Origin of the sequence: Microtetraspora sp. NBRC 16547 (assembly GCF_030268965.1) — a bacterium.
GTDB lineage: Bacteria > Actinomycetota > Actinomycetes > Streptosporangiales > Streptosporangiaceae > Microtetraspora.
This window is the reverse complement of record NZ_BSSE01000019.1, coordinates 114336-155531: the sequence shown is the minus strand read 5'-3', so window position 1 is coordinate 155531 and position 41196 is coordinate 114336. Positions and strand designations below refer to the sequence as shown.

The following is a 41196-nucleotide window of genomic DNA, read 5'->3' as shown; positions in this document are numbered from 1 at the left end:
CCGGCTAACCGTCCTCGGGCTGTGCACGTTTACGCGTACTCGCCTCCGCAGCGGGAGGTGTACGCCGACAACACTCACACAGCGTCACGAGAGCCATGCCCCAGGCCCACTGGCATGGCTCTCTTTTTCACTAACACTCCAAGGCAGTTGATCAGCAAGTGGCTCTCAAACCGACCGACACATGGCTCTCGGATCCACCTTCATAGCCAGCGAGATCAGATTCGGCTTCTGGGCACAAGAGGGATACATGATGGATACACCGGACGAACTCGTGGACACCATGGCGGAGATCGACAGGCTCTACCCCGGGTTACCCTATCCCTGCGAAGGGCCGGCCTTCCTGCTCGCCGAGCGCCTCACCGGGATCACACTGACCCAGCAACTGTTGGCAGAATCCACCTTTTACTGGGGAGTCGTGCCAGAACCACCCCGATAGCCGTCGCTAACGGCAGGACAGCCAGCCCGTGACCTGCGGTTTTGCCGCCGCACCGCGCGCACCTGCCCTGCCTGGTCATCCCGTCTGCCTGGCAGTCGGGCGCTGACGCACATGCAGGTGTGCTCAGAGTGGGTCGTGGCGGCGGCGCGGCAATCCCGGTCGGAGCGTTCGGTTAGTACGGCGCGGCAGGTGTGCGGCAGCCAGCCCGGTGTCCCGCCGCCGTCCGGGACCGGCCCCCAGGCCGCACGCCCGGACGGCGGGCGGGCGGAGGGCCGGAGGTGCGGCGGCGCGCCGCGCCGCCGCCTTGACACGGGAGAGCTGCTCGTCGGGCCGCCCAAGTCGCGGGCCGGTGTCCGGACGGTCGCCATTCCTTCGGCAATCATCCCCGCGCTTCGGGATCACCTCGACGACTTCACCGATCCAGAGGACGACGCCCTGATCTTCACCGGCGCGCGGGGCGGCACCCTCCGGCGAAGCAACTTCCGCCGAGCGGCCGACTGGACGAAGAACACGAAGAAGATCGGTTTCCCCGGCCTGCACTTCCATGATCTCCGGCATACCGGTAACACGATCGCGGCCAGTTCGGGCGCGACGCTCCGGGATCTCATGGAGCGGATGGGGCACGACTCCGTTCGCGCCGCGATGATCTACCAACACCGCACGGCGGAGGCGGACCGCAAGATCGCGAACGCCATGAACGACAAGATCGCAGAAGCCCTGCCGAGCAACTAAGCAAGATCACCCGCGTCGGCTAATGGCACGTTAATGGCACAAAGCCCCGCAGCAAGATCGCTACAGAGCTTGTTTTCGCTGGTGGGCGGTACTGGGTTCGAACCAGTGACCCCTCGCTTGTAAGGCGAGTGCTCTACCGCTGAGCTAACCGCCCCAGACGGGACTACACCTTACGACACCCGGACGCCTTTCAGCACATCGGGAGATCGGTCCGCGTCCCGCGCCGATCGGGACCAAGTGACACCGGAGCGCACCCCGACGTCTCGGCGGCCATGCCTGAGACGTCGGAACGCATCACGCCGCTGGGCGGTCGCGTCCGGAACCGGACGTCCGCGCGGGCTAACGCCCGCCCAGCAGCGTTTCCGCGGTCCAGTCGACGCCCACGCCGGGCTCGCCGGCCGCCTGCCAGCCGAGCAGCGCGGCGCCAAGCATGCCCGCGTGTACGCCGAGGGCCGCCGGACGCAGCTCCGGAGGCTCGCAGAAGGCCAGCCGCGCGGCCAGCCGTTCCCGCAGGGGCTCGAACAGCACCGGTCCCGCCTCTCCGAGGCCGCCGCCGATGACGATCAGCGACGGGTCGAGCAGCAGCGTGTACGACGCCAGCGAGATCGCCAGCGCCTCGATCGCCTCATCGAAGACCTCGCGCGCCGCGGCGTCGCCGGATACCGCCAGCGCCACGACCTCCTTGGCGGTGGCCGTACGGCCGGAGCGCCGCTCGAAGCGCCGGGCCACGGCTGACGCGGACGCGTAGGTCTCCAGGCAGCCGATCTGGCCGCACGCGCAGGTCTCGCCCGAGGGCCAGACCGGCGTGTGACCGATCTCGCCGCCCCATCCGTGCGCTCCGCCGTACGGCTCGCCGCGCACCACCACGGCGCCCGCGATGCCGGTGCCGATGGGGAGGAACAGGAAGTCGGCGGTGTCGCGCCCGGCGCCGAACACGCTCTCGGCCAGCCCGCCGGTCCGCACGTCGTGTCCCAGCCGGGCGGGTACGCCCCCGGGCACGAAGTCCTCGGCCGGCACGTCACGCCAGCCGATGTTCGCGGAGTAAAGCGCCATGGAGGAGGTGACGATCCCCGGCACGGCCAGGCCGACGCCGGAGGGCTCCACTCCGAAACGGGAAAGCCCGTGCCCGGCCAGCTCGCCCACGTACGCGCGGATGGCCGCCACGACGGCCCACGCCCCACGCTCACGTTCCGTCGGCCGGCCCTCGAAAGGCGTCACCTCGCCGGAGCGTGTGACGAGCCCGCCCTTCATCGACGTACCGCCCACATCGAGGGCAACCACGTAACTCACTCGGACATCGTCGTCACCAAAGGACGTTTTCGCCAAATCAGGCAGATCAGGAACGACCGAGGACGCGGTTCAGCGCCGCCTCGACCTCGGCGGACAGGTCGGGCGCCCCGGACGCGGCGACCAGTGACTCGCAGGACCGCGCGAGCCGCACGGCACCGCACGAGCGGCACTCGACCTCCCCGAGGCGGCAGATCAGCGCGGTGGAGCCGCACGAGACGCACGCATCGAGATCGAGGTCGTGCGCGCGCTGGCAGTCCGGGCAGATCAGGACCTGCGCCTCGTGGCGCACCCCACGTTTCCAGGGACTCGCACCGCGGACCGGGTCGGTCTGCCGGGCCCCGCACCGGAAGCAGGGCATCTTCGCCTCCCGTAAGGCAGGGTCACAGATGTGTGAGCACCTTGCGGCACCTCACAGATGTGTGAGCACCTTGCGGTACTCGGTGACGTCACGCGCCGACCCGATCGCGTTCACGACCTTCCAGCGGATGACGCCCTCGCCGTCGATGATGAAGGTGCCGCGCAGCGCGAGCCCCTTCTCCTCGTCGAACACACCGTACGCCCGGGCCGTCTCACCGTGCGGCCAGAAGTCCGAGAGCATCGGGAAGGTGTAGCCCTCCCGGTCGGCCCAGGCCCGGTGGGCGAAGACGGAGTCGACCGAGACGGTCAGCACCTCGACGTCGTCCGCGACCGAGGGGAGGAACTCGTCGCGGATCGCGGACAGCTCGCCGTGGCACACGCTGGTGAACGCCAGGGGATAGAACACGAGCACCACCTTGCGGCCCCGGAGGTCGGAAAGCCTGACGGGAGTGCCGTGTTGGTCCTGGAGCTCGAAATCCGGAGCCCGTTCCCCGACTTCAACCGACATGCGCCGCCCTCCCCTGGTCTGATCGCACATCATCCTGCCGCACGGCGTCGCCGGGCCGTACGGCAGGGCATCGGCGTCAGCTCAGCGGCGGGCCTTCGGGGTGACGAGCCGCGTTCCCGACCAGTCCCGGGCGGCGCTGATGCTGCTCGTCTGGGAGAGGCCGGCGGTCGTCGCGTCCTCACCGATGTCGCTGGGCTCGACGTGGCCGTCCCGGCCCGCCTTGGGGGTCAGCAGCCAGATCTGGCCTCCGTCGGCGAGTGCGGTCATGGCGTCGCTGAGTGCGTCGAACAGGTCGCCGTCACCGTCGCGCCACCACAGCAGCACCACGTCGACGACGTCCTCGTATTCCTCGTCCACCAGCTCGTTGCCGGTCAGCTCCTCGATGGACTGGCGCAGTGCCTCGTCGCAGTCCTCGTCCCAGCCGACTTCCTGCACCACCTGACCAGCTTTGAGGCCGAGTCGTTCGGCCAGGCCGCGCTCGCCCTGCGCCTGACCCGCGGTCGCGCTCACGTTTATCCCTCCTGCTTGGGTGACCCCGCGTTGTAATGCGGTTGTCCGGCTCCACTGAGAGCCATGCTTCGGCACAGTCCACACGCTGTGACCCACCGTCGTCAACGGTCGCCACGACCGGTGACCCGCACCGTTATCTATAATCCCGACAAAAACGACAATCGAACACGCCGGTCGGGGTTGTCCACGTTGAGATCGACAAGGGACACTGACTGCCAGGTGCCCAGCGCGAGCCGGCCGTCCAGAACAGGCAGTGTCGCGTACGGCGGGATGATCGCAGGCAAGACATGGGATCTTCCATGCCCCCGGGAGCCGTGCGCATGCCTCCACCGGTCATCCGCCGGAAGCAGGTCCCGCAGGGCGGCGAGAAGGTCCTCGTCGCTCCCCGATCCCAGCTCGATCAGCGCTAGCCCCGCCGTGGCGTGCGGCACGAAGACGTGCAAAAGCCCGTCTCCACCACACTCCCGCGCGAACTCCTCGCACTCACGCGTGATGTCGTGCACCCGCTCGCGCGTACCGGTCCGCACCGCGATCTCTCTGGATTTCACAGCGCGATATTACGATCCCCGCTGAGCTGGGACGACGACCGCGTCGGGACCAGGGAACACCAGGCCGGTGTGTCCGTCGTCGAACCGGACGACGTACGGCGGCTCGCCACCGGGTCCGCGTACCTCGATGATCTCGCCGCGCTTGTCATGCTCTCCCACGACGGTCCCATGCACCAGGAGCCGGTCGCCCACCGTTGCGTGCATCTCGATTCCTCCCTCTATCCAGAGCCTGATACGGCTTTCGCCCGCAGGGAAGGGGAGTAACCCATCCTCCGTAAGAGGGAGGAACAACACATACCGAAACGTTACGCTGCCCCGTCACAGCGCACGGGACAGATGGCGGACCGGTTACGCGACAGTCACCTAACGGCCGCGCCTGACACGGAAAGGCGACCAACCGGTGGGCGGGACCGAGCGGTGCGCCGCGTTCGGGGCTGTGCTTGGATGGCACCTCACCGGCACCTCACCGGCATCGCACCAGGCGCCACGGCGGGCACCACAGCGGCACCTCACTGGTACCGCACCGGGCGCCACAGCGGCACCTCACGCCCGCGCGGATCCGCCTTTCTCAACGGGCGGAAGCGCGACCCGCGCACGGATGATCGGCCTCGTGACCCGACCACGCTGGGCAGTCTGTAAGAATCGTCCTACCATCGGTGGTCTAGGCCATAAATCCCCGCCTGCCAGCAGGGACATCCTGGTTACCCGGCAGTAGAGATGCACTTTCCGGGGCAAGCGGCCAGGATGGAAGTGCCTAGACAAAGACATAGTCCATCCTCGGAAGGCGAGACCCAGTGGCTTCCGGACGCCAGCGCTTCTCGATCATCAGTGACGGCCTACCCAGCCAGTTGCCTGATGTCGACCCGAGCGAGACCAGGGAATGGCTCGAATCGCTCGACAACGTCATCAAGACGGAGGGCCGCACCCGAGCCCGATATCTGATGCTCCGACTCCTGGAGCGGGCCCGTGAACACCAGGTCGGCGTGCCCGGCCTGCGGAGTACGGATTACATCAACACCATCCCACCGGAGCGAGAGCCCTGGTTCCCCGGCGACGAGTACGTCGAGCGCCGCATCCGGGCCTACATCCGCTGGAACGCCGCCGTCATGGTCACCCGGGCCAACGCCCGCACCAACGTCGGCGGCCACATCGCGACCTACGCCTCGGCGGCGTCTCTGTACGAGGTGGGCTTCAACCACTTCTTCCGGGGCAAGGACCACGGCGAGTCGGGCGACCAGGTGTTCATCCAGGGTCACGCGGCGCCCGGCATCTACGCCCGCGCCTTCCTGGAGGGCCGTCTGTCGGCCCCCGAGCTGGACGCGTTCCGCCAGGAGCTGTCCCACGGGATCAAGGGTCTGCCGTCCTACCCGCACCCGCGGCTCATGCCCGACTTCTGGGAGTTCCCCACGGTCTCCATGGGTCTGGGCCCGATCGGCGCGATCTACCAGGCGCGGTTCAACCGCTACCTCCTGAACCGCAAGATGAAGGACACCAGCCGCAGCCAGGTGTGGTGCTTCCTGGGCGACGGCGAGATGGACGAGCCCGAGTCGCTGGGCGCCATCGGCCTGGCCGCGCGCGAGGAACTGGACAACCTCACCTTCGTCATCAACTGCAACCTGCAGCGGCTCGACGGACCGGTACGCGGCAACGGCAAGATCATCCAGGAGCTGGAGTCGTACTTCCGCGGCGCGGGCTGGAACGTCATCAAGGTCGTCTGGGGCCGTGACTGGGACCCGCTGCTCGCGGCCGACGTGGACGGCGTCCTCGTCAACCAGATGAACACCACGCCCGACGGCCAGTTCCAGACGTACTCCGTCGAGTCCGGGGCGTACATCCGGGAGCACTTCTTCGGCAGCGACCCTCGGCTGCGCAAGATGGTCGAGCACCTCACGGACGACGACATCCGCAAGCTGTCGCGCGGCGGCCACGACTACCGCAAGGTCTACGCCGCGTTCAAGGCGGCCCGCGAGCACGTCGGCCAGCCGACCGTGATCCTCGCCCAGACCATCAAGGGCTGGACGCTCGGCAAGGACTTCGAGGCGCGCAACGCGACGCACCAGATGAAGAAGATGTCGAAGGCCGAGCTCAAGGAGTTCCGCGACCGGCTCTACCTGCCCATCCCGGACAAGGACCTCGAGGGCGACCTCCCGCCGTACTTCCACCCCGGCGAGGACAACGAAGAGATCGCCTACATGAAGGAGCGCCGTGCCGCGCTCGGCGGTTTCCTGCCCAAGCGGGTGACCCGGGCCAAGGCCCTCAAACTGCCCGGCGACGACGTGTACAAGCAGCTCGCCAAGGGCTCAGGCAAGCAGAACGTCGCCACCACCATGGCGTTCGTCCGGCTGCTGAAGGACCTCATGCGGGACAAGGAGATCGGTCACCGGTTCGTGCCGATCATCCCCGACGAGGCGCGCACCTTCGGCGTCGACGCGATGTTCCCGACCGCCAAGATCTACTCGCCGCACGGGCAGACCTACGAGGCGGTCGACCGGGAGCTGCTGCTCTCCTACAAGGAGTCCACCGAGGGCCAGATCCTGCACGAGGGCATCAGCGAGGCCGGCTCCATGGGCTCGGTGATCGCCGCGGGCAGCTCGTACGCCACGCACGGCGAGCACATGATCCCGGTCTACATCTTCTACTCGATGTTCGGGTTCCAGCGCACCGCCGACCAGATGTGGCAGCTCGCCGACCAGATGGGCCGCGGCTTCCTGCTGGGCGCGACCGCCGGCCGTACGACCCTGAACGGCGAGGGTCTCCAGCACGAGGACGGCCACACGCCGCTCATCGCCTCGACGAACCCGGCCGTCGTCTCCTACGACCCGGCCTGGGCGTTCGAGATCGCGCACATCGTCAAGGACGGCCTGCGCCGGATGTACGGCGACGCGCCGGAGAACGTCTTCTACTACCTGACCGTCTACAACGAGCCGTACCCGCAGCCCGCGGAGCCGGCGAACGTGGACGTCGAGGGCATCCTCAAGGGTCTGCACCTCTTCGCTCCCGCCCCCTCGACCGGTGGGCCGAAGGCCAACATCCTGGCCTCCGGCGTCGCCGGGCCGTGGGCGCTGGAGGCGCAGCGGCTCCTCGCCGAGGACTGGGGCGTCGACGCCGCGGTCTGGTCGGCCACGTCGTGGGCCGAGCTGCGCAGGGAGGCTCTCGCCACCGAGGAGCACAACCTGCTCAACCCGGACGCCGAGCAGCGTGTTCCGTACGTCACGCGGAAGCTGTCCGAGGCGCAGGGCCCGTTCGTGGGCGTCAGCGACTACATGCGGGCCGTCCAGGACCAGATCGCCCAGTGGGTGCCCGGTGACTGGAGCTCGCTCGGCACGGACGGCTTCGGCCTGTCGGACACGCGTTCGGCGCTGCGCCGCCACTTCCACGTGGACGCCGCGTCGATCACCCTGGCGGTGCTGACCCAGCTCGTCCGGCGGGGCGAGATCAGGGCCGAGGTGCTGCGCGAGGCGATCGCCCGCTACCACCTGAAGAACGGCGTGACCGAGGTCGGCGCGCCCTTGGAGAGCAACGACATCCAGTCGATGGGCGTGTAACTCCGGAATCTCCGGGTCCGCGTCGGCGGACCCTCCTGTCGGGCCCCGGACTCCTGTCCGGGGCCCGACGCTTTCACTCCTTCTCTGGCCCGACAAACAGGATGACCTGCCCCTCCGTGCCGGCCACCGCTTCGTGGACGTACCATTCCGGCTTCACCTGGTCGCGGCTGAGCCCGTTCGGATAGGGCCGGTCGGAGCCGCGGAACTCGTAGCGGTAGAGGACGCGGGTGATCTTGCGTTGCTCCAGGACGGACCATGCCTCGGCCACCGTACGGCCGGGGACCTCCGGCAGGCCGACGCCTTCACCAGGCATGTCGTCTGGGCCGGTGTTGTACATCTCGCCAGGGCGGGCGGCGCGGCCGAACACGATGTGGGCGTATCCCTTGTAGTCCACGGGGACCTTGACGCCGACGCTGCAGATCTCGACCCCGCACTCCCCCTTGGCCTGGATCACCTCGATCCTGCTGGCCTCCTGATCCTCCAGGAAGATGACGGTGCCGACGTTCCTCGGCGAGACGGGCCTGAGGTCGAGCTCGATGTCCAGCCCGTGGGCCGCGAACTCCTTCCGGTAGCGCGCCGGGTCGGCGACCGGGTCCTTGACCGTGACGACGAGGTAGCCGTCCTCCTTGCGGAAGGACAACACGGCGGCGTCGGCCCGGTGCGGACCGACGGACACCGAGCCGACCTTCTGGTCGGGGCCGGCGGCCGACAGCACGACCACCCCCGCGGCGGCGACCGCGGCGGCCAGGGGGACGCCGACGAGCAGCCGCCGCCCCCACCGGCCGTGCCCTACGGGTGCCGGGGCCTCGTCGGGCGAGGTCGTCATGATGCGCTCGGCGAGGTCGTCCCTGGTCTGGCGGCTCACCATCGCGGCGGCCTCCTCCTCGCTGATCGGGTTGAGTCGTTCGACGTTCATGCGACGCCTCCTTCTGACGCGGGTGCCACTCGCTCCTCGATCAGGTCTTCGTGGGTGTTCAGCTCTCGGGCGAAGCGGCGCCGCGCCCGAAACATCCGGATCCGTACGGCGTTGCGGGAGCAGCCGAGGACGACGGCGATCTCCCCGAAGTCCAGGCCCTCCCATCCGGCGAGCGCGAGCAGTTCCCTGTCCTGCTCGGGCAGGCGCCGGAAGGCCGCGGCGACGGCAAACGGCTTGGTCGCGGGCGCCGCGTGGCGGTGCGCGTGGGCGAGCTCGGCGCGCAGCCTCTCGCTCAGCGCGGTGCGCCGCCGAGCGCCGCGATGCAGGTTCGCGAGCGTGCGCCGGGCGACGCCGAACAGCCAGGGCCGGGCCCGTTCGCCGGCAGGGACGTCGTCGAGCCGCCTCCAGGCGACGAGGAACGTCTCGGCGAGGACGTCGGCGGCATCGTGGCCGTTGTCCGTGCGGCGTACGAGATAGGCGAGCACCGCATCGTGATATTTCCGGTAAATGTCCTCGAAGCGGTGCCTTCTCGTGTCGGGAGGCCCCAACGGCCCTCTCCTTTCGGGGTACGCCGTAGCGTCGTGTCTCGCTCTGACACCCTCCACGTGTCCCGCTCGCCGTGGAGCATTTCAGGATGCTGCCCCGCCCGGGCCGGGCGCGCCCGTTTCACGCCCCCGACCGCCCGTTTCACGCCCCCGGCCCGCCCGGTTCGTCCGCGTTCCGGCCGGTCTTCGCAAGGGTTCGCCGAACTTGCGGGCGCGCCAAGTCAGCCACAAGCGATGGACAAGACGGGTAACCGACGATTGCCCGCGTGAACGGATATTTCAGGACTTTGAGCAGGGGATTGGCCGCAACGGCGGCGATCGCCCTGCTTGCCGTGGCAGCCCCCACGGCACCCCCTGCCTGGGCCGACGGCGATGGGAACGTCTCCGTCGGCACGCTGCTGGCCGCCCGCACCCACCCGGCCGTCCAGCTCACCAGCCTCACCTTCAGCGGCGAGGTGGTCGTCCCCACCGCGGACGTCCGGCAGAACGCGCTGAACGAGCTCGCGGCGCAGATCCAGGTTCTCGTCACGGCGGGCAAGATCCCGTCGGACGAGCCCAGCATGTACAAGTACATGTTCAAGCGGATGGCCGCCAATGTGGACAAGTACCTCATGCCGACGTCGCCCAAGCGCACCGTGGAGGCACGGATCGGCGGCATGTGCACCGGCTGGTGGGTCACCCCGGACGGCTACATGGTCACCGGCGCGCACTGCGTGGACATGAGTGACGAGGACCTGTCCCAGACGTTCGCGCAGCAGGCGCTCCAGAAGTTCAACGAAGAGGACGCCAAGGAGATCATCGCCGGGCTGGAGAACGTCGTCGCCGACGAGGAGCTCATCCAGGCCGCGCAGCAGCTCTACATCAACTTCAACTCCGCGCACATGAAGCTGGAGAACCTGCAGAAGAGCCTCTCGGTCCTGCAGTCACTGCCCGGAGGCGGCGTCGACAAGACGGCCAAGGAGGTCCCCGCGGAGCTCGTGTCCGTCGGCGAGAGCTACCCCGGCAAGGACTTCGCCCTGCTGAAGGTCAACAACCAGCAGAACCTCCCGACGGTCCCGCTCGGCGACGACTCCGACGTGCAGACCGGCAACACGCTGTACATCAGCGGCTTCCCCGGCCTGGTCACCAACACGCCGTTCTTCAGCATCGAGTCCAAGCTCGACCCGGCGATGACCGAAGGGCCGTACAACGCCAGGCGCACCACCACCGAGGGCGTCCCGTACATCCAGACCCAGGCGCCGTCCTACCACGGCAACTCCGGCGGTCCCGTCTTCAGCCCCGACGGCAAGGTCATCGGCATGCTCATCGCCGGAACCGTCAGCGACGGCGGCGAGGCGTCGGAGAACGAGAGCTTCGTGCTGCCGGTCTCGATCATCAAGGAGAAGCTCAACGAGAAGAACGTCAAGCCGTCGGCCTCACTGACCACGACGAAGTACAACGAGGCCCTCGACGCCTTCTTCGCCAAGCACTACAAGGACGCGCTCCCCCTGTTCCGCGAGGTCCAGGCCCTCCAGCCCAACCACCCCTACGTCGCCAAGTACATCACCGACTCCCAGCAGGCGATCTCGAGCGGCAAGGACGAGACACCCCAGCCCGTCTGGCTCTGGATCGTCATCGGCGTGGGCGTCCTGCTCGCCGTCGCCGGCGGTCTCGCGCTGCTCATGATGATGCTGCGCCGCCGCAAGCGCGCGGCCACCACCACCCCCTCGTACGGACAGGCGTACGGCGGCGCCCACGCGGCGGCGATCAGCAGGCAGGACGAGCGCCCGGCCTGGCAGCAGGCGGCCCCCCGGCAGTACGCGCTACCCCAGGGCGAGTCGTCCGGCTCCGCGTCCCCTGGCGCGTACGCCCAGGGAGGGCCGTCCCAGGACCGGTACCCGCCCCAGGACCAGTACCCACGGCAGCAGGACGGCCGGCAAGGTTATGACCAGCGCGGATACGAGGACCGCGGATACGACGCCCAGCGCGACGGGCACCAGCAGTACGACCAGTACGGGCAGCCGAGCCAGGCGCCGGACGGGGCCACGCGGTACGTCCGCCCCGCGCCGGCCGCGTACCCGCAGGGCTCCGAGCGCAACGTGGCCGATCTCGAGCGCGAGGTCGCCGAGCTCCGCCGCCGCCTCGGCCAGCGGCAGCCGCCCGATGCCTGAGACGTGCGAAGGCCCGCCGGAGTAATCCCCGGCGGGCTTCTCGCTCGTCGGGCGGACGGCACGGGTTTGTACTTAGAGATCCTGGATCGTTATAAAAGCACCAAAGGGAGAACCCTGTGTAGTTACATCCCCGTTGGCCACGCGAACGGTACGCTGTGCCGACTTCGAGCAACAGGAGCCCGATGACCGAACCCGGAGAGAGCCCCCACCTGCCGCGTCATCCGATGGCGATGGGGCCGAACACCGCCCCGCCTCCGAAACCTCCGGGAATGTCGTCCACCGCCGTCAAGCTCGGCGCCGTGGGCGTGCTGTCCCTGCTCGTGGTCGGGTTCTGTGCCGCGCAGAACGACTACGAGGAGGTCAGCGCCGACTGCGTGGACCTGAGCAACGTCGAGTCCGACGGCTCCTACACCGTCGTGAACGACGAGTACTGCGACGACGATGGTGGCAGTGGCAGTGGCAGTGGCGGTCACTACCACTATTACGGCTCGCACGGCGCGTACGGGTGGTACTACGGCGGCACCCGCACCGGCGGGCGCGTCTGGCAGGGCACGACGCTGAAGCCGTCGGACGCGCAGATCAACACGCGATCCGGCCGCGTGGTCCAGCGCGGCGGCTTCGGGTTCCACTCCGGGGGCGGAGGCTGACCGCGCGCCGATGAGACGTGAACCTTCGACCCCGCGCGAGAACTGGGCGGACGTGATCGAGTCCCAGGGACTCGCCTTCCATCGCTCCTCCCACCCCGACGACCTCGACCGGCCGTACTGGGACGAGAGCGTCCACTACGTCTTCACCATGGACGAGGTCCTCAGCCTGGAGGAACAGGTCGAGGAGCTGCACCGGATGTGCCTGGCCGCGGTGGAGCACGTCGTCGCGCACGACCGCATGGCCGACTTCGCCATCCCTTCGCACTGCCGCGCGTCCGTCGCGGAGTCGTGGCGGCGCCGGGACCCGCACCTGTACGGCCGCTTCGACCTGCGCTACGACGGCACGGGGCCGGCCAAGCTGCTGGAGTACAACGCCGACACCCCGACGAGCCTGGTCGAGAGCTCCGTGGTGCAGTGGTTCTGGCTGAAGGACGTCCACCCGGACGGCGACCAGTGGAACTCGATCCACGAGCGGCTCGTCGACCGCTGGCGCGCGCTGGCCCCGGGATTCCCCACCGGCCCATCCCACTTCGCCTGGACGAGCGCGGACGAGACGGGCGAGGAGGCGATGACGCTCGGCTACCTGCAGGAGACCGCCGACCAGGCCGGGCTGAAGACGGTGGCCATCGCCATGGAGGACATCGGCTGGGACACTCTCAACCGGCGCTTCGTGGACACGGAGTACCGCGTGATCCGGTCGTTGTTCAAGCTCTATCCGTGGGAGTGGATGGTCGCCGAGCCGTTCGGCGCGCACGCCATCGGCCAGCAGGTGACGATGACGTGGATCGAGCCCCTGTGGAAGATGCTGCTGTCGAACAAGGCGCTGCTGGCGATCCTCTGGGAGTTGTATCCGGGGCATCCCAACCTGCTCCCGGCCTACCTGGACGGGCCGCGCGACATGTCCGCATATATCCAGAAACCTCTACTCGGACGCGAGGGCGCCTCCGTCCGCGTCGTGTCACCGGACCTCTCCCTCTCCACCCCGGGTGACTACGGCTCCGAGGGGTTCGTCTACCAGGAGTTCCTGCCGTTGCCTGAGTTCGACGGCCGGCGTCCGGTGCTCGGCGCCTGGGTGGTCGAGGACGAGTCCGCCGGCCTCGGCATCCGCGAGACCTCCGGCCTGATCACCGACGACACCTCCTCGTTCGTCCCCCACCGCATCGAGCCGGGCTGACGGGCCCGTCGCCGAAGCCCTCCAAAGCCACCCGAAGCACTCCCTCCAGCGCCCCAGGCGAACTGAAGCGCCGCGGGCGCCTGAGCGCTTCGGGGCCTCCCGATCCCCGAATCTCCCCCTCAAGGAGCCATGTTGACCACCCAGTCCACTTCCCTCGCCGAGGTGCTCGGCAACGGAGCGTTGGCGATCACCGCGTACGCGGTCCTCGGCGTGCTGCTGCTCGTCGCCGGGTTCCACGTGATCGACATGGCGATACCGGGACGGCTCAGCAGGCTCATCCGCGAGGAGCGCAACGCCAACGCGACCGCCCTGACCGCCTCCGGCCTCGTCGCGGTCGGCCTGATCGTCGCCGCATCCATCTGGTCGTCCGGCGGCGCGCTGCGGGAGGGCCTGCTCGCCACCCTGGTCTTCGGTTTGGTCGGCATCGCCGTACAGACGATCGCGATGATCGTCCTACCCCGGATCATCGGCATCCCGGTCCGGTCGCTGGTCGGCGAGGCCGCGCTCCAGCCGGCCACGGTCCTGCTCTCCGCCACCCACATCGTCATCGGGCTGATCACGGCCGTAGCCGTCGTCTGACGCGAATTCCGGGATATTCACCGAGGGCGGAATACGCCTCCGGGGGAATTGCCGACGGCGAAACCCGCTCCTTTTCCACGGAAAGGCGGGTTAGCGTCGGCGACGACATCGATCTTTCCCTGGAAGCAGGTGACGCAGTGTTTTCCCCTTCCCACCACTCGCCCTTCGCGTCGGCGCGCCAATCGGGCAGGACCGGCGGCGCACACGGTCCGGCGGTGATCGACTCCCTCGACCAGAGGCTGCTGCAGCAGCGCATCGTGGTTCTCGGGCAGGAGGTGGACGACGAGATCGCCAACCGCCTCTCGATGGAACTCCTCCTGCTCAGTTCCGAGGACCCCGAGGCCGACATCCGCCTCTACATCAATTCTCCCGGCGGCTCGGTGTACGCCGGAATGGCCATTTACGACGTCATGCATCACATTCCCAACGACGTCAGCACGGTCGCGATGGGAATGGCCGGCTCGATGGCGCAGGTCCTGTTGTGCGCCGGCGCGCCCGGCAAGCGATACGCCCTGCCGCACGCGCGGATCATCATGCACCAGCCGCTCGGCGGCATCGGCGGCACCGAGACCGACATCAGGATCCAGGCCGAGCAGATGCGTCACACGAAGAAGCTGCTCGCGCAGCGGATCGCGTTCCACACCGGCCAGCCGCTGGAACGCGTCGAGCAGGACTCCGACCGCGACCGCTGGTTCACCGCCGAGGAGGCCAAGGCGTACGGGTTCGTCGACCACGTGGTCTCCACCACGGCCGACGTGCGCGGGTGACCTTCGGACGCGCGATGTCCGATTCTTTCAAGACGGGCGGCTGCCCCGGCTCCTAATGTCTGGGGGCATGGCACCGACCTTCAACCTCATCGGCCTCGTCGTCGCGGACATGGGCGCGTCGCTGGCCTTCTACCGGCGGCTCGGCCTCGACATCCCGGCCGAGGCAGACTCCGCCCCGCACGTCGAGGTGACGCTCCCCGGCGGGCTGCGGCTCGCCTGGGACACCGTCGACGCGATCCGTTCCTTCGACCCCGGCTGCGCCGCGCCCGACGGCGGTGCCCAGGCCTCCCTGGCTTTCGCCTGCGCCGATCCCGCGGAGGTCGACAAGACCTACCAGGATCTCGTCCAGGCCGGGTATGAGGGGTACATGGAACCCTGGGACGCGTTCTGGGGCCAGCGCTACGCCGTGGTCCACGACCCGGACGGCAACGGCGTGGACCTTTTCGCGCCGCTCTCCTGACCGCGGCCGGGGCCGGGGAGCTCGTCAAGCGATCAGGATGCCGAGCGGGACCCCGGCCAGGGCCTTCACCTCCCGGGCGAGGTGAGCCTGGTCGGCGTACCCCATGCGGGCCGCCACGGCGGCGTGGGGGACGCCGGTCCTGGCCAGGGCCACGGCCCGGTCCATCCGCAGGATCCGCATGAGGGTCTTCGGCCCGTACCCGAACGCGGGCAGGCAGCGCCGGCGCAGCTGCCGCTCGCTCAGGCCCACCACGTCCGCCACGTCGGCGACCGCCGTTCCCTCGCGCAGCAGGGCCACGATGCCCTGGACGGCGGGGTCCGGCTGGCCGGCGCCGCCCGCGAGCCGCCCGGCGGCCACCTCCTCAAGCGCGACGCCCGGATCGGGCGCCTCCTGGACGCGCTCGGCGAGCCGCCGGACCCGCGCCTCCGGCCACAGATCGGCCAGCGGCACCCGCAGTCCGCGCAGCTCGTGCGCGGGCACGCCGAGAACGGCGGGGGCGGTGCCCGGCGCGAACCGCAGCCCCGTGTAGCCCGCCGGGTCCCCCGTCCCCGTGCCCATGTGGGCGACCGGGTCCGGCCCCGCCACCATCAGCTCGCCCGCCACCCAGATCAGGTCCATGCAGCCGTCGGGGAGGATCCGCAGCGCCGCCCCCGGGCTCGCCCCCGGACGCCGCCACACCACCGCCCCCGGCACGCATGACGCCCGCTCGCGGTACATGCCCCCCAGCATCCCACCCGTACGGCATCCCACCCGTACGGCGCGGCTCGCCCGGGCGGTGGCGACCACGCCCTCCCTGGCCACAGCAGCGGCGATGACCTGGCACGCTAGAACCGTGACGCAGCGGAGCGAGCCAGCAAGCAAGAACAGTGTCCATGTCCTCCGGGCCGCCCACGGCGGCGGCCAGACGGACGACAAGGTGCGCCAGGACACCGCGCGGCGGCTCGATCGGGCCATGGGCAGCCTGGGCACGGCGGCCATGGCGCGGATGGAGGAGCAGCTCCCGTGGTACCGCGCGCTGTCGGCCGAGGACAGGTCGTGGGTCGGCCTCGTCGCCCAGGCCGGGATCGCCGCGTTCGTGGAGTGGTTCGGCCACGCCGGCGAGGGACGGCCGACGCCGAACATCGAGTTCTTCGGCACGGCGCCCCGCGAGCTCAAGCGCAGCGTCTCGCTCCAGCAGACCGTCGACATGGTGCGCATCGTCGTCGAGGTCGTGGAGGTGCAGGTCGAGGAGCTGGCCTGCCCCGGCGGCGAGGACCTGCTGCGCCAGGCCATGCTGCGCTACACCAGGGACGTCGCGTTCGCCGCCGCCCAGGTGTACGCCAGGGAGGCGGAGGCGCGCGGCTCCTGGGACGCGCGGCTGGAGGCGCTCATCGTGGACGCGCTGGTCCGCGGCAAGGTGGACGACGGGCTGCACTCGTGGGCGGCGGCGCTCGGCTGGACGTCCGCCCCCGTTGTGGTCTTCGCCGGTTACACCCCGGGCGACGACCCGCAGAGCGTCATCGACGGCCTGCGCGACAGGGGGCGCCGGGTCGGTTACGACCTCCTCGCGGGCGTGCAGGGCAACCGGCTGATCGTCATCGTGGGCGGCGCGGACAGCATCAAGGACGCGGCCCGCAGCGTGGTGCCCCGCTTCGGGCCGGGACCGGTCGTGATCGGTCCGGAGGTGCCGGACCTGCACGCGGCGGCCGGGTCGGCCCACGCGGCCATCGCGGGGCTGCGCGCGGCGGCTGGCTGGCCGGACGCGCCGCGCCCCGTGCTGGCCGAGGACCTGCTCGCGGAACGTGCCATCGACGGTGACGCGTCGGCTCGGGCACAGCTCGTGGAGAACGTCTACACTCCTCTGGCCGGGACTCCGCTGCTGGACACGCTCGCGACCTACCTGGAGCAGGGCACGTCCCTGGAGGCCACCGCCCGGCTGCTCTTCGTCCATCCGAACACCGTGCGGTACCGCCTGAGGAAGATCACGGAACTCACGGGGTACCAGCCCACGGAAGGCCGGTCGGCCTTCACCCTGCAAGTCGGACTGATACTCGGTCGGCTGAGTCTCGCCTAGGGAGTGGCTGACAATTTGTCAGCCACGACCTCGTCGTATGGCGTTAACCATGGGGAAGCCAGGACTGTAGGTTCCCTACAACGTGATCACCGCAAACTTCGTCCGGATCTCCATCTCTGTGGCGAACCCCTACAGGGCAGGGTTGGTGATGTGCTCGTCATCGTCTCTCCGGGCCAAGGCGCCCAGACCCCAGGATTCCTGAGTCCATGGCTTGAGATCCCCGGTTTCCGTGACCGGCTCTCGGCCTGGTCCGAGATCGTGAGCCTCGACCTGGTCGCGTACGGGACCACGGCGAACGAGGACGAGATCCGTGACACCGCCGTCGCGCAGCCCCTGCTCGTGGCGGCCGCGCTCGCGTCGTTCGACGCGCTCGGAGTCGCGCCGGACCTGGTCGCCGGGCACAGCGTGGGCGAGTTCGCCGCCGCCGCGATCGCGGGGGTGCTGACGCCGGAGCAGGCGCTGGACCTCGTCCGGGTGCGCGGCCAGGCGATGGCCAAGGCAGCCGCCGTCACCGAGACCGGCATGACCGCGGTGCTCGGCGGTGTCGAGGGCGACGTGCTCTCCGCCATCGACAAGCACGGTCTCACCCCGGCCAACATCAACGGAGCCGGGCAGGTCGTCGCGGGCGGCACCCTGGAGCAGCTGGCCGCGTTCAAGGAGGAGCCGCCGCAGCGGGCCCGTCTGATCCCGCTCTCCGTGGCGGGCGCATTCCACACGGTGCACATGGCCCCCGCGGTCGACGCCCTGCGCGCGGCCGCCGCGGGCATCGCCCCCGCCGACCCGCGCACCACGCTGCTGTCCAACGCGGACGGCGCCACCGTGGCCACCGGCGAGGAGTACCTCCGCCGGCTGGTCGACCAGGTCAGCAACCCGGTCCGCTGGGACGCCTGCATGGCGACCATGGCGGAGCTCGGGGTCACCACCATGATCGAGCTCCTCCCCGGCGGCACGCTGACCGGCCTGGCCAAGCGGGGGCTGAAGGGCGTGCGCACCTTCGCCCTCAAGACGCCCGAGGACCTCGAAGCCGTCCGAGAGGGGTTGAACGAGCAGTGAAACTGTCCCAGGGGGCTCCGGGGGCCAAGATCCTCGCGTTCGGCGGCTACCAGCCGGCCGGCATCGTGACCAACGACGACCTCGCCAAGCGGATCGACACCAACGACGAGTGGATCCAGAGCCGGGTCGGCATCAAAGAGCGGCGCGTCGCCGGGCCGGGCGAGTCGGAGATCGACCTCGCGGTCCAGGCAGGCGGGAAGGCCCTCGCCGCGAGCGGGCTGTCCAGCGCCGACATCGACCTGGTGATCGTGGCCACCTGCACGCTGGAGGCGCAGATCCCGAACGCCTCGGCACGGGTCGCCCACCGGCTCGGCATCGAGGCCCCGGGCGCGTTCGACGTGAACGCCGCCTGTGCCGGGTTCTGCTATGCCCTGTCCGCCGCCGCCGACGCCGTACGCGCCGGGTCCGCGACGCACGTGCTGGTCGTCGGCACCGAGAAGCTCAGCCAGTGGGTCGACTGGGACGACCGCGCCACCGCGGTGATCTTCGCCGACGGCGCGGGCGCCGCCGTGGTCGGCCCGTCCGACACCCCGAGGATCGGCCCCACCGTCTGGGGCAGCGCCGGCGACAAGTTCACCGCGATCGCCGTCAAGGACCGCGACTCCTTCCTGCAGCAGGAAGGTCAGACGGTGTTCCGCTGGGCCACGACCACGCTTCACCCGGTGGCGAAGCTGGCGTGCGAGCGTGCGGGCGTGGACCCCGCCGAGCTCAGCGCCTTCGTCCCCCACCAGGCCAACCTGCGGATCATCGAGGCGATCGCCCGCAAGCTGGGCGCCGACAACGCCGTGATCGCCAGGGACATCGTGCTCGCCGGCAACACCTCGGCGGCCTCTATCCCGCTGGCGCTCTCCCGCATGATCGAGCGCGGCGAGGTGCAGTCGGGCGGCCTGGCGCTCCTGCTCGGGTTCGGCGCCGGCCTCACCTACGCCGGACAGGTCATCGAGATCCCCTAACACTTTGCACGGCCCGCCGTGCAAACCCGTAAAAATCCGAAATCCAAGGAGAAATCGCGACATGGCAGTGACCGAGCAGGAGATCCTCGCCGGCCTCGGCAAGATCATCAACGAGATCACCGGCATCCCGGCGGCCGAGGTCTCCCCGGAGAAGAGCTTCGTGGACGACCTGGACATCGACTCGCTCTCCATGGTCGAGATCGCCGTCGCCGCGCAGGACGAGTTCGGCGTCGAGATCCCCGACGACCAGCTCAAGCACCTGAAGACCGTCAAGGACGTCATCAGCTTCATCCAGGCCTGAGCGAAGACCGCCGAGCGGAAGCCCGGCGGTCTTCCACGCCATCACACGGGCCTCGTGAACGTGCTGCGGCACATTCGCGCATCCGACCAATCAAGAGGAGTGCACAAAGTGAGTACGAACCGGGTACGTGTCGTTGTCACCGGGCTCGGCGCGACGACGCCCCTCGGTGGAGACGTCGCCTCGACCTGGTCGGCGCTCCTCGACGGGCGGTCGGGAATCCGTTCCATCACCGAGGACTGGGTCGACACCGTTCCAGTGAAGTTCGCCGGAGTGGCGGCGGTCGACCCCGGTGAGGTGCTGCCCAGGCCGGAGGCCCGGCGGCTGGACCGCGCCGAGCAGTTCGCCCTGATCGCCGCCAGGCAGGCGTGGCAGGACGCCGGCGCGCCGGAGATCGACGGCGAGCGCCTCGGCGTGGTGGTCGGCAGCGGCATCGGCGGCATCGGGACGATCCTCTCCGCGTACGACCTGTACCGCGAGAAGGGATGGAACCGGCTGTCGCCGTTCACCGTGCCGATGCTCATGCCGAACGGCTCGGCCGGCTGGATCAGCATCGAGCTGGGCGCCAAAGCGGGAGCGCACGCCACGGTCAGCGCCTGCGCCACCGGTGCCGAGTCCATCGGCTACGGCATCGACATGATCCGCTCCGGCCGCGCCGACATCGTGGTCGCGGGCGGCACCGAGGCCGCGATCCACGGCCTCAACGTCGCGTCGTTCGCCGCCGCGCGCACCATGTCGACCCGCAACGACGAGCCCGAGCGGGCCTCCCGCCCGTTTGACAAGGGCCGCGACGGGTTCGTGCTCGGCGAGGGCGCGGGCATCGTCGTCCTGGAGTCCGAGGAGCACGCCCGGGCACGCGGCGCCCGCATCTACGCCGAGGCGGCGGGTGTCGGCTACTCCAGCGACGGCCACCACATCACCGCCCCTGAGCCCACCGGGCTGGGTGGCCAGCAGGCCATGCTGCGGGCCATCAAGGACGCCGCCATCTCGCCCGCCGACGTGCTCCACGTGAACGCGCACGCGACCTCGACCCCGGTAGGCGACGAGATCGAAGCGCACGCGATCAAGGAGGCCATCGGCGGCCACGCGATCGTCACCGCGACCAAGTCGATGACCGGGCACCTCCTCGGCGGCGCCGGCGGCATCGAGTCGATCTTCACGATCCTCGCACTGCACGAGCGGATCATCCCAGCCATCGCCAACCTCGACGACCCCGCCGACGGCATCGAGGTCGACCTCGTCCGCGGCGAACCCCGCAAGCTCGACGGCGGCCAGATCGCCGCGATCAACAACTCGTTCGGGTTCGGCGGACACAACGTCGCCGTGGCCTTCACCACTGTGTGACTGGGAGCCTCAGATGACTGTGCTCGACAACAGGGTGGTGACCGCGGCCTCGGACGAGGAGGCCGCCGATCCCCGTGATCCGCAGGTACGGCTCGGCCACTTGCTGGACGAGGGCTCGATCCGGCTGATCAGCCCTGAGGACAAGAGCGGCGTCCTGGCCGTCACCGGCCGCATCGAGGGCGTCCCGGTGGTGGCGTTCTGCAGCGACGCCCGGGTCCAGGGCGGCGCGATGGGCGGCGACGGCTGCGAGCACATCATTCATGCGTACGACGTGGCCGTGCGCGAGCGCGTCCCGGTGATCGGCGTCTGGCACTCCGGCGGCGCGCGCCTGGCCGAGGGCGTCGAGTCGCTGCACGCGGTGGGCCGCGTGTTCGCCGCCATGACCAAGGCGTCGGGCGTCGTCCCGCAGATCTCGGTCGTCGTCGGACCGGCGGCGGGGGGCGCGGCCTACGGCCCGGCCCTCACCGACATCGTGATCCTCTCCGACAACGGCCGGATCTTCGTGACCGGGCCGGACATCGTGCGCAGCGTCACCGGCGAGGAGATCGACATGGCTTCGCTGGGCGGCCCCGAGCCGCACAGCAAGCGCAGCGGCGTCGCCCACGTGGTGACCAAGACCGAGGCCGAGGCGCTGCTCAGGGCCCGCCAGATCGCGTCGCTGCTCGGCCACCAGGGCCGGGTGCGCGACGTCGACGAGGTCGACTTCAGCGACCTGCTGCCGGACAACCCGCGCCGCGCCTACGACGTGCACCCGCTCGTGAACGGCATCCTCGACGAGCCCGGTGTCGAGCTGCACCCCAAGTGGGCGCCCAACATGGTGACCATGCTGGGCCGTCTCGGCGGGCGCACGGTCGGCGTCGTCGCCAACAACCCGATGCGGCTCGGCGGCTGCCTCGACTCCGCCTCGGCCGAGAAGGCCGCCCGGTTCGTCCGGATGTGCGACGCCTTCGGGGTCCCGCTGGTGGTCCTGGTCGACACGCCCGGCTACCTCCCGGGTGTGGGTCAGGAGCACGACGGCGTCGTGCGCCGCGGCGCCAAGCTGCTGCATGCCTTCGCGGAGGCGTCGGTGCCCCGGGTGACGCTGGTCACCCGCAAGTCGTACGGCGGCGCGTACATCGCGATGAACTCACGCGCGCTCGGCGCGACGCGCGTCTTCGCCTGGCCCACCATGGACGTGGGCGTGACGGGCGCGGTGGCCGCGGTCCGGGTCCTCAAGCGGCGCGAGCTCGCCGCCGTGCCGGAGGAGGAGCGCCCGGCGCTGGAGGCGAAGCTGGCCGAGGAGCACGAGAAGATGTCGGGCGGTGTCGCCCGCGCCATCGACCTCGGGGTCGTCGACGAGGTGATCGAGCCGGCGAAGACCCGCGGCGCGATCGCCAGGGTGCTGGCCCAGGCCACTCCGGCGCGCGGCGCCCACGGCAACATCCCGCTCTGATCACCGCCCCCGCCCCGCCCGCCGGTGAGCCCCGAGCCGGGCGGGCGAACGAGGGGAACGAGCGCACGGCGACGAGACAGGCGCCGGTCCAGTACTGGACCGGCGCCTGTCTCATGTCTGCGCACCGTCTCGCGTCCGCGCCGTCCTATATGTCCGTCCTATCTGTCCGTGGACGGGCCGGGCGGCTCCGGCGACCGCGCCGCTCCCGGAGGGCGGGTCAGACGGCCGCGTGCAGCCAGCGGACGGGGGCGCCCTCCCCGGCGTACCGGAAGGATTCGAGCTCCTCGTCCCACTGCTTGCCGAGCAGGCGGTCCAGCTCGTCCTCCAGGACGGCCCGGCCCTGCGCCGCCATGAGCATGACGTTGCGTAGCCGGTCCTCGGGGATCAGGATGTCGCCGGTCGCGCCGATGACGGCGGTGAAGGCGCCGAGCGTCGGCGTGTAGGCATGCCGGGACCCGTCGACGCCCGGCGAGGCGTCCTCGGTGATCTCGAACCGGAGGCGCTGCCAGGCCATGAGCGACGATGTGACCGCCGCCGCCGTCCCCGGACGGCCCTCCCACTCCGCCTGGGCACGAACGGTGCCGGGCGCGGCAGACTGGGCGGTCCACGTCAGATCGACGGGGACGCCAAAAACGCCTGCGACAGCCCACTCGATATGCGGGCACAACGCAGGCTGAGCCGAGTGGACGTACAGCACGCCACGAGCAGCTGCCACCGGACCTCCCAATTCGCATGAGGTGCGCCTTCCCCAACGGCCTCACACTGGGATGATCACAAGTGACTGAAGGAGAGACTACCGTCCGTCGCAGTCAGGCACCAGAGGGGGGTCATACCGATTCAGGCTTGACAGCGATTCGTATAGGGCAGACTACGGCGAGTAAGAATTCCGACGCGAAGGGCCCACCCCCATGCGCCCACCCGCCGGCGGCTCCCCGCCACACCAGCTCGTCGAACTCCGGCCCGGCCGTCCCGCGCTCATCCGTCCCGGGGAACTGATCACCTCGTCGCTGAGCGCCGTCTCCCGGTGGACAGTCGGCGCGACCCCCGCGGGTCCGGTTCATCACCTGCGGCTCACACCCGACGTCGACGTGCTCGACCTCGCGGCCGGGCTGTGCGACCGCGGACATCCGGCCTCGCCCAACCACGTGTTCCTCGGGCAGCCGCTGCTGTTCGGTGGGCCGGGGAGCCTGCCCGCCCCCGCGGCTGCCGTGCCGTACGAGCGGGAGGAGCCGTGGGGCGTCACCGTCGGCGTGCTCGACACCGGGCTCGCCCCGCACCCCTGGCTCAGCGAGTGGTACCAGGACGAGATCGCGGAGACCCCGGACTCCGACGGCGACGGGATCCTCGACGAACAGGCCGGGCACGGCACGTTCGTGGCCGGGCTGATCCTTCGGGAGGCCCCCGGCGCCCGGCTGCGCGTCTTGCGCGTCCTCGACAGCCACGGGGTGAGCGACCAGGCGACGCTGCTGCGGGCGCTCGCGCGGCTCGGCGGCGAGCGGATCGACGTCCTGAACCTCTCCTTCGGCGGATACACCGTGGACGACGAGCCGCCACTGGGGCTGACCGAGGCACTCCGCGCCTTCCCGGCGGTCGTCGCGTGCGCGGGGAACACCTCCTCCTCCCGCCCGTTCTGGCCGGCCGCGCTGCCGGAGGTGGTCGCCGTGGGGGCGCTCCACGAAGAGGCCCCGGCCGCGTTCTCCGCGCGCGGACCGTGGATCGACGCCTGCGCCCAGGGCGTGGAACTGACGAGCAGCTTCCTGGAGCATGCGAGTTTCCAGGGCTACGCCACCTGGAGCGGCACGTCGTTCGCGGCGGCGATCGTCAGCGGAGCGGTGGCCCGCCTGTGCCGGGAGATGCCGCCCGCCCGCGCCGCACGGCACGTGCTCATGGAGGGCAAGCGCGTTCCCGGGCTGGGCGTGGCGGTGCGGCTGCGCCAGAAAGAGAGCGCCAGGACGAGAGGACGCCGGCCGGACCGGTCAGGTGAAACGCACCGTCAGGCGGCGCCCCGGCCGCTAGGGTGATCACCATTCGAATCCTCTCCGACGCGCAGAGTCACGATGATGCCTTCAGAGAAGACCCTTACGAGCCTGGACCAGGCAGCCTGGGAGGAGCTCGTCACCCGCTTCGACGGCCGGATGTGGGCGGTGGCCCGCGCCTGCGGGCTCGGCCCCGCCGACGCGGCCGACGCCGTCCAGGGCGCCTGGCTCCGGATGGTCGAGAGCCTGGACGCGATCCGCGATCCCGAGCGGATCGGCGCCTGGCTGGTCACGACGACCCGGCATGAGGCGGTCCGGCTCGCCCAGCGGTCCCGGGGGGAGCGCCCGGCACCGTCCACCCTTCCTGACGTGGCCGTCCCCGATCCGGCGGCGTCCGTGGTGGACGCCGACTACGGCCGGCGGCTCTGGCTGCGGCTGGACGGGCTGGCCGAGCCGTGCCGGTCGCTGCTCCGCCTGTACGCGCTCAACCCCGACGCGAAGTACGCGCAGATCTCCATGCGTCTCGGGCTCCCGATGGGGAGCATCGGGCCGACCCGGTCCCGCTGCATGTCCCGGCTGCGGACGCTGATCGAGGAGGAACGGTGACCGAGGACGACCACCTGCCCGCCTACCTGCTGGCCGCGTTGCGGATGGCCGCCGGGGTGGATCCCGTGCCCGAACGCGTGTCGGAGGCGGCCCGGAACGCCTTCGGGTTGCGGCTGCCCGGAGGAGTCGTGGCGGCACCGTCCGAGGTCGGGCCGGCCGTGGGTGCTCGCTCTGAGGGTGCACGGTCCGAGGGGCAGCCCGCGATGCATCGGTTCGGCGCGGACGGCATCACCCTCGACGTCGAGGTGACCGTCACCGACGGCCGCCTCGACGTGGCCGGCCAGGTGTCGCCCGCTCCGGGCCCCGACGACAGGATCGAGGTCCGTACCCCGGGCACCGGCAGGAGCCGCACCCCGTCCGAGACCGGCCACTTCGCGGTGGCGGGCCTGCCTCCCGGATGGATCAGCGTGGTGTGCCACCGACCGGGCCGCGCTCCGGTGGCCACGCGCTGGCTCCACGTCCGGGATTGACCGCCATGGGTTCCGGCTCGGCCCTGGTCGCTCGGGCCGAGCGCGCGGTCTGGCTGTCCGGCACCGATCCCGAGCTCGCGGAGTCCGAGTCGCGAGCCGTCCTGGCCGAGGCGGAGGCCGTGCCGCCCGAGACGCGGTGCGCGCGGCACGCCGAGGCGATCCCGGTGGCGTTGCGGGCGGCGGCCCTGGCGGCGCGCGAGCTGGGCGACATCGATCTGGCCGTCGAACGGCTGGAGCGGGCCGTCGCCGTCGGCGCGGACTTCCCGAACCGGGTCGCGCAGGCGCGGATGTCGCTGGTGACCGTGGTGGCGGAGCTCGGCGACCCCGAGCGCGGGCTGCGGCTGGCCGACCTCGCGGAGCGCGATCTCACCGGCACCGACCTCGCCCGGCTGGGCGTCCAGCGCTCCGCCGCGTTCATCCTCCTCGGCCGCTTCAGCAAGGCGGTACGGCACTGCGACCACGCGCTCGGGATGCTGGACGGCGATCCGCGATTCCGCGCGGGCGGGCTGCTCAACCGGGGCGTCGCCCGTACATATCTGGAGGAGTACGACCAGGCGGAGACGGATCTCTCGGCGTGCGCGCGGATCGCCCGGACGGCCGGACTCGATCATCTCGCGATGCTCGCCGAGGGGAACCTGCCGTTCGTGGCGGCGAGGCGTGGCGACATCCCCGGGGCGTTCGAGAGCTACCGGGCTGCGGAGGGCACGCTGTTCGGCTATCCCGAGCGGCTGGCCGTGATGCGCACCGATTTCGCGCAGGCGCTGGTGGCAGCGCGGCTGCTCGGTGAGGCGCGGACGCTGCTGGAGCAGGTCGTGCCCGATCTGGCCGCGTCCGGGGCACAGGCCGGGCTCGCGGACGCCCGGCTGCTGCTCGCCCAGGTCGAGCTGCTCACCGGGGTCACCGCGAGCGCCCGCGCCTCCGCTGAGGCCGCGCGGTCGGACCTGGTCCGCCAGGGCCGGGCCGCCCGGGTCCCGCTCGCGACCGACGTGGTGCTCCGCGCCCGGCTCGCGCAGGAGCGGCCGAGCCGTGAGCTGCTGGACGAACTGCTGGCCTGCGCCCACGACCTGCAGAGCGGCGGCTTCCGCTCCGACGCGGCGGCGCTGCGGTTGACCGCCGCCGAGACGGCGCTGCGGATGGGTGAGCCGCGGACCGCGCGCGACCAGCTGGAGATCCTGATCGGCAGCCCCGCGCGGACGATGGTCCGGCAGCACGCCCTGGCCACGCTGCTGCGGCTCGACGGGGACGTGCGCGGCGCGCTGTCCGCGGCCTGGTCAGGGCTGGCGGCCGCCCTCGCGCCGCGTCCACCTGTCGCGGGCAGTCCGGAACCTCCCGTGATCGACCAGGAGACCGGCGGCTCCTCGGACCCGAGTGCCGTCGAGGCACGGGCGTACGCCGCGCGCGCCGCCGAGGATCTCGCCCAGCTCTGCGTACGGCTCGCGCTGGAAACGGGCGACCCCTGGACCGTGCTGACCTGTTCCGAACGCTGGCGGGCTCTCGTACGAGGGGCTCCGGGCCGGGCGGGGGCGCAGGACGAGGGTCTCCCGGCCGAGATGGAACGGACGCCCGCGGGGTCGCTGATCGAGCTGGTGCGGAGCGGGGACGAGCTCGCGGCCGTGCTGGTGACCGCGGGCCGCCGCGTCCTGCGGTCGCTCGGCTCGTATCGGGCGACGGCGGAGGCCACGGTGCGCGTCCGGTACGCCCTGCGCCGCCGCAATCTCCGGGACGTCCAGGTGGAGAGCGGCATGGAGAGCAGCATGGAGAGCGGCATGGAACGCGACCTGGCGTTACTGGACGAACTGCTGCTCGCGCCCTTGGACGTGCCCGGTGGCCCGGTGACGATCGTGCCGGCGGGCGCGCTGCACACCCTTCCCTGGCCGCTGCTCCCGTCCCTGCGGGGCCGTCCCGTGTCCGTGGCGGGGAACGCCTCCTCCTGGCTCGGCGGAATCGGGGCGCCCTCTCCCCCGGACGAACCTGTGGTCGTGGCGGTCGCCGGGCCGGGGCTGGAGCACGCCGGAGCGGAGGCGGACGCGGTCGTCCGGTCACATCCCGGAGCGGTCCGGGTGACCGCGACGAGAGACGCGGTGCTCGCCGCCCTCGGTCACGCCGACGTGCTGCACATCGCCGCGCACGGGACGTTCTCCCCGCGCGGCCCGCTGCTGTCGCGGATCTCGCTCGACGACGGGCCGCTCATGGCCTACGACCTGATCCGGCCGGCCCGGGCACCACGCCTGGTGATCCTTTCGGCGTGCGACGCGGGCATGGCGCACGCCCCGGTGGACGGCGCCGTGCTCGGGCTGGCCGGCACGTTCCTCGATCGGGGAGCGCGATGCGTGATCGCGGGTGTCGTGCCCGTACGCGACGACGAGGCGCTCGCGCTGATGACGGCGCTCCACCCTCTGCTCGGGGACGGTCGTCCGCCCGCCGAGGCGCTCGCCGCGGCGGCGCGAGCGACCGGCGTCCCCGGTTTCGTCTGTTTCGGCGAGGGGGATCAGCCGGTGGCCACCGGGCGATCGGGGTCGGCCACCCAGTGGGACCAGGAGCCGACGTAGAGAGCGGCCGGGATGCCCGCCAGCTCCAGCGCCAGCACCTCGTGCGCCGCGGTGACACCCGATCCGCAGTAGACCCCCACGGGAACCCCGTCCACCACGCCGAGCGTGTTGAACCGCTCGCGCAGGAACTCACGGTTGTGGAACCGGCCGCCGGGCTCGACGTTCTCTGACGTGGGCGCGCTGACCGCGCCGGGGACGTGCCCCGCCACCGGGTCGATCGGCTCGACCTCGCCGCGGTAGCGCTCGGCGGCGCGTGCGTCGAGCAGGACGCCACTCTTGGCGAGGTCGGCGGCCTGGTCGGCGTCGAGCATCGGCATGCCTCCCGCGACCGCGGTGAAGTCCCCCGTCTCCACCGCGGGCTCCTCGGTGACCACCGAGTATCCGGCGTGCCGCCAGGCCCGGATGCCGCCGTCCAGAACGCGCACGTCGGGATGGCCGAAGTAGCGCAGCGTCCACCACGCCCGCGCCGCCGCCGTCGAGTCGGCCTCGTCGTAGACGACAACAGGGCGGGAGCCGTCCACGCCGAGGCGGCGCATCGCGGCCTGGAAGTCCGCCGCCTCGGGCAGCGGGTGACGACCCCCCGCGCCGGGCGCGGCGGCGAGGTCGGCGTCGAGAGCGCAGAAGACCGCGCCCGGGATGTGGCCCTCCACATAGGACTTGTGGTCGGACGGTCCACCGCCGAGCCGCCAGCGGACGTCCAGGATCGTGATTTCGCCGAGGCCGGCGAGCTCTTCGGGCGTGACAAGGATGCTCATCTGGCACTTACCTCCAGCAACGGGACGTTCTGTTCGGCCGCCGTCAGGGAGCCGTGATAACCGATCATGGCGGCTTCGACCGCCTCCGTCCGGGAGGCCACGACCACGCAGTCACCGTACGGCACGACCACGACATCGCCGATCCGGCCGAGCCACTCGCGGCGTACGGCGGGGCCGAACCAGCCCGACTCGACGGCCTCCTCCCGGGAGACCACCCACGCCCGGCCGCGCAGCGCCTCGGCCCACGTCTCCAGGACCGCCGGGGCCGCCCCTTCCGCGGTGTAAAGGTGCCGGACCCGGGCCTCCCCGCCGAGGAGCGCCACCCCCTCGCGGAGCTCGGGCCGCAGGTCCACGTCCACCTTGTCGGTGGGATTGACCATGCCGTGGTCGGCGGTGACGTACATGGCCGAGCCGCGCGGCAGCGACTCGGCGATCCGCTGCGCCATCCGGTCGACGACGGCCAGCTCCTCCAGCCACTGGGTGCTGCCCCAGCCGGTCTCGTGGCCTGCCGCGTCCAGTCCGCCGTAGTAGACGGTGACGAAGGCCCGCCCTCGCAGCGCCTGCCGTACGCCCTCGATCCGGTCGTCCACGCTGTCCGCGGCGACGTGGCGCACGCCGCGGTAGACGGCGCGGCTGAGCCCCGTCCCCTTGAACGCCCCGGGCGCGACATAGACCGGATCCACACCGGCCGCGGAAAGCCGCTGGTAGACGGTCTCGGCCGGTTGCCACCAGTCGGGATCGACGGCGTGGCCGGGCGCGGTCCAGCGCAGGCAGTTGAACAGCCGCCCCTCCCCGGGGACGGCCATCAGGATGCCGACCATCCCGTGCTCGCCCGGCGGCATGCCCGTGCCGAGCGTGGCCAGGCTCGTCGGCGTCGAGGACGGGAACCCTGCGGTGAGCGTCCGTCCCGGCTGCGCGGACAGGAACGGCGCGGCGTCCGGGTGGGCGCGCAGCAGCTCGGCTCCCATGCCGTCCACGAGGAACAGGCAGATCCGCTCGGCGGGATCGAGCCGCAGGGTGTTCCCGGAGCCGGCCCCCAGGGACGCCAGCACGGATCCGGGCAGGTCGGCCAGCGACGCTCCGCCGTAATCGGGGACGTACGGCAGGGCGGAGCGCCCGGGGCTGAACTCGGTCACGTCACCTCCAGGGCGTCGGTCAGGTGGCGGCGCGCGCGGTGGCCTCGGACAGTGCCTTGGCGAAGTCGAGCACGTGCGAGACCGCCTCCGGGCCGTCGGCCGCCTCGCTCACCCGCAGGGACAGGTCGTCGGCGGTGATGGCGCCGGTGTAGCCGTGGTCGGCCTCGCAGCTCTCGTCACCGCAGGTCGCGGGCTCCAGGTCGACATGGGAGATCGCCCCCCACCCGATCGTGAGGGTCGCCTCGGTGGGCGGAACCCCCGGCACATACGAGGCCGGGTCGGGGACCACCCTGGTCACCGCGACCGACTGGATGCGGCTGAGCCGTACGGCCTCTGTGGTGGTCGAGGCGTGCGAGGCCGGCATGCCCTCGGCGGGCGGATGCTCGTCGGTGTGGCACACCAGCAGACGGGTGGGCGAGAGCACCAGGACGGTGACGTGCCTGCGCACCTCCATCGCCGGGTCGAACGTGGCCTCGTGATGCACGACGTACGCCGTGACCTGTTCCTTGCCAAGGGCGGAGTCGACCGCGTCGGCGACCAGGTCGGGGTAGTAGCCGCTGCGATCGATCGCCTCACGCAGGCCGGCGGCGGAGACTCGGGTTTCCCTCATGGGGTCCATCCTGCCCTGTAAGGGACACCGGTTTCACACTCACACGAAACCGGCTCCTCACCGCAGACGGCGCGGCCCGACATCGAGCCGGGGCCCGACCTCCGGCCGCAGCACGGCTCTGGCCCCCAGCACGACCACCGCCGACTCCCCCACCAGGACCTCGTCCAGGTCCATCCGGAAGACCTCGGGCAGGGCGTCGGCGAGGAGACCGACCCTGACCAGCAGGTCCTCCAGCGCTCCGACGGCCACCGGCGGGTAGCCGTACTCGCCGAGGAGCAGCGGCGCGGCCCGCACCGAGCGCACGAGGGCGGCCGCGTCCTCGCAGGTCAGCGGGGCGAGGCGGTAGGCGCGGTCGCCGAGCAGCCGGGCGGCGACGTCGCCCAGGCCGAATGACACGACCGCCCCGGCGTCGCGGTCCTGCATCACACCGACCACGGTGGTCGCGGAGGGCTGCGGCGCCATGTGCTGCACGGCGATCGTCATGTCCGGGGCGAGCGTCGCGGCCAGATCGGCGTACGCCTGGCGGAGGCTGCCCGGCTCGTTCAGGCCGAGCCGTACGGTGCCGGACCGGCGCGGGGCGTCGGGATCGGCGGCGGCGGTCACGGGGCGGGGCACCGGCTTCAGCGCGACGGGCCATCCGAGCCGGGAGGCGGCGGCCACCGCCGCGTCGGCGGAGGCGACCGGCTCCGCCGGCCACACCTCGACGCCGTAGCAGGCGAGCAGCTCCGACGCGTCGATCTCGACCTGTTCGTCACCGGACTCCAGCGCCGCGGCGATCAGCCGCTTGGCCAGCCGGGTGTCCACGCCCTCGACGGCGGGGGGCGTCCCCACGGGCTGCTCGCGCCATCGGGCGTAGCGCACGACGTGGGCGAGCGCCCGGACCGCCTCCTCCGGCGCGGGATAGGACGGGATGGAACCCCTGGACGGCCCCTCGCCGGGAACGCGCAGGTCGGCGGGCATCCCCAGCTCGCCCTGGAAGCTGGCCAGCACCGGCTTGCCGGACTCCCCGGCGACCCGGAGCAGCTCGGCGGCGACCTCGGCGTGCCCTCCGGGGATCGGCGGCATGTAGATCACGACGGCCGCGTCCACGTCGGCGAGCACGCCGCCGAGCGCGTCGGCGAACTCGGTGCCGCCGGCCCGCGCCCCCAGGTTGACCGGCGGGACCGGGTCCAGGCCCCTGGCGCGGCAGGCGTCCACGGCGAGCAGCGCCAGCGCGTCGGAGTTGCTGACCACGCCCACCCGGGGACCGGCGGGCAGCGGCTGGTGGGCCAGCAGCTGCGCGACGTCGAACAGCTGGGCCAGGTCGTCCACCCGGATCACGCCCGCCTGCTGGAACAGCGCGCTCAGGGCGGTGTCGGGGAGGCGGAGGACGCGTGCGGCGTGCCCGGTGGGCACCCCCTGGCTCTTCACGACGACGAGCGGCTTGGTCCGGGAGATCCGCCGGGCCAGGCGGAAGAACTTGCGGGGATTTCCCAGGGACTCCAGGTAGAGCAGAATCACGTCGGTCGCCGGGTCCTCCTCCCAGTACTGCAGGAGGTCGTTGCCCGACACGTCGGCCCGGTTGCCCGCCGAGACGAACGTCGAGATGCCCATGCCGCGCTGGGCCACCCGCTGCAACAGCGCGGTGCCGAGCGCACCGGACTGGCTGAAGAACCCCACCCGGCCGCGGCCGGGCAGCGTCGCGGCGAGGGTCGCGTTGAGGCGGACCGCGGGGTCGGTGTTCGCGATGCCGAGGCAGTTGGGGCCGACCACGCGGAGGCCGTACGCGCGGGCGATGCGGACCAGCTCGTCCTGGCGGGCGCGCCCCTCGAGGCCGGTCTCCCCGAAGCCGGACGACACCACGACCAGGCCCTTCACCCCCTTCTCCGCGCATTCCTCGACCACGTCGAGCACGCCTTCGGCGGGGATCGCGAGCACGGCGAGATCGACGTCCCCGTCGATCGCGGACACGCTCCGGTAGGCGCGCACCCCCGCCACGGCCCTGACCTCGCGGTGCACCGGGTAGACCGGGCCGGTGAAGTCGGCGCCGAGCAGGTTGCGCAGCACGGTCTGGCCGATGCCGCCCGGTTCCCGGCTGGCGCCGATCACCGCGACGGATCCCGGCTTCAGCAGCCGCTCGATGGACCGCGCCTCGGCACGGTGCTCGCGGTCCGCCGTCACCTGCACGGCGCTGTCCGTGGTGGCCAGGTCGAGCGTCATCCGTACGACGCCGTCCTCGAAGTGGCTCTGCGCGGTGTATCCGGCCTGGCGGAACATCGCGATCATCCGGTGGTTGGCGGGCAGCACGTCGGCGATGAACGTCCGGATCCCGCGCTCCCTGGCGGCGGCCCGCAGGTGCTCCAGGAGCACGGATGCCATGCCCCTGCCCTGGTGGGCGTCCTCCACGAGGAAGGCCACCTCGGCGTGGTCGGCCGGCTGGACCCGGTCATACCGTACGACCGCCACCATCTCGGTGCCGATCGTGGCGATGAGCGCGACCCGGTTGTCGTAGTCGACGTTGGTGAACCAGGCGATCTCGCGGTCGCTCAGCCTCGGCCGGGGACCGAAATAGCGGAAGTAGATCGACTGCTCGGAGAGGCGGGAGTAGAACGAGCGCATCAGATCGGCGTCGTCCGGCCGGATCGGCCGCAGGTGCGCCGTTCCGCCGTCGGAGAGCACGACGTCCGCCTCCCAGTGGGCGGGGTAGCGGGATTCCACAGACCCGAGGGTAGTCCCGGCGCGGAACGGCCCGGCAGGATGCACAAGCTGACAACGCTTGTGCATCGACTCTCAGGGAGCGGCGACCCAATTCCCCACGACGTGGCCGGAAGCTGTTAAGTTTCTCGGCATAGCCCTCATAATCCGGCGAGGACGCCGACCCCTCCGGCGGACTTACCTCCACGAGCAGCTGGCAAGGTGGTGACATCATGACGCGGGTCGTCGTGGTGGGCGATCTCATGACCGACGCGCTGGCGCGCGCCCGCTTCCCCCTCGCGAGAGCGAGCGACACCCCGGCGGTCGTGACCATGCACGGCGGCGGCTCCGGGGCGAACGTCGCGTCCTGGCTCGCGGTGGAGGGCAACGAGGTCGCCTTCATCGGCCGTCGCGGCGCCGACATCACCGGCCGCAACCGCGACATGGAGCTGATGGGCTACGGCGTGGACGCCCGGCTCGTGATGGATCCCGAGCGGCCGACCGGCACCTGCGTGGTGCTCGTCACCCACAAGGGCGAGCGGACGATGCTGTCCGACCCCGGGGCCAACGCCGCCCTCGCTCCCGAGGACCTGCCCCGCGACCTGTTCAGCTCGGGTGCCCATCTGCACATATCGGGATACACGCTCATCAACGAAGGCTCGCGCGACGCCGGCCTGGCCGCGCTCGACCTGGCCCGGCGGGCCGGGATGTCGATCTCCATCGACTGCGCCTCGGCCGCCCCCGTGGAGCGCACGGGGGCCGAGCCGTTCCTTGAGTGGACCCACGGTGCCAAGCTGCTGCTCGCCAACGCCCACCAGGCCAAGGCGCTGACCGGCAGGGACGAACCCGCCGCCGCGGCGAAGGTGCTCACGGCCTGGTTCCCGCAGGTCGTGATCAAGCTCAACAAGGAAGGCGCGCTCTGGTACACCAACGGCCGCGCCGAGCCGGTCCGGGCGTCCGCCGAGACGATCGATCGGATCGCGGACGGCACCGGCGCGGGCGACGCGTTCGCCGCCGGTTTCCTGCCGCCGTGGCTGGCCGGCAAGCCGCCGGCCGAGGCCCTCTCGGCCGGGAACGCCCTCGCCGCCAAGTGCATCACCTACCTCGGCGCCCGCCCTCGCCTCTGACTCCTGACTCCGCAAGACGCGGGCCGTACGGCCCGCGCGCTGCGTGCGGCGACGTGTGGCTGCGTGCGTCGTGAAGATCCGCCTCTGACGGCCTGGCTCTGTGACCGAGTCAGGCCGTCACCGCGAGAACGAGCGGCAGGACGGCGGGAGCCCCCGCGTGCCGGATCTGCGCCGTGGCGAGCGTCATCGTCCAGCCGGTGTCCACCCGGTCGTCGACCAGCAGGACCGGGCCACCGGCCGCGGCGATCCGTCCCGCGAGATCGCGCGGCATGGCCAGGGTGCCGCGGACGGCGTTGACCCGCTGGGCGCTGTTGTACTGCCGCCCCGGTGATCCGTCGCGGTAGCCCAGCTCCCCCAGATATTCCAGGCGGCCGATCCGCGCGATCCGCTCGGCCAGGTTGCGGACGAGCAGCGGCCGCGTGGCGGACGGGACGCTGACCACCGCGGCCGGCCGCCCCTGCCAGTCCCACGACTTGAGCACGCCCACCACGGCGTTGAACACGTCGTCGGGAACGGGCCCGTCCTGCTGGGCGAGCAGCTCGCGCAGCCGGGTGCCCCAGCCGATGTCGGTGAGTCGGCCGAGTGCCCGGCCGGTCTCCGCGGACAGCTCGGGCTTGATCCTGCCCTTCAGGTCGGCGAGACCGGTCGGCCACTGCCGCCGGGCCTCCAGGTCCACTCCCGGCCGGACCAGGCGCTCGTGCGCGGCCTGGACGTCCTCGGCCGCGACGTCCGGGGAGCGGTGGGCGCCGGTGCAGTTGTCGCACCGGCCGCACGGGCGCGCCTCGTCGTCGTCGAGATGGCGGCGGAGGAACCGCTCCCGGCACTCCGTGGTGGAGATGTAGCCGAGCATGGCCTCCTGCTCGGCCTTCCGCTCGGCGGCGACCCGCTGGTAGCGGTCGGCGTCGTACTCCCACGGCTCTCCGGTGGCCTCCCAGCCGCCCTTGACCCGCCGGACCGCGCCGTCGACGTCGAGGACCTTGAGCATCATCTCCAGCCGGCCCCGGCTGAGGTCGACCCGGGTCTCCAGGGCGGCCGTGGACAGCATGCCCTCCTCGGACAGCGCCGCGAGCGTCGCCCGGACCACCGGCTCGGGCGGGAACGCCAACGAGGCGAAGTAGGACCAGATCTCCCGGTCCTCGGCGCCCGGGAGCAGGATCACCTCGGCCTTCTCCACCCCACGGCCAGCGCGCCCGACCTGCTGGTAGTACGCCACGGGGGACGCGGGAGCGCCGACATGGACGACGAACCCGAGGTCCGGCTTGTCGAAGCCCATGCCCAGCGCGGAGGTGGCGACCAGTGCCTTGATCCGGTTGGCGAGCAGGTCCTCCTCGGCCGCCAGCCGCTCGGCGGGGTCGGTCTGCCCGGAGTACGCGGCCACCCGGTGCCCCTGCTCCCGCAGGTAAGCGGCGATCTCCTGGGCGGCGGCGACGGTCAGCGTGTAGACGATGCCCGAGCCCGGTAGCTCGTGCAGCGTCCTGGCCAGCCACGCCAGGCGCTGCTCGGCCCCGCGGAGCCGTACGACACCGAGGTGCAGGCTCTCGCGCTCCAGCGGGCCGCGCAGGACCAGCGGGGCGGCGGGATCGTCCCACTCGGGGCTCGCCGCGAGCTGCTCGGCGACGTCCCTGGTCACCCGCGCGTTGGCGGTCGCGGTGGTGGCGAGGACGGGGATGCCGGGCGGGAGCTCGGTCAGCATCGTGCGCAGGCGGCGGTAGTCGGGCCGGAAGTCGTGTCCCCAGTCGGAGATGCAGTGGGCCTCGTCGATCACCACGAGCCCGGCGCTCTCGGCCAGCTCGGGCAGCACCTGATCGCGAAAGTCGGGGTTGTTCAGCCGCTCGGGGCTGACCAGCAGCACGTCGATCATGCCCTCGGCGACCTGGGCGTAGATCTTCTCCCACTCCTCGGGGTTGGCCGAGTTGATCGTCGCGGCGTGGATGCCCGCGCGCTCGGCGGCCGCGATCTGGTTGCGCATCAGGGCCAGGAGCGGCGAGACGATCACAGTGGGTCCCTCGCCGAGCTCGCGCAGCAGCGCGGTCGCGACGAAGTAGACCGCCGACTTGCCCCAGCCGGTGCGCTGCACGACCAGTGCGCGCCGCCGGTCCATCACCAGGGCCTTGATCGCCGACCACTGGTCGTCGCGCAGCCGCGCGCTCTCTCCGGCGAGCGCCCGCAGGCGCGCCTCGGCCTCGTCCCGCAGCGCCTGCTCTTCCCCTGCCACTTCTCCTGTCACAGGGTCCTTGCTACCAGTTCCCCCCGACTGTTCGCGCCCCGTGGGGAGGGCTCGTGCCGGACACCATCGGAGGACACGGGTGGAGGACACGGTTGGAGGAGACCGTTGGAGGAGACCGTTGGAGGACACGGGGGGAGGACATGGTTGGATGAATCCCGTTATGGACGTGACCACCTGGTACCTGGAGCAGATCGCTCCGGGCGATCTGCTTCCCGCACGCGAGCCGCGAGTGCCCGTGGACATCGTGCGCGCGGAGATCCCCTCTCCGGAGTTCAGCCGTTTCCTGTACACGGCGGTCGGCGGCGACTGGCAGTGGACCGAGCGCCTGCCGTGGACCTGGCACCAGTGGATGGCGTGGCTGGACCGGCCGGGTGCGGAGACCTGGGTCGCATGGCGCGACGGCACCCCCGCCGGCTACGTGGAGCTGGTCGCCCAGGACGCCGGCGTCGTGGAGATCTCCAGCTTCGGGCTCCTGCCGTACGCCATCGGGCAGGGGCTGGGCGGGCACCTGCTCACGGCCGGTACGGCACGGGCGTGGGACATGGCCGACCGCTGGCCGGACCTGAAGCCCACCCGGCGCGTCTGGCTGCACACCTGCTCCCTCGACGGCCCGGCCGCGCTGGCGAACTACCAGGCCCGCGGCTTCCGGGTCTACGACACCAAGCTGAACGTGCCGGGCGACGCGGACGAGGGGTCCACCCCGGGACCGTGGCCGGGTGCGATGCGCCCACTGCCCCATACGCGTTGAGGTCCTGCCCGGCACGTGCTGCGGCTCCGCCCGGCAAGAATACGACAGGCGGCATTAAACCGGACTAGCCAGGACGGGAATCGCGGCTGAGCCGCGGCTGAGTCGCGACTGTGTCGCAAGCACTCGCTGTCATCGGCACAATGTTCGATATGGCCCGACGCACGACCACACCCCCGCCGGACGAGGACTTCGAAGAGCGGATCGTCGATATCGACGTGTCCGTGGAGATGCGCACCAGCTACCTGGAGTACGCGTACTCGGTGATCTACCAGCGCGCGCTCCCGGACGCCCGAGACGGGCTCAAACCGGTGCAGCGCCGCATCCTCTACTCCATGAGCGAGATGGGGTTGCGTCCCGATCGCGGCCATGTCAAGTCGTCCCGCGTCGTCGGCGACGTCATGGGCAAGCTGCACCCCCATGGCGACACCGCCATCTACGACGCGCTCGTACGCATGGCCCAGCCGTTCTCGATGCGGCTGCCGCTGGTGGACGGGCACGGCAACTTCGGCTCACCCGACGACTCACCGGCCGCCATGCGGTACACCGAGGCCCGCCTCGCCCCGGCGGCGACGCTGATGGTGCAGTCGATCGACGAGGACACCGTCGGCTTCAAGCCCAACTACGACGGCCAGGAGACCGAGCCGTCGGTCCTGCCCGCGGCGTTCCCCAACCTCCTGGTCAACGGCGCCACCGGCATCGCGGTCGGCATGGCGACCAACATGGCGCCGCACAACCTCGGCGAGGTCATCGCGGCGGCCCGGCACCTGATCAAGCGGCCGGACGCGACGCTCGACGAGCTCATGCGCTTCATCCCGGGGCCCGACCTGCCGACCGGCGGCACGATCATCGGCCTCTCCGGCGTCAGGGACGCGTACGAGAAGGGCCGCGGCACCTTCAAGATGCGGGCCAAGGCCGCGATCGAGCAGGTCACGCCGCGCCGCAAGGGCATCGTGATCACCGAGCTGCCCTTCAACGTCGGCCCCGAGCGCGTGGTCACCAAGATCAAGGAGCTGGTGACCGCCAAGAAGCTCAACGGCATCGCCGACCTCAAGGACCTGACCGACCGGCACAAGGGCCTGCGCCTGGTCATCGAGGTCAAGAACGGCTTCAACCCCGAGGCCGTGCTGGAGGAGCTCTACCGGCTGACGCCGATGGAGGAGACCTTCGGCATCAACAACGTCGCGCTGGTGGACGGCCAGCCGCGCACGCTCGGCCTGCGCGAGCTGCTGCAGGTCTACGTCGACCACCGCCTCGACGTGGTGCGCCGCCGTTCGGCCCACCGCCGCCGCAAGCGCGAGGAGCGGCTCCACCTGGTGGACGGCCTCCTCATCGCGCTGCTCAACATCGACGAGGTCATCCGCATCATCCGCTCCTCCGACGACACCGCCCACGCGCGCACGGCGCTGATGGAGGCGTTCGAGCTGAGCGAGATCCAGGCCAACTACATCCTGGACACCCCGCTGCGCCGCCTCACCCGCTACGACAAACTGGAGCTCGACGGCGAGAAGGAGACGCTGTCCGCGGAGATCGCCGCGCTCACCGAGATCCTCTCCTCCGAGGAGCGGCTCCGCCAGGTCGTCTCCAAGGAGCTCGCCGAGGTCGCCAAGACGTACGGCACGCCCCGCCGCACCGTCCTGCTGGAGTCGTCGGGCGCGGCTCTCACCGCGGCGGTGCCGCTCGAGGTGGCCGACGACCCGTGTCTGATCCTGCTGTCCTCGACCGGCCTCCTGGCCCGCACGACCGACGCCACGCCGCTCGCCGCCGAAGGCGAGCGCGCCGCGCACGACGTGCTGATCTCCGTGGTGCGCAGCACGGTCCGGACCGAGGTGGGCCTGGTCACCTCGCAGGGACGGCTGATCCGCGTCCCCGTGGTCGACCTGCCGACGCTGCCGCCGTCGGCCAACCCGCCGACGCTGGCCGGCGGGCATCCGGTCTCCGAGTTCGTCACGCTGAACCCCGGCGAGACCGTGGTTGGCCTGGGCTCGCTCGATCCCGACGGCCCCGGGCTCGCCCTCGGCACGACCCAGGGCGTGGTCAAGCGGGTCATCCCCGAATATCCCGCCAACCGCGACGAGTTCGAAGTCATCGGCCTCCGCGACGGGGACACCGTCGTCGGCGTGGCCGAGCTGACCTCCGCCGACCACGACCTGGTCTTCATCACCTCCGACGCCCAGTTGCTGCGCTTCCCCGCCTCCTCGGTCCGCCCGCAGGGCCGGCCGGCGGGCGGCATGGCCGGGATCCGTCTGGACGGCGACGCCCGCGTGATCTGGTTCGGTGTGGTCGATCCCGCCCAGGAGGCCCGAGTCGTCACGATCGCCGGCTCCTCGACCGCCCTGCCCGGCACCCAGGTCGGCGGCGGCAAGGTCTCCGACTACGCCGAGTTCCCGCCGAAGGGCCGGGCGACCGGCGGTGTGCGGGCCCAGCGGTTCCTCAAGGGCGAGGACGTGCTCCTGCTCGCCTGGGCCGGTCCGGCTCCGGCGAAGGCGGTGTCCTCGACCGGCAAGCCGATCCCGCTGCCCGAGGAGCTGGGCCGCCGCGACGGATCCGGCGTCCGTCTCACCCACACGGTCGCCGCGGTCGGCGGAGCCCTGGGCAGCACGGACATGACCGGGAAGACGGCGGGCGAGCAGGACGGCGGCGCGACGAACGACTCCCCGGGCGGCGGGACGGAGTAGGAACCGCCCGGCACCACGTGGTGGTGCGGCTCCGGAACAGGCTGGAGCGGCACCGCCACCATCGTCGTGGCGGGAACGACGCGAGTACGCCGATGCCGGACACCGCGCGACAGGGTGCCGTGACGCCCCCAGATCTGTCGCACGAAGGGCCCCCGGACAGAGTCACGCAATACGCATGCGGGAACATCTTTCTCATGAAAGGTGAGTTCGATGATCTACTCGCGGCCAACGAACAGTACGCGCGTACCTTCCCGTACTCCGATCTGACCGGTCAGGCCGCCCGCGGCCTCGCCATGGTGACCTGCATGGACTCGCGCATCGACCCGCTGGGGCTGCTCGGCCTGAGGGCGGGAGACGCGAAGATCATCAGGAACGCCGGGGCACGAGTGACCGACGACGTGCTCCGCACGCTCGTCCTCGCCGTCTACCTGCTCGGCGTGAACCGGGTCCTCGTCATGCCGCACACCGACTGCCGGATGTCCAAGTCCACCGACGACGACGTCCACCAGCTCATCGCCGACCAGTACGGCGTGGACACCCGCAGCCTGGAGTTCAAGACCGTCCCCGACCAGGACGCGGCACTCAGGCACGACCTGGTCCGCATCAGGACCAGCCCGTTCCTGCCGCAGGATCTCGTCGTGGGCGGCGCGATCTACGACGTTCACACCGGCCGGCTGCACCCCGTCGAGATGTGACGCAACGGACGCCCTGACGGCTCCGGTGCTTCCGTCCTCATGCGCCCGAATGGGGCCGGAGATGTCGGGGCTCTGCTACGTTCTTCGCGGAGCGATCAGTCGTCCATAAGGAGCCCCCCATGCCCCGCAGCGTGCCCCGGACCGACGGCCGCAGATCCGGAGGTTTCCGGAAGTGGGCGATCCTGATGGTCATCGCGGCCATCATCCTCGCCGTACCGACCGTGATCGGTGCGTTCGGCGGCTTCGAACGCACCGGCGGCGGCGAGGTGGCGGTCATCCGCAACGGCGGCCTGCTGGACGACAACCGGGTGCGCCAGATCATCGAGCCGGGTTCCAGCGTGACCTGGATCGGCTGGTGGTCCCAGATCCACCGCTATCCCGCCCAGCAGCGCTACTACACGATCACCTCCGCAGGAGGCGGCGAGCGGTCCGGCGTCGACGTCGTCACCGTCCCCAGCAGCGATGGCGTCAACATGGGCATCGAGGGCACGCTGTACTTCAACCTCAATCTCGACCACGAGACGCTCAAGTCCTTCGACGACAAGTTCGGCACCCGCAAGTTCCGCAGCGCGGGCGGCGGGACGTACTACCCCTGGGACGGCGACGAAGGCTGGTCCGCCTTCCTCGACCAGATCATCCGCCCGGTGATCGA

General features: G+C 71.1%; 39 protein-coding genes and 1 tRNA gene (1 of these 40 cut by a window edge). 24 read left to right on the top strand and 16 right to left on the bottom strand.

What is annotated here, in order from left to right; genetic code table 11:
- The first annotated feature begins 181 nt into the window (after window positions 1–181).
- Together QSK17_RS24435 and QSK17_RS24430 are read left to right on the top strand one after the other, a co-directional pair.
- Window positions 182–436, top strand: a complete 255-nt coding sequence (locus tag QSK17_RS24435) for a DUF6461 domain-containing protein (protein WP_285707529.1) — start codon at window positions 182–184, stop codon at window positions 434–436.
- A 189-nt stretch (window positions 437–625) separates the two neighbouring features.
- A complete protein-coding gene (locus QSK17_RS24430) occupies window positions 626–1168 on the top strand; it encodes a tyrosine-type recombinase/integrase (RefSeq protein ID WP_285707527.1) in 543 nt (180 codons plus the stop codon).
- 79 nt (window positions 1169–1247) lie between these two features.
- Here QSK17_RS24430 and QSK17_RS24425 read toward each other — a convergent pair.
- From QSK17_RS24425 to QSK17_RS24395, 7 genes are all read right to left on the bottom strand, one after another.
- Window positions 1248–1322: transfer RNA gene (locus QSK17_RS24425), tRNA-Val, on the bottom strand.
- Between the two features lie 185 nt (window positions 1323–1507).
- A complete protein-coding gene (locus QSK17_RS24420; RefSeq protein WP_285707526.1) occupies window positions 1508–2458 on the bottom strand; it encodes an ROK family protein in 951 nt (316 codons plus the stop codon).
- 46 nt (window positions 2459–2504) lie between these two features.
- Complete coding sequence (locus QSK17_RS24415; RefSeq protein ID WP_285707525.1) at window positions 2505–2816, bottom strand: hypothetical protein; 312 nt, start codon at window positions 2814–2816, stop codon at window positions 2505–2507.
- A 51-nt stretch (window positions 2817–2867) separates the two neighbouring features.
- A complete protein-coding gene (locus tag QSK17_RS24410) occupies window positions 2868–3323 on the bottom strand; it encodes a peroxiredoxin (RefSeq protein ID WP_285707524.1) in 456 nt (151 codons plus the stop codon).
- An 81-nt stretch (window positions 3324–3404) separates the two neighbouring features.
- On the bottom strand, window positions 3405–3833 hold the full coding sequence (locus QSK17_RS24405) for a DUF3052 domain-containing protein (RefSeq protein WP_285707523.1): 429 nt from the start codon (window positions 3831–3833) through the stop codon (window positions 3405–3407).
- Between the two features lie 137 nt (window positions 3834–3970).
- Complete coding sequence (locus tag QSK17_RS24400) at window positions 3971–4381, bottom strand: secondary thiamine-phosphate synthase enzyme YjbQ (RefSeq protein ID WP_285707522.1); 411 nt, start codon at window positions 4379–4381, stop codon at window positions 3971–3973.
- 9 nt (window positions 4382–4390) lie between these two features.
- Complete coding sequence (locus tag QSK17_RS24395; protein WP_067130867.1) at window positions 4391–4585, bottom strand: DUF1918 domain-containing protein; 195 nt, start codon at window positions 4583–4585, stop codon at window positions 4391–4393.
- A 590-nt stretch (window positions 4586–5175) separates the two neighbouring features.
- Between QSK17_RS24395 and aceE the strand changes: the two genes are divergently transcribed.
- Window positions 5176–7926: a pyruvate dehydrogenase (acetyl-transferring), homodimeric type gene (gene aceE / locus QSK17_RS24390; protein ID WP_352231834.1), complete on the top strand. Its 2751-nt coding sequence runs from the start codon at window positions 5176–5178 to the stop codon at window positions 7924–7926.
- Between the two features lie 73 nt (window positions 7927–7999).
- Here aceE and QSK17_RS24385 read toward each other — a convergent pair whose 3' ends face one another.
- Together QSK17_RS24385 and QSK17_RS24380 are read right to left on the bottom strand one after the other, a co-directional pair.
- Window positions 8000–8842: a hypothetical protein gene (locus QSK17_RS24385; protein WP_285707521.1), complete on the bottom strand. Its 843-nt coding sequence runs from the start codon at window positions 8840–8842 to the stop codon at window positions 8000–8002.
- Window positions 8839–9390: an RNA polymerase sigma factor gene (locus QSK17_RS24380; protein WP_285707519.1), complete on the bottom strand. Its 552-nt coding sequence runs from the start codon at window positions 9388–9390 to the stop codon at window positions 8839–8841. The genes QSK17_RS24385 and QSK17_RS24380 overlap by 4 nt, the downstream gene beginning before the upstream one ends.
- A gap of 284 nt (window positions 9391–9674) precedes the next feature.
- On the opposite strand from QSK17_RS24380, the gene QSK17_RS24375 reads away from it, so the two are divergent.
- The 6 genes from QSK17_RS24375 (at window position 9675) to QSK17_RS24350 (ending at window position 15164) form a co-directional block, all read left to right on the top strand.
- On the top strand, window positions 9675–11537 hold the full coding sequence (locus tag QSK17_RS24375; protein WP_285707518.1) for a trypsin-like peptidase domain-containing protein: 1863 nt from the start codon (window positions 9675–9677) through the stop codon (window positions 11535–11537).
- Between the two features lie 182 nt (window positions 11538–11719).
- Entirely contained in the window at window positions 11720–12184 is a 465-nt protein-coding gene (locus QSK17_RS24370; protein WP_285707517.1) for a hypothetical protein, read from the top strand.
- A gap of 10 nt (window positions 12185–12194) precedes the next feature.
- Complete coding sequence (locus QSK17_RS24365) at window positions 12195–13358, top strand: glutathionylspermidine synthase family protein (protein WP_285707516.1); 1164 nt, start codon at window positions 12195–12197, stop codon at window positions 13356–13358.
- Window positions 13359–13487: 129 nt separating this feature from the next.
- A complete protein-coding gene (locus QSK17_RS24360) occupies window positions 13488–13937 on the top strand; it encodes a DUF350 domain-containing protein (protein ID WP_285707515.1) in 450 nt (149 codons plus the stop codon).
- 215 nt (window positions 13938–14152) lie between these two features.
- Window positions 14153–14704, top strand: coding sequence for a ClpP family protease (locus tag QSK17_RS24355; protein WP_285707514.1), 552 nt, complete (start codon window positions 14153–14155; stop codon window positions 14702–14704).
- Window positions 14705–14771: 67 nt separating this feature from the next.
- Window positions 14772–15164 carry a VOC family protein gene (locus tag QSK17_RS24350; RefSeq protein WP_285707513.1) on the top strand — a complete coding sequence of 131 codons (393 nt, stop codon included), beginning with the start codon at window positions 14772–14774 and terminating at the stop codon, window positions 15162–15164.
- 24 nt (window positions 15165–15188) lie between these two features.
- Here the strand turns inward: QSK17_RS24350 and QSK17_RS24345 are convergent, their stop codons facing one another.
- Window positions 15189–15965 (bottom strand): helix-turn-helix domain-containing protein, encoded by a 777-nt coding sequence (locus QSK17_RS24345; RefSeq protein WP_285707512.1) that lies wholly within the window; start codon window positions 15963–15965, stop codon window positions 15189–15191.
- A 151-nt stretch (window positions 15966–16116) separates the two neighbouring features.
- Here QSK17_RS24345 and QSK17_RS24340 point away from each other — a divergent pair, with 151 nt between their 5' ends.
- The 6 genes from QSK17_RS24340 (at window position 16117) to QSK17_RS24315 (ending at window position 22297) form a co-directional block, all read left to right on the top strand.
- Complete coding sequence (locus QSK17_RS24340; RefSeq protein ID WP_285707535.1) at window positions 16117–17217, top strand: PucR family transcriptional regulator; 1101 nt, start codon at window positions 16117–16119, stop codon at window positions 17215–17217.
- 150 nt (window positions 17218–17367) lie between these two features.
- Window positions 17368–18270 (top strand): ACP S-malonyltransferase, encoded by a 903-nt coding sequence (locus QSK17_RS24335; RefSeq protein WP_285707510.1) that lies wholly within the window; start codon window positions 17368–17370, stop codon window positions 18268–18270.
- Entirely contained in the window at window positions 18267–19223 is a 957-nt protein-coding gene (locus QSK17_RS24330; protein WP_285707509.1) for a beta-ketoacyl-ACP synthase III, read from the top strand. The genes QSK17_RS24335 and QSK17_RS24330 overlap by 4 nt, the downstream gene beginning before the upstream one ends.
- Window positions 19224–19284: 61 nt before the next feature.
- Complete coding sequence (locus QSK17_RS24325; RefSeq protein ID WP_285707507.1) at window positions 19285–19524, top strand: acyl carrier protein; 240 nt, start codon at window positions 19285–19287, stop codon at window positions 19522–19524.
- Window positions 19525–19632: 108 nt separating this feature from the next.
- On the top strand, window positions 19633–20865 hold the full coding sequence (fabF, locus tag QSK17_RS24320; RefSeq protein WP_285707506.1) for a beta-ketoacyl-ACP synthase II: 1233 nt from the start codon (window positions 19633–19635) through the stop codon (window positions 20863–20865).
- Window positions 20866–20878: 13 nt separating this feature from the next.
- The gene (locus tag QSK17_RS24315; protein WP_285707504.1) at window positions 20879–22297 is read left to right on the top strand and encodes an acyl-CoA carboxylase subunit beta; all 1419 of its coding nucleotides are present in this window, start codon (window positions 20879–20881) and stop codon (window positions 22295–22297) included.
- A 217-nt stretch (window positions 22298–22514) separates the two neighbouring features.
- On the opposite strand, the gene QSK17_RS24310 is transcribed toward QSK17_RS24315, so the two are convergent.
- The gene (locus QSK17_RS24310; RefSeq protein WP_285707503.1) at window positions 22515–23012 is read right to left on the bottom strand and encodes a DUF3145 domain-containing protein; all 498 of its coding nucleotides are present in this window, start codon (window positions 23010–23012) and stop codon (window positions 22515–22517) included.
- Window positions 23013–23205: 193 nt separating this feature from the next.
- Here QSK17_RS24310 and QSK17_RS24305 point away from each other — a divergent pair, with 193 nt between their 5' ends.
- From QSK17_RS24305 to QSK17_RS24290, 4 genes are read left to right on the top strand one after another with little or no spacing between them, the layout of a single operon-like run.
- Window positions 23206–24318, top strand: a complete 1113-nt coding sequence (locus tag QSK17_RS24305; RefSeq protein WP_285707501.1) for a S8 family peptidase — start codon at window positions 23206–23208, stop codon at window positions 24316–24318.
- 39 nt (window positions 24319–24357) lie between these two features.
- Window positions 24358–24879 (top strand): RNA polymerase sigma factor, encoded by a 522-nt coding sequence (locus QSK17_RS24300; protein WP_285707500.1) that lies wholly within the window; start codon window positions 24358–24360, stop codon window positions 24877–24879.
- Entirely contained in the window at window positions 24876–25349 is a 474-nt protein-coding gene (locus QSK17_RS24295; protein ID WP_285707499.1) for a hypothetical protein, read from the top strand. The genes QSK17_RS24300 and QSK17_RS24295 overlap by 4 nt, the downstream gene beginning before the upstream one ends.
- Before the next feature lie 5 nt (window positions 25350–25354).
- Complete coding sequence (locus QSK17_RS24290) at window positions 25355–27898, top strand: CHAT domain-containing protein (RefSeq protein ID WP_285707498.1); 2544 nt, start codon at window positions 25355–25357, stop codon at window positions 27896–27898.
- Here QSK17_RS24290 and QSK17_RS24285 read toward each other — a convergent pair.
- Genes QSK17_RS24285 through QSK17_RS24270 form a run of 4 tightly spaced genes read right to left on the bottom strand, consistent with a single transcriptional unit; the run spans window position 27838 to window position 33096 of the window.
- Complete coding sequence (locus tag QSK17_RS24285) at window positions 27838–28653, bottom strand: sulfurtransferase (RefSeq protein ID WP_285707496.1); 816 nt, start codon at window positions 28651–28653, stop codon at window positions 27838–27840. The two genes, QSK17_RS24290 and QSK17_RS24285, sit on opposite strands and share 61 nt — an antisense overlap.
- Window positions 28650–29789 (bottom strand): alkaline phosphatase family protein, encoded by a 1140-nt coding sequence (locus QSK17_RS24280; RefSeq protein WP_285707495.1) that lies wholly within the window; start codon window positions 29787–29789, stop codon window positions 28650–28652. The genes QSK17_RS24285 and QSK17_RS24280 overlap by 4 nt, the downstream gene beginning before the upstream one ends.
- A 19-nt stretch (window positions 29790–29808) precedes the next feature.
- The gene (locus tag QSK17_RS24275; protein WP_285707494.1) at window positions 29809–30399 is read right to left on the bottom strand and encodes a DUF5998 family protein; all 591 of its coding nucleotides are present in this window, start codon (window positions 30397–30399) and stop codon (window positions 29809–29811) included.
- 57 nt (window positions 30400–30456) lie between these two features.
- Window positions 30457–33096, bottom strand: coding sequence for a bifunctional acetate--CoA ligase family protein/GNAT family N-acetyltransferase (locus QSK17_RS24270; RefSeq protein ID WP_285707493.1), 2640 nt, complete (start codon window positions 33094–33096; stop codon window positions 30457–30459).
- Window positions 33097–33305: 209 nt separating this feature from the next.
- On the opposite strand from QSK17_RS24270, the gene QSK17_RS24265 reads away from it, so the two are divergent.
- Window positions 33306–34199, top strand: coding sequence for a carbohydrate kinase family protein (locus QSK17_RS24265; protein ID WP_285707492.1), 894 nt, complete (start codon window positions 33306–33308; stop codon window positions 34197–34199).
- A 109-nt stretch (window positions 34200–34308) separates the two neighbouring features.
- Here the strand turns inward: QSK17_RS24265 and QSK17_RS24260 are convergent, their stop codons facing one another.
- A complete protein-coding gene (locus QSK17_RS24260) occupies window positions 34309–36414 on the bottom strand; it encodes a RecQ family ATP-dependent DNA helicase (protein ID WP_352231833.1) in 2106 nt (701 codons plus the stop codon).
- A gap of 160 nt (window positions 36415–36574) precedes the next feature.
- Between QSK17_RS24260 and QSK17_RS24255 the strand changes: the two genes are divergently transcribed.
- The 4 genes from QSK17_RS24255 to QSK17_RS24240 all read left to right on the top strand — a co-directional run.
- Window positions 36575–37174 carry a GNAT family N-acetyltransferase gene (locus tag QSK17_RS24255; RefSeq protein WP_285707490.1) on the top strand — a complete coding sequence of 200 codons (600 nt, stop codon included), beginning with the start codon at window positions 36575–36577 and terminating at the stop codon, window positions 37172–37174.
- A gap of 149 nt (window positions 37175–37323) precedes the next feature.
- A complete protein-coding gene (locus tag QSK17_RS24250) occupies window positions 37324–39849 on the top strand; it encodes a DNA gyrase/topoisomerase IV subunit A (RefSeq protein ID WP_285707489.1) in 2526 nt (841 codons plus the stop codon).
- A gap of 194 nt (window positions 39850–40043) precedes the next feature.
- Complete coding sequence (locus QSK17_RS24245) at window positions 40044–40544, top strand: beta-class carbonic anhydrase (protein ID WP_285707488.1); 501 nt, start codon at window positions 40044–40046, stop codon at window positions 40542–40544.
- A 119-nt stretch (window positions 40545–40663) separates the two neighbouring features.
- On the top strand, window positions 40664–41196 hold the 5' portion of the coding sequence (locus QSK17_RS24240; protein ID WP_285707487.1) for an SPFH domain-containing protein. Its footprint extends 466 nt past the window's final position; the window shows 533 of its 999 coding nt (coding positions 1–533); its start codon is at window positions 40664–40666; its stop codon lies beyond the right edge, outside the window.

What these genes read in the sequence shown, in the direction of transcription:
- QSK17_RS24435 (WP_285707529.1), top strand. Translation starts at nt 182, where the DNA reads ATGGCTCTCGGATCCACCTTCATAGCCAGCGAGATCAGATTCGGCTTC.
- QSK17_RS24415 (WP_285707525.1), bottom strand. Translation starts at nt 2,816, where the DNA reads ATGCCCTGCTTCCGGTGCGGGGCCCGGCAGACCGACCCGGTCCGCGGT.
- QSK17_RS24410 (WP_285707524.1), bottom strand. Translation starts at nt 3,323, where the DNA reads ATGTCGGTTGAAGTCGGGGAACGGGCTCCGGATTTCGAGCTCCAGGAC.
- QSK17_RS24395 (WP_067130867.1), bottom strand. Translation starts at nt 4,585, where the DNA reads ATGCACGCAACGGTGGGCGACCGGCTCCTGGTGCATGGGACCGTCGTG.
- QSK17_RS24385 (WP_285707521.1), bottom strand. Translation starts at nt 8,842, where the DNA reads ATGAACGTCGAACGACTCAACCCGATCAGCGAGGAGGAGGCCGCCGCG.
- QSK17_RS24370 (WP_285707517.1), top strand. Translation starts at nt 11,720, where the DNA reads ATGACCGAACCCGGAGAGAGCCCCCACCTGCCGCGTCATCCGATGGCG.
- QSK17_RS24365 (WP_285707516.1), top strand. Translation starts at nt 12,195, where the DNA reads ATGAGACGTGAACCTTCGACCCCGCGCGAGAACTGGGCGGACGTGATC.
- QSK17_RS24360 (WP_285707515.1), top strand. Translation starts at nt 13,488, where the DNA reads ATGTTGACCACCCAGTCCACTTCCCTCGCCGAGGTGCTCGGCAACGGA.
- QSK17_RS24350 (WP_285707513.1), top strand. Translation starts at nt 14,772, where the DNA reads ATGGCACCGACCTTCAACCTCATCGGCCTCGTCGTCGCGGACATGGGC.
- QSK17_RS24340 (WP_285707535.1), top strand. Translation starts at nt 16,117, where the DNA reads ATGGGCAGCCTGGGCACGGCGGCCATGGCGCGGATGGAGGAGCAGCTC.
- QSK17_RS24325 (WP_285707507.1), top strand. Translation starts at nt 19,285, where the DNA reads ATGGCAGTGACCGAGCAGGAGATCCTCGCCGGCCTCGGCAAGATCATC.
- QSK17_RS24315 (WP_285707504.1), top strand. Translation starts at nt 20,879, where the DNA reads ATGACTGTGCTCGACAACAGGGTGGTGACCGCGGCCTCGGACGAGGAG.
- QSK17_RS24305 (WP_285707501.1), top strand. Translation starts at nt 23,206, where the DNA reads ATGCGCCCACCCGCCGGCGGCTCCCCGCCACACCAGCTCGTCGAACTC.
- QSK17_RS24300 (WP_285707500.1), top strand. Translation starts at nt 24,358, where the DNA reads ATGCCTTCAGAGAAGACCCTTACGAGCCTGGACCAGGCAGCCTGGGAG.
- QSK17_RS24290 (WP_285707498.1), top strand. Translation starts at nt 25,355, where the DNA reads ATGGGTTCCGGCTCGGCCCTGGTCGCTCGGGCCGAGCGCGCGGTCTGG.
- QSK17_RS24285 (WP_285707496.1), bottom strand. Translation starts at nt 28,653, where the DNA reads ATGAGCATCCTTGTCACGCCCGAAGAGCTCGCCGGCCTCGGCGAAATC.
- QSK17_RS24275 (WP_285707494.1), bottom strand. Translation starts at nt 30,399, where the DNA reads ATGAGGGAAACCCGAGTCTCCGCCGCCGGCCTGCGTGAGGCGATCGAT.
- QSK17_RS24265 (WP_285707492.1), top strand. Translation starts at nt 33,306, where the DNA reads ATGACGCGGGTCGTCGTGGTGGGCGATCTCATGACCGACGCGCTGGCG.
- QSK17_RS24255 (WP_285707490.1), top strand. Translation starts at nt 36,575, where the DNA reads ATGAATCCCGTTATGGACGTGACCACCTGGTACCTGGAGCAGATCGCT.
- QSK17_RS24250 (WP_285707489.1), top strand. Translation starts at nt 37,324, where the DNA reads ATGGCCCGACGCACGACCACACCCCCGCCGGACGAGGACTTCGAAGAG.
- QSK17_RS24245 (WP_285707488.1), top strand. Translation starts at nt 40,044, where the DNA reads ATGAAAGGTGAGTTCGATGATCTACTCGCGGCCAACGAACAGTACGCG.